The organism is Lawsonella clevelandensis (assembly GCF_003241315.1).
GTDB classification, from domain to species: Bacteria; Actinomycetota; Actinomycetes; order Mycobacteriales; family Mycobacteriaceae; genus Lawsonella; species Lawsonella clevelandensis_A.
This window is the reverse complement of sequence record NZ_QFOZ01000005.1, coordinates 1-57,671: the sequence shown is the minus strand read 5'-3', so window position 1 is coordinate 57,671 and position 57,671 is coordinate 1. Positions and strand designations below refer to the sequence as shown.

The following is a 57,671-nucleotide window of genomic DNA, read 5'->3' as shown; positions in this document are numbered from 1 at the left end:
CTTGTGCATAGCCGACTGCTGCCGGCATTCCTGATTCGGGGACGGGGATAACAAGATCACCATCGCAGGGGTGTTCCTTCGCTAGCCGCCGCCCAATTCCCACACGTGTGCTGTTCACAGAATGCCCGTTAAGGTATGAATCTGGACGCGCCAGGTAGACGTGCTCAAAAATACAGCGCGCGTGCCGGGGTTCCGCGAAATGCCGAGAATGCACTCCAGAAGCATTAATGGTGACGAACTCGCCTGGCTCAATATCGCGCACGTAGGAGGCGCCCACAATATCCAGGGCACAGGTTTCAGAGGCGATAACCCAGCCACGCTCCAACCGCCCAAGACTTAATGGGCGTACTCCGTAGGGGTCACGTGCGGCATAGATAGTGTCGTTATCACACATGACGAAGCAGTAGGCACCCTCTACTTTGGGAAGGAGATGCAGGGCAGCGTCTTCTAATCCATGCTTGACAGCAGTGTGTGCGAGAAGAGATGCCACAATGTCCGTGTCGGATGTACACCCATCCAGTTCGTTTTCCGACATAATGCCAAGCTGGATAGCGCGGCGTAACAGCGCAGTGGTGTTGACGAGATTACCGTTATGGGCCAACGCTACACCCGTATCCTCTCCCATGGAGCGGAACATAGGTTGAGCGTTTTCCCAGGTAGATGCACCTGTGGTGGAGTAGCGAGTGTGCCCAATAGCAACATTTCCCTGCATGGCCTGCAAGGTTTGTTCATCGAATACTTGGTTAACCAGGCCAAGGTCTTTGAAGACGATGGTTTGTTGGCCGTCACCCACGGCGATGCCGGCGGCTTCCTGCCCACGGTGTTGGAGGGCAAAGAGGCCATAGAATGTTAACTTTGCAACTTCTTCCTCGGGAGCCCACACTGCGAAGACGCCACATTCCTCGCGTGGTTTCTGCTCTCCTAGGTCATCCAAGGGGCTGCTCATGGTACTTATCGTACCTTTCTTGGTAGTCGTCTCGTTAGTTACTCATTAGTTAGTCAGTTGGCACACGTGGGCACAATGGGTAGCCAGTGCGCGATCTCTCCGGCACGACTTCCCGAAGCGCTGAGGTGGAGGGGAATGGCATCTTCCCAACATTCCTGGCCGGTGACCAGCCGCAGCCACGTGTGCGGGTCAGTTTGCACCACATTGGGCGGGGTGCCGCGTGTATGACGGGGCCCGTCAATGCACTGCACGGCGACGAAGGGAGGGATACGAACTTCCACACTGCGGCCGGGAGCGATCTCGGCAAGCGTGCGGGCGGATCCGCGTACAGCTTCCGCAATAGCACTGTAGCGGGAGTCTGAGCGTGGCGGCACGGCGGCGCCGTCATCCTCTATCCAGGGCAGGATACTAAGGATGACGGCGCGTAATTCCGCTGGTGACGGGGCCGTGCGTGACACAGTTACTTAAGCGTGTGCGAACAGAGTGGGGAGGGTACCTTCCCATGCCTGGCGCAAATCTTCTAGCTTCTCGGCGAACTGTCCTTGGACGGTCACGGTGGCGGATTCTTCCACAACACCAATGCGCGTGCAGGGCAGACCGGACTTTTCCACCTGCGCAGTGAAGGCGTCTTCCTGGTCGCGTGGGACGGCAACGAGAATACGGCCCGCAGATTCGGAGAAGAGCTCTACGAACGGGTCAGTACCCTCCGGCAGGGTGATGGTAACACCCACATTGCCGCCGAGGGCGGATTCAATAACCGCCTGGGCAAGTCCACCTTCGGAGAGGTCATGAGCGGCGGAGACGGTGCCAGTCTTGGCCGCTTCCACCATGAACTCGGCGAGTTTCTGCTCGTGGTCAAGATCAACCTGCGGGGGAACACCACCGAGGTGCTGGTGCATGGTCTTGGCCCAGATGGAACCGTCGAATTCATCCTTGGTTTCGCCCAGCAGGAAGATGCTTTCCATGGGTTGGGACCCGAAAGCGGTACCGATAGCGTCATCAACATTGTCGATAACACCCAGGACACCGGCAAGCGGAGTCGGCAGGATGGAGGTATTGCCGGTCTTGTTGTAGAAGGAGACATTACCGCCGGTGACGGGCACACCGCAGTGGGCGCAGGCGTCAGCCAGGCCGTGGACGGCTTCTTTGAACTGCCACATAATGGCGGGTTCTTCCGGGTTACCGAAGTTCAAGCAGTTGGTGACGGCGACGGGGCGGGCACCGGTGGCGGCAACGTTGCGGTAGGCTTCCGCGAAGGCTAGCTGGGCGCCGGTGTAGGGGTCCAGGTAGGTGTAGCGGCCGGAGGCGTCGGTTGCGAGGGCGATGCCGCGTCCGGTGTTTTCGTCGATGCGGAGAACACCAGCGTCGGCGTTTTCTGCCTCAATGGTGTTGCCACGGACGTAGCGGTCGTACTGTTCCACGATGAATCGGCGGGAGCAGAGGTCTTCGCAGGCGAGCATCCGGTAGAGGGTGTCGCGGAGTTCCTCGGGGCTGGTCGGGCGGGCCAGGCTGACGCTGGTGTCTGCTTTCACAGCGTCCTGCCAGTCGGGGTATTCGATGGGACGGTTGTAGACGGGGCCCTCGTGGGCGATGGTGTGGGCGACGGCGTCCACAACGGTTTCCCCGTGCCAGTCGATAACCAGGTGGTCGCCATCGGTAACTTCACCGATAACGGTGGCCTGTACATCCCACTTCTTGCAGATGTCCATGAAGGCATCCACATTTTCGGGGGTGACGACGGCGCACATGCGTTCCTGGGATTCGGAGGAGAGGACCTCGGCGGGGGTCATGCCCTTGGCGCGCATGGGAACCTTGTCGAGGTCAACGTGCATACCGCCGTCGCCGGCGGCAGCCAGTTCAGAGGTGGCGCAGGAGAGTCCGGCACCGCCCAGGTCCTGGATGCCCACAACAATGTTGGCGTGGTAGAGGTCAAGGCAGCATTCGATGAGGACCTTCTCTGCGAAGGGGTCGCCTACCTGGACGGAGGGGAGTTTCTTGTGGGATTTAGCGCCAGTCTCTGCGGAGCTGTCGTCGAAGGTTTCGGAGGCAAGGACGGAAACGCCGCCGATGCCATCGAGTCCGGTGGCGGAGCCGAAGAGGATAACCTTGTTGCCTTTACCGGAGGCGAAGGCCAGGTGGAGGTCGTCTACACGCATGGTGCCCACGCAGAGAGCGTTCACCAGTGGGTTACCGGCGTAGGTTTCGTCAAAGACGGTTTCGCCACCGATGTTGGGGAGGCCTAGGCAGTTGCCGTAGCCGCCCACACCAGCGACAACGCCGGGGAGGACACGTTTGGTGTCCTTGGCGTCGGAGGGGCCGAAGCGGAGTTGGTCCATGACGGCGACGGGGCGGGCGCCCATGGCCATAATGTCGCGGACGATGCCGCCCACACCGGTGGTGGCACCCTGGTAGGGCTCCACGTAGGAGGGGTGGTTGTGGGATTCCACTTTGAAGGTGACGGCCCAGTCGTCACCGATGGAGATAACGCCGGCGTTCTCGCCGATACCGGCGAGTAGGTTCTTGCGCATGTCCTCGGTCATTGTTTCACCGAAGTATCCCAGGTGAACTTTGGAGGACTTGTAGGAGCAGTGCTCGGACCACATGATGGAGTACATGGCGAGTTCTGCGTCGGTGGGGCGACGGCCGAGGATTTCGCGAATGCGGAGGTACTCGTCTTCTTTCAGGCCGAGTTCTTTCCAGGGCTGTTCCAGGTCGGGGGTGGCTGCCGCGTAGGCAACGGTATCAAGCTGCTGTTCAGACATCTCTCATCAATCCTTTCCGGTGGGGACGCTAGACCGAAAGGACGGCGTCGAGGGCGGACTTAAACATGATGAGGCCGTCCGCAGTGGGGCCAGTCATCGTGTCGATGGCATGTTCAGGGTGCGGCATAAGGCCCACAACGCGACCGTTTTCGGAGCACACACCAGCAATGTCATTGATAGAACCATTGAGGGTTTGGTCAGCGTAGCGGAACACAACGCGTCCCTCATCTTCCAGCATCTTCAAGGTGTCGGGTTCGGCAACGTAGCGGCCTTCCCCAGACTTCAAGACGACGGTCATGATGTCGCCTTTAGCGAAGCGATTAGTCCAGGCAGTTTCCGCATTGCACACTTCGAGAGGCTGCACACGGCAGATGAAGCGGCGATCCTGGTTGCGGGTGAGGGCACCGGGGAGGAGACCAGATTCGGTGAGGATCTGGAAACCGTTGCAGATACCTAGAACAGGCATGCCTTTCTTGGCAGCCTCCACCACTTCCCGCATGACGGGGGCGTGGGAGGCGATAGCGCCACAGCGGAGGTAGTCGCCGTAGGAGAAACCTCCCGGGACGACAACTGCGTCAACATTGTTGAGGTCGGAGTCGGCGTGCCACAGGGACACGGCTTCGGCTCCAGCATATTCCACAGCACGGGCAGCATCGACATCGTCGAGGGTGCCCGGGAAAGTAATTACACCAACTCGGGTCGCCATTGTGCTACTTCGCCTCGTTCTCCACGCGACGAACGACATACTCCTCAATAACCGTATTGGTGAGGAGGCTCTGCGCGATCTCATCGAGCTGCTCATCGGTTACACTGTCAGCTACTTCTAGCTCGAAGTGCTTACCTTGGCGAACATCGTCAAAACCTTCATATCCCAGGCGCTTAATTGCACCCAGAATGGCTTTACCCTGGGGATCCAGGATTACCGGCTTGATCGTCACATCGACTACTACGCGAGCCACGCTTTTCTCCTCTTAATGGGCGTCACGGGGACCTTGAAAATACAAGGATTCATGCACATTCTACCCTGCAGAAGCCGGTTTTTATAATGCTAAAGCCCTGTTTGCGAGAGCATCCACGCCAGTTCAAAAGCGATCTCACGCCATTGCGCATAACGCCCCGACACTCCCCCATGCCCAGCATTCATTTCTGTCTTCAACAAAATCTCATGCTTCGTCACTGGCCCTGCCACAGCACGCAGTTTCGCCACCCACTTCGCTGGCTCCACATACAGCACACGAGTGTCATTGAGGCTCGTCGTCGCCAGGATCGCCGGATACTCCTGCGCGGTGACGTTCTCGTAGGGGGAATAGCTGGCCATCACATCATAGATAGCGGGATCGTGTAGCGGGTCGCCCCACTCGTCCCACTCGATGACGGTCAGCGGTAGCTCCGGCATCAACATACTGGTAAGCGGATCCACAAAAGGCACATCCGCTTCAATTGCGGCGAAACGATCCGGGGCCATATTCGCCACCGCACCCATCAGAAGGCCACCGGCAGAACCACCATTAGCCACCATCTGTGCGGGTGTCGTGTATCCTTCCGCAATCAGATAATCGGCGCAGGCGATGAAATCGGTAAACGTATTCGGTTTCTTCTCCAACTTGCCATCGTCATACCAGCGGCGGCCCATCTCGCCACCACCCCGCACATGCGCAATAGCAAGCGCCATACCGCGATCCAGATAACTCAGGCGCGGCACAGAAAAACCTGGGTCGCGTGAATCCTCATAGGATCCATAGCCGTAGAGCAGCAACGGTGCTGGGGTGGGACGGTAGGGATCCTCCCCATGCGTACCTTTTCGGGCGATGAGGGAGATGGGGATGCGTTCGCCGTCACTGGCCGTTGCCCACAAACGTTTCTGCTCGTAGCGGGAAGGATCATAGCCACCCTGTACTTCCGCCTGCTTCCGAATAATGAGCGCACCATCGGACAGACGATAATCAGCTACCGTTGGCGGAGTAATAAAAGAACCGTAGGAAAGACGCAACAGTGGTGCGGCCGGCTCCGGGTTAGCGTGGATACCAATGTTGAAAAGCTCCTCCCCCACATCAATATCCTGCATTTCTCCACAAAGATCGACGAGGGTCTCCCCTGGTTTCACTGCCCGTTCCGTATCCAGGAAGATGAGCCCCAGACGTGGCAATGCTTCTTTCCGGTATGACACTGCCAGATAGCCGGTGAAGGCGTCCACATCCTCAATCCGCACGGCGTCATCATGGGGAAGTAACTGGGGTAGTTCGTTGAGGGAGTTGAGGTTACTCAACTGCCACGTATCAGAAAGTGCAACACACGAATTAGGGCCACTCGCATTATGGACAACCACGAAGCCATCCCGCTCTGGCAAGGTGCCGGTAGCGGGCAAAGTGAAGTGGTCAAGCCCGTACTCGATGCCCTCCTCGCGGGGGCGTACACACTGGAATTCCCCGGCGGGGTCGTCCGCATCCAAGAACCATAATTCTGTAGTGATCTTGGAGGAGACAGCAATAGTGAAATACTTTTCATCACGAGTAGAACCCATGCCCACCCAGTAGCGTTCATCGGGTTCATAGAAAATACGCACATCGGCGGCAGGGTCCGTACCGAGCTGGTGACGCCATACCGAGTCGGGCCGCCAAGCCTCATCAACACGCTGGTAGTAGAGGTAGTCACCATCATTGGACCATTCCACCCCGGCAGCGATAGTGGTGATGACGTCAGGAAGCTGCTCCCCCGTCTGAAGATCCCGTATGTGGAGGGTGTAGCGCTCATTACCAACAGTGTCGGTAAGGTACGCCAAATAGCGGCCATCCCTGGTAACACTGGCTCCACCTAACGCAAAGAAGTCCGTGCCGTCGGCAAGCTCATTACAGTCCAGGAGAATTTCTTCTCCCTCTATCGGTTTCCCGGGGGTAAGCTGCGGCGGTTCCCACGCATCTGGTGCCGTCACCGGCTTGGCGGGCAGGCGGCACACCACACTATAGGCTTTACCTTCCTGCGTGCGCGCGTAATGCCACCAGTTTTTATGCCGTGTGGGGACGGAGAGATCAGTTTCTTTAATGCGTCCACGGATCTCCTGGAAAATCTTTTCCTGCAACGGCTTCAGATCGGCAGTCTGTTGCTCGGTGTAGGCGTTTTCCGTCTCCAAGTAGCTGATTGTTTCCGGATTATCCTTGTCGCGCAACCATTCATAGTCGTCAACAAAACGACGGCCGTGGTACTCGCGTACCTGTGGATGGCGTGGAGCTATAGGAGGTGTCAGCGGGGCGGTGTGAGTTTCTGAGCTCACACCGGAATTGTGTGGAGTGGTCACGTGGTTTCTTTGCGGGTAGTTGTTGGAGTTGTGTTAGAGTGCGCTACCTGGCCAATCGGCAAAACTCTTGCCGGAGATCTTCTCATAGGCCTCAATGTAGCGGGCGCGGGTAGCCGCGATAACATCTGCTGGCAGTGCTGGGGGTTGAGTGTCGCTTGTTCTGTCCCAACCGGAGGCGGGGCTAGTGAGCCAGTCACGCACATACTGCTTATCGAAGCTGGGCTGAACTTTGCCCTCACAGTACTCGTCAGCAGGCCAGTAGCGGGAGGAGTCCGGGGTGAGAACTTCGTCACCAATAACCAGTGTGCCGTCCTTATCGCGGCCAAACTCGAATTTAGTATCGGCCAGGATAATGCCGCGTTCTTTCGCCACAGTGGCAGCCTGCGTATAGATCTTGAGGGTGTCGGCTTTCAGTTCCTCCGCCAGATCTTTGCCGACCATGTCAGCAACCTGTGCCAGGGAAACGTTTTCGTCATGCTCCCCTAGTTCTGCTTTCGCCGCGGGGGTAAAGATTGGTTCCGGCAGCTGGCTAGATTCCACCAGTCCAGCCGGAAGATCCACGCCGCACACCTGCTGAGTAGCCTTGTAGTCGATAAGGCCCGAGCCGGTGAGGTAGCCACGGGCAACGCATTCCACCGGCACCATGTCCAGTTTCTTGCACACCATGGCGCGACCCAGCACTTCTGCAGGAATACGCTCGTCTTCCGGACCGCCGGCAAGGTGGTTGGGGAAGTCGATAATGTCGAAGAAGTGGAAGCTCATGGCGGTGAGCACACGGCCTTTGTCGGGAACTGGAGTACTCAAGATCCAGTCATAGGCGGAGATGCGGTCGGTGGCGACCATCAGTAGCGTGTCATCGTCAATTTCGTACAGTTCGCGGACTTTACCAGCAGAAAGGTGCTTGTAATCGGAAAGTTGAGGGCGCATAGTGGATGCCTACTCTCTCGAGTTATGAAACGGGGTTATGGGAAGGTTATGGAATGGGGGGATGGGCAGCCTAGAGAATCTCGCCGGGCTGGTAGGCTGCTTCCTCTGGGTAGCGCTTAACCCACTGGTCGACCTTGGCAATAACGCGCTGTACCTGGCTGGGTGCAGCACCAATAAAGGCTTCTTTATCTGCCAGTGTCTCTTCTAGTTCTTCCTTGCTCAGAGGGATCCGGTCGTCGGCGGCAAGACGCTCCAGGAGATCCTGCTCACCACCGTTTTCACGCATGTTGAGGGCAACAGCCACAGCGTTTTCCTTAATGGCTTCGTGGGCTTGTTCACGGCCCACACCCTTACGCACACAAGCCATAAGCACTTTAGTTGTGGCCAGGAACGGCAGATAGCGGTGGAGTTCATTATTAATGACGGCCGGGTAGGCGCCGAACTCTTCCAATACAGTGAGGAAGGTTTCAAACATGCCGTCCAGGGCGAAGAAGGCATCTGGTAGAGCCACGCGACGAATGACGGAGCAGGATACGTCACCTTCATTCCACTGGTTGCCCGCCATATCGGCAACCATGGTGGAGTAGCCGCGCAGGATCACCTGGAAACCACACACACGCTCGCAGGAGCGGGCGTTCATCTTGTGTGGCATGGCTGAGGATCCCACCTGGCCCGGCTTGAAGCCTTCTGTGACAAGTTCCTGGCCAGCCATAAGGCGGATAGTGGTGGCAAGGCTGGCGGGCGCGGCACCCAGTTGAACGAGGGCGGTAAGGACGTCATAGTCCAGAGAACGTGGGTAGATCTGGCCGACGGAATCCAAGACAGTGGAAAATCCCAGGTGTTCGGCAATACCTCTCTCCATGTCGCGGAGTTTAGCTTCATTACCATCGAGGAGGTCAAGCATGTCTTGACTGGTTCCCATGGGGCCTTTAATGCCGCGCAGGGGGAACGTATCAATCAGATGATCCACACGATCAATGGCCACCAGCATTTCGTCTGCGGCAGAGGCGAAGCGCTTGCCCAAGGTGGTGGCTTGGGCGGCTACATTGTGGCTGCGCCCGGTCATGACGAGATCACTGTAAGTGGCGGCCATGTGTGCTAAGCGGGTAACAACAGCAATGGCGCGACCACGGAGAAGTTCCAGGGAACGCTTTATTTGCAGCTGTTCCACGTTTTCGGTGAGGTCACGGCTGGTCATGCCTTTGTGAATCTGTTCGAATCCGGCCAGTGCGCAGAATTCTTCAATGCGGGCTTTCACATCGTGGCGGGTGACGGCTTCACGACGGGCGATGGATGCGAGGTCAACCTTGTTCTTCACAGATTCGTAGGCGACGAGGGCCTCTTCTGCTATCTGGGGGTCACCCACTCCCAGGTCAGTTTGAGCACGGAGAACAGCGATCCAGAGCTCTCGCTCCATGATGATCTTGTGCTCGGCACTCCACAACTCCACCATCTCGGGGGAGGCGTAACGGTTGGCTAGGACATTCGCGATTCGCGGCTTCTGCATCTTTTCCACGCCTCCTATTATGCCCGCTCCACAAATATGCAGACAACAGTGGCGCCGATGTTAAAACATCGGCGCCACTGATACGTCACTATATAAGCCACTGAATAGCTATATGTAGTTCCCTACACAGAGTTTTATTACTGTGTTTTATTACTCTGGCTCCTCTACATTTTCTGCATGGAGTGAGCGATCTGTTTGCCGCGCGTGGGATAGTTCGTAATGAACCCGTCCACACCAGCCGTAATCAGGTTACGCATCGCTTCTTCAGAATCCACAGTGTAGGGCACAACCTTCAAACCAGCCGCGTGTGCACGTGCACAAAGCGTTGCATCGGCGTAGAGGTTATGTTCACTGCCATAGTCGGGGCTCAGGACTTGCGCGCCCAACTGCTGAGCAGCCTTAATAATGTCTCCGCCTACGCGCAGATAATCAACCGGGCCACTCATGGGTGTGAAAGATACCCAGTGTGCGCGACTGTACAGCATCACCGTAGGGACACTAGGTGAATACTTCCGCACCATTTCTAGCGTGCGCCAGTCGAAAGACTGCAGCATAATGCGGTTTAAGAAACCATGCTTACGGGACGTATCAACAATGGATTTCATTGTCCGATAAGCTTTATCGTCACTATCTTTTACCGGCACTGTCTTCGTTTCAATATTGAAATGTACCGGGTACGTTGCCGTCTTCCGCACCATATCGAAAAGCTCATCAAGGGTGTAGATGGTGGCATTCGGAACTCGGTGAAGAGTGTCCTTATAGTGGCGTTGGAACTTATCGCAGCGGACCGTCCGAAGCTGTTGAAATGTTAGCGACGCAATAGTTTTCCCTACATAGGGGTATGCCGGATCATGGGGAAAAGCCGGTGCCGTATCACGACACTTTTGCGGCTTAATGACCAGATCGTGCCAGATCATTGGCTTCCCATCCTTGGAGAGGTAAATATCCATCTCCAAGGTGGTAACGCCAACTTTAAGAGCATGCGCATACGCCGCCAGCGAGCTTTCTGTATATTCCGCCATTCCACCGCGATGGGCTTGAAGGTCAAAACCATGGGGAAGATTGGACGCTGGATTGGGTGCGGCTTCAGCGGGCACCGCTAATGCCGCCACCATAGTAGCTGCGCATAAAACAGCACTTACCAGTTTTTTCATACTGTATTCTCTCTGCGTTCCTTCTGCGCTTTTCCGTACTCTTTCTACACTATCCCTTAGCAGTTTTGACAGTCCTGGCGGCATACTCCCACCAGATTAGGGAAGAACCTGCGAGCTAGTCCTTCTTAATAGCTTCGCTGTCGCCCTTTTTCAGGGTGAAAGACTTCGGGAGGGAGAGACCCTTATCCTTCATAACCTTGCGCAGCATAGTCGGGTAGTCGGTGATGATACCGTCCGCACCAGCCTCAATCTGCTGGGCAAGCACATCCTTGTTATCGATGGTCCACGGAACGACGCGTAGGCCCTCCTTGTGGGCGGCGTCAATGAACTTCTTATCGGCGACGAGCTTGTAGTCTTTCTGGCCGGGGAGCAAACCGTAGGGGTTGGTGTATCCAGGTGACAGTACCTGCACTCCAAGTTTCTTAGCAGCCTTAATGACATCACCATTGACATCGTCGTAGTTAACGTCACCGGTCCACTTGGAATCCTTCAGCCACGTGGTTTCGTCATAGAGCATGACTAGTGGAACCTCTGGGGCTACATCCTTCATCAGGGGGAAGGTGCGCCAGTCGAAGGACTGAATCATAACCTTGTCTTGGACGCCGGCGTCCTTGACGGCACCCATGATGGCGTCCACGAATTCCTTTGGTTCTGCAGACTTGCTGTGGTCGTCGGCTTCTACCTTGGTTTCAATGTTGTAGTAGATGTCCTTTTCCGCACCGTACTTCTTAACGATGTCGAAAACATCCTTCAGCTGAATCATGCGGTTATCCTTAGCCACTTTCTGGCCGGGGAAATCGGCAAGTTTCTTGTCGCAGCTCAAGGTTTGTAGCTGGGACCAGTTGAGGTTGTGGACGAGCTTACCCACGTAGGGGTACATGTGGTCGTTAGGGGTGGCAGGTGCCGTATCGTGGCACTTCTCAGCTTGGACATCGGGATCGTGCCACACCACGGGGATGCCGTCCTTCGACATCACAATGTCGAGTTCTAGAGTACTAACACCGGTTTCGATAGCATGCCGGAAGGCCTGCGCTGATTCTTCGGTGTTTTCACCGCGCCCACCACGGTGTGCCTGCAAATCAAATCCGTCGGGGAGTCCCTTAATGTGCTTGGCAGAGGCGGATGTAGATGTTGCGGTAGAGGAATCTTCATTATCTCCGGAGTCGTCAGAGCATGCAGCTAGTCCCATTACCAGGGGGATAGTGAGTGCTAAGGTTGCGCTGCGACGCAGCAGAGAATTTTTCATAGTGGATCCTGTTCTATCCTGAAACACTTCTGGCGTTCTATGGCCAACTCGTCTGTCTTCATGGCAGACGTCTTCACCATCATAGGCAGAACCCTCATGAACATTGGTTTACCGTGGAATGAAGATTTCCCCCTTCTCGGCTTTTTGACCAATATCGTAGCGGCTAAAACCACCCTCAAGGTTAATGTGCTCCAAGTATTCGTATGCTTGAGCACGGGCTTTAGCGAGATCCTCACCCTTCCCCACAACCCCTAGCACACGTCCCCCGTTGGAAATATAATTGCCATCGCTATCGCGTGCGGTACCCGCATGAAGGACAACTCCCGGATGTTGCTTCTCAAGCTCCGCCACTCCGCGAATAACGTCGCCCTTGCGAGGCGAAGCCGGATAATTTTCAGCGGCTAGCACAACAACAACAGCTGCACCATCTTCCCACTCCAGCGGCGGCTGCTCCGCAAGAGTACCCGTAGCAATAGAGTGAAGAAGCTGCCCCAGCGGAGTTTTCAGGAGGGAAAGTACCGCCTGTGTTTCTGGATCGCCGAAGCGACAGTTAAATTCCACCACGGCCGGGCCCTCTTTACCCCACGCCAATCCCGCATAGAGAAGACCAGAATAAGGGCACCCCCGCTTCACCATTTCCTTGGCGACGGGCTCGCATATATCTTTCACAATGCGGTCCACTGCATCTTGCGGCAACCAAGGAAGTGGGCAATACGCTCCCATACCGCCCGTATTAGGGCCCTTGTCATTGTCGTAGGCGCGCTTGTGATCCTGCGCTGGGAGGAGAGGAACGACGGTTTCGCCATCAACTAGGCAAAAGAGAGAAATCTCGGGACCGTCTAGATAGCTCTCCACGAGTACTGGATTGCCCGTTTGCAGCACATCATTAACATGCGCGAGAGCTTTCTTGCGGTCTTCGGTTACAACAACGCCTTTACCTGCTGCCAGACCGTCATCTTTGACCACCCAGGTAGGGCCAAAATGGTCGAGTACTTCGTTAATAACTGCATCGGAGGGGGCAGCTACGCCTTCTGGATCACTGGCAATGATTTCTGCATGAGCTGTGCGCACCCCGGCAGCTTTCATAACGTCTTTTGCAAAAGCCTTCGACCCCTCAATGCGGGCTGCTGCTTTATTGGGGCCAAAGACTGCAAAGCCAGCTTCGCGAAGGGCATCTGCAACACCTTTCACCAGTGGTGCTTCTGGCCCGATAACAACAAGGTCAGGGTCAATGTCGCGGGCGAGCGCTACACAACCACTGCGAGACGTTTCCTCAACAGCGTGACGCGTGACGGTGGCGTGAGATCCCGCTGGAGTACAGTCTGTGCCCGCATTGCCATTGGCAATATGAATTTCTGTGACCTCAGGGTCACGGGCTAAACCAAGCAAAATGGCGTGTTCACGGGCTCCAGAACCAATTAAAAGTACTCGCATACCCTCAGACTACTTGGTTGAACTCAGGTATACCTAGTTCCCCTCATAGATAAATAGTCTCAGTAGGAACCGGTAGTAACTCTTTCTGAGTATGGTAGGGGCATGACATCTGTTTTTAGCATGATTATCGACGGTACCCTCCCCGGTCGATTTGTCTATAAAGATGACCAGGTAGTGGCCTTTTTATCGATTGAACCCCTGAAGCCTGGACACACTCTAGTCGTCCCCCGCCAAGAGGTAGATAAGTGGACGGAACTCCCCAGTGACGTATGGGCACACGTGTCTGAAGTCTCACAATTACTTGGTAAAGCAGTCTGCCGTGCGTGGGATGCCCCACGTGCCGGAAACATCATTGCAGGTTTTGACGTTCCCCATACTCACGTCCATATTTTCCCAGCATGGGAGATGTCAGACTATGACTTCAGCAAAGCCGCCCATGATGTCCCGGATGCGGAAATGGATGACGCTGCTGAAAAAATTCGCACTGCACTAGCAGAATTAGGTGTGAACTGGCGCGACGGTTCCAAGCTGTCTTAATCGTCACTTTCTACAGCCAGAGGCAAGGTGACAACGAACTGTGTTCCCGCCCCGGGGCTACTAGCTACTGTCACTGTGCCGCGGTGAGCTTCCACTAGAGATTTCACAATAGAGAGCCCCAAACCAGAACCACGCCCGCCACTGCGGTCATCTGTATCGCGTGCGCGGGAGTGGTCGCCGCGGAAGAAGCGGTCAAAAACATGTGACGCGGTGTCGGCATCCATACCAATACCGTTATCGGACACCATAATAAGAGCATTATCATGCTCATGGTCTATGCGCAGTCCCACCCGTATTTGGGCGTTCTCCCCGGCGTGCCGTACGGCATTCACAATAAGATTATCCACTACTTGCCGGAGTCGTGTTTCGTCGCCCACCACAATGCCATCTTCAGATAGGACAAGGCTAATATCGCGGTCTGGCCACGAAACATGCGCCGCATCCACGGCACTGGTCAGCAGAGATCCCACGCTAATTTCCTTGATGTCGGCAAGATCAAAAGGAGTGCCGTTATCAATACGGGTAAGGAGTAGCAGGTCTTCTACAAGTACCTGCATACGGCTACTTTCTTCGGTAATTCGCGACAGGGCAATGTCGGTATCAATAGCTCCCATGCGGGCAGCCTCTGCAAAACCTCGCACAGCGGTCAGTGGTGTGCGTAATTCATGCGACGCGTCTCCCACAAACTGCCGCATACTGTTTTCGTTCGCCCGGGCACGTTGCTCCGATTCTGCCCGTTCTGAAATAGTCTCCTGTACTTGGGATGCCATGTGGTTGAAGGTGTACCCCAACGATTCCACTTCAGTGTCATATCCAGTCAGGGGAACACGACGGGAATAATCCCCGGTGGCAATATCGACTGCGGCATCTTCTACTTTTTGCAGTGGTGTCAAGGCCGTATCCACCAAAACCCAGCTAAGGCCCCCCGCCAGGGTAAGAACGACAAGTGCAACCACTACTTGTACCACGATAAGACGCTGCAACGCGTGTCGAGCCGCCCCCATGGGGAGCGCCAATGTTGCAACGCCTGGTACCACACGTGTTTCCCCTGCACTGCCACTCCCCACGACAAGATCAACATGGTATTTAATGGCGCGCCACGTAGGCCCGTCTCCCACAGAATTTACCTGGTGAATAGCATTATCAGCGGGTAGATGGGAAATATCTGGGGCAGTTCGATTGTCGTTATAGATTTCGGTGCTGCCGTTAGGTAGGGAAAGGGAGAGGAAAAAATGAGAGGGTGGCGTAGTCGCTAGTTCCTCTTCGGGACACTCGCTTGTATGCAGCGAGTCGGTGTGGTGCTGCATATCGCGGGAGCTATCACTGTATCCGTACTGCGTAAAATGGACAGCTTCTGGATGCGCTGCCCACCCGTAGCGTGCATCATTGAGGTCGCTAGAAATAGCATCCATGCTGGTTTTCCACTGTGCTGTTGCCACAAAAATATTGGACGCTACAACACCAAGGAATAGCAGGAAAAGACACCCAATAGTGAGGGAGATTCGCAGCGGCAGTCGGGCAACGAGGGGTACCCGCTTATGGGTTGGATACGCGGGTGAATCATAGGAATCATTTGCGTGGTTCGCGTAGGACATAACCAACTCCGCGCAGGGTGTGCAGGTATTTCACGTCACCAGTGTCAATTTTTTTCCGCAGATACGAAATGTAGGACTCCACTACATTGGCATCACCATTAAAGTCGTAGTCCCACACGTTATCCAGGATGCGTGCCTTAGACAGCACAACCCCCGCGTTCACCATGAAATATCGTAATAGGGCGAACTCAGTTGGGGTCAGCTCAACTAATTCCCCTGCCTTCCACACCTCGTGGGTGTCGTCATCTAGCTCAATATCGGCGAACGTGAGGTGATTACTGGGTTGACCAAAAGAACTGCGATCACTACGCCGCAAAATTGTTCGTAGCCGGGCAATAACTTCTTCCAAGCTAAAAGGCTTGGTGACGTAGTCATCTGCCCCCAAGGTCAATCCGTGGACGCGGTCTTCTATTGCGTCTTTTGCGGTGAGGAAGAGGACGGGACCGTCATGCCCGGCTTCCCGGAGACGGGAGAGCAACCGGAATCCATCCATACCGGGCATCATGATGTCAAGGATGAAGGCATCGGGGTGAAAGCGCTGTGCCACTGTGAGAGCTTCTTCTCCGGAAGATGCCGCGGCCACCTTAAACCCCTGGTATTTAAGGCTGACGGTTAGCAGCTCAACTATTGATGGTTCATCGTCAACAACAAGAATTTTTGTTCCGGTGTAGTCGGGGAAACCGCCAACATCTGCATGAGCAGGAGTAATAGCGCTGCTAACAGCGTTGGTAGCACTGTTGTCTGTACTACTGGTACCACTAGTCATTCTGATGTCTCGCTTGTCTCCAAAACTCATATTTCTATTGTGTCCACAGTAGCTGCACAGTTTCTACAACGTTCCTGAAAATTTGCTGGAAGCAACAGAGGACTGGCAATTACTGGAAATACACACGCCTTCTCCATCCTTTACCGTTAAAGTTTTTACTAGGTTGTCAGATTTAGGTAGTTACTACCTACTTGTGCAAACACCAGAACTATCTGACGTCATCAACGAAGGAACGATATGAAGCTGCACTCGCTTTCTCGTAAGCTCATCGCCGCCGTCGCTAGCGTGGCTATGCTCGCTGCCCCCCTTACCGCAGCTCCTGCAGAAGCTGCACAGAACAGCGTCACCCAGGGATGGGGTAAATTCCACTGGGGTTCTGCTACCGCCGGATTCCAGGTAGAAGGTAGCAACTACGACAGCAACTGGCTGCGGTATGTCAACCGTGAATCCAAGAAAGACCCGAAGAAGGTCAACCCCATTAAAAACGCTACGGACTTCCGTCACCGTTACAAGGAAGACCTTGGCAATGCACAGTCCATGGGGCTTAACACTTTCCGTATCTCCATTGAGTGGTCTCGCATTGAGCCCAAGAAGGGGCAGTGGAACTGGAAAGAAATCCACTACTACGACGACGTCATCAAGACCATGCGTCGCAAGGGCATGACTCCCATGATTACCACCGTCCACTACGTTTACCCAGGCTGGGTACAGGACCAAGGTGGGTTCATGAACAAGGAGACCTTGAAGGACTACGAACACTTCGTAGACTTCATTGCCAAGCGCTACGGCGGCAATGGCACCATGTGGATCACGTTCAATGAGCCCCTCGTCTTCTTCGGCCACGAAGTAGAAATCGGCAACATTAAGCGCTCCGATATGATCCCCTTCATGAAGAATGTGCAAGAAGCACATAAAATTGCCTACCGCACTATCAAGAAATACGATAAGCACTCCCACGTTGGCTCCAACGAGGCCTACCTGCCTTTCGTCACCTCTATTGCGGACCAATTCTTCTTCAAACGTGTGGAAAAAGAACTCGACTTCGTTGGTATTGATTACTACTACACCGTTGCCCTCTCCAACCTCTCCGCCATTTACGGTGCAACGTCTAAGTTCGACAAGATCGATCCCCAGCCAGAAGGCATCTACTTCGCCATCCAGCACTTCTCCACAGCATTCCCCGGCAAGCCTGTTTACATGGTAGAAACCGGTATCCCCAGCTACAACGGAAACCGCCCCGATGGCTTCACCAAGGGTGACTGGCTGAATGACACCGTGTTCTGGGTACAGCGTGCGGTTGCTGACGGCTATCCGGTAGTGGGCTACAACTACTGGTCCATTGTCGATAACTACGAATGGGGACAGTACGATTCCCGCTTCGGTCTCTACACCGTTAATGCGCTAACCGACCCCACTTTGAAGCGTATTCCTACTAACGGACCTGCAACATTCCGCAAGATTACTGCCACCGGCGGTGCTCCACGCGATTACAAGCTGAAGTCGCCACTGCGCTTCTGCCCGCTTTCTGAGGGTATTCGCTCCTGCGTAAACCCGCCGAAGGTTGACGGACCGCGCGCAGTCCTCAAATAAAAGCACCTGTGGCATATAGCCATGTAGATATGGCTTAGCAGTGTTGTCGCCGCATAGGAGGGTGGGTAGACTCTTGCAGAAAGAGTTTATCCACCCTCCTCTTTTTCCTCTTGCCTCTTTCTGAAAAGGATCACAGAGGACTGCAGAGGATCGCTTAGGTGAATAACGCTATTACTTACGCATATAATTACTGTGCATTTATCTGTGCATCTACGATCAGCGAGGAACTATGACCACCCCGACACAGCCCAAAGACGACTCCAACGAGACTGCTCCACAAGAGGAATCTTCAGAGTATCGTTCTGCTCGCCGCAAAAAGATTTTTGCTGGTCTTTCCTTCGGGCTCGTCATTATTATGATCCTCGCTATCACAACTTTCGTCGATAGCCACCCGCACAAACAGGAAACCCAAGAAGCACAGCTCCCCGCAAGCTCGATTAATGGTTTCTGGACAACATTCTGCCCAGGTTACGACACTATTGCCACAGACCTTAATAATTTCGCCGTAAAGAAGGGCGAAAGCACAGAAAAGTACCTAGACCGCCTCAGCCCCACCCTCGAACGAGAGGCTGCTGACTTCCGCGACTCTGCTCTTCGTCTTAACAACAGCTCCGTCATGATGTACGGAAACAAGAACCAGAAGAAAACCTTGCAAGAGCTTGTCGATGTTATGCGCGAAAGCGATAAGACTCTTAGCGAACGGGCTGTTTACCTCCGTAGCCACCCCATTACTACACAAAAGGAGCTAGAGGACCTTACTGCCGTTATCCAGAAGGTGTACAACCGCTACTCCGAGGCCGCCTCGAAGGCTACTACTGCTATTGGTATGGGGGATAAGAAAACGACCGAGAGCATTAAAAAGATTCCTGAGTGCAAGAAGCTTTTCGATCAGCAGTCGAAGAAGCCCACGACGAGTACTACGCCCAGTGCTAGCGCAAGCACGTCCGCAAGTACATCTGCAACGTCTACACCAACAGCGGAATAAGCTCAACGCCAAATACGCTAGCAAAACCGCTAGCGAAGGGCTTCGTCTGTGCACTGTATGAAATACACTGTACGGAATGCTCTGTACGAAGTGTGCACTGCGTGGAATAAAAATAAGGGTGGAGCTAGAGACGGGACTTGAACCCGCAACCTTCCGATTACAAGTCGGATGCGCTACCAATTGCGCCACTCTAGCCGGGCTTATCCCATCCTAATGGATAAAGGCGCCAATGGTGGAATTTATCTGCACAAGCATTAGTACTGGGAAAAATGAGCGCCCTCACCTACTATGGAATTGATCACACACTCATCTAAGGAAAATGTTTTATGCCCCCGAAGACTAGCGATATTACGCGTATTAACCACGACAATTACGGTCCTCTGGAAGAGGAAACTGCCCGTCGTGCGCGTCGTGTCGTAGCAGGCTACGCAGAGAGTCCTGAGCAAAGTCTCGAACTGATGAACATGCTTGGAGTAGGTTTATCTGACTCAGAGGAGTGACTATGTCAGACATTGGCGGCGGTCAGCCTAATAAAGACGACCAGGTTACTTCTGGCGTCAGCACTGGAGAAAATGCTGTAGAAACCGTCGATGCCACTAAATGCGCAGATTTTCTTGTTGTTGCTAACAGACTTCCCACCGACCTCGTCACTAATAAAGATGGATCGCAAGAGTGGAAGCGTAGCCCCGGTGGCCTAGTTACTGCTCTTGAGCCCATTCTCAAGAAAAACCACGGTGCGTGGATTGGGTGGCCTGGCGTCCCAGACGTCTCCCCTGAACCTTTCGAACAGGATGGTAAAACTGTTGTTCCGTTAGCTCTTAGCGCGGATGAAGTACAGAACTACTATGAGGGTTTTTCCAACGATACCCTGTGGCCCCTCTACCATAACTGCATTGTTCCCCCTACCTATCGCGAGGACTGGTGGCGAAGCTACCAAAAAGTTAACCGCCGCTTCGCAGAGCGTGCTGCAGAAGTAGCCGCCCCTAACGGCATTGTGTGGGTAAACGACTATCAGCTGCAGCTAGTACCGCAAATGCTGCGTGAGCTACGCCCCGATGTTCGCATTGGGTTCTTTCTGCACATTCCCTTCCCCCCACTAGAACTCTTCGACCAGCTACCCTGGCGCGATGAAATTATTGATGGCCTGCTCGGCGCAGATCTTGTGGGATTCCACTTGCCCCACGACGCCGTCAACTTCCAACGCCTTACTTTTGTGCGCCGCAAGCATGCTATTACCAGGGGACAAATTAATACTCCTGGCCATTATGGTGAAGTTGCTGTTCCTATTGGCGACAATGAATTTCGTTCCGTGCGTGTAGGTGCTTTCCCAATTTCTATTGACTCACCCCGCTTTAACGCTACGGCGCGGCAGCAAAGTGTTAGACGTCGCAGTAGGGAATTGCGGCAAACGCTTGGTAACCCCGAAAAAATGGCCTTAGGCGTGGACCGTTTGGATTACACGAAGGGGATAGAAATTCGGTTGGAGGCACTGCACCAGCTTCTTCAAGAGGGTCGTATTGATCCAGAAAAGTTTGTGTTTGTTCAGCTAGCCACACCTAGCCGTGAGCGAGTTGACGCTTACCGCGAATTACGCTCACGTGTTGAAGAAAAGGTTGCCCGTATTAACGGCGAGTTCGGTTCTGTTGGTAGGCCCGTGATATCTTACCTGCACCAATCAGCTGGTTTTGAGGAGCTGCTGGCGCTTTACCGCAGTGCAGATGTCATGCTTGTCACACCACTGAAAGATGGCATGAATTTGGTCTGTAAAGAGTACGTTGCCGCAACTACTAACGGAAACGGAGCTCTGGTACTATCCGAATTCACTGGTGCTGCACGTGAACTACGCGCTGCATACCTGTGTAACCCCTATGACATCGAGGGTGTAAAAGATGCAATAATGAGTGCACTTACGGACTCTGACGAGGAACGCCGTCGGCGTATGCGTGCGCTTCGTCGCCAGGTTCTTACCCACGATGTTAACCGGTGGGCGCATTCATTCTTGAATGCTCTTCCGGAAAATTCAACACCTAAAGTGAACACACAATTGAAGGATTAGGTTAATGGCCAAGCTTGGCGCAGCACAGAGCCCAGGATATCCTTTCTGCTCCGAGGCCCCTGCTGAAAATGATCTTCCGCCACGCCGCAGACTGATTCTTGACACCATTAGAGAATCGGATTCGCCCCTGCAACCGCGGGAGATCGCCACTAAACTCCATTTACATCTCAATACAATTAGGGATCACCTCTCCTCACTGGTGGACGACGGTCTTCTTATTCGTAAGGCTGTTCCGCATGTTGGTCGTGGGCGCCCCGCTATTGCCTACATGCCCCCTCCGGGAGAAGATGAATCTCCAGATCGTCGCACGTCACATGCGCTTATTGCGATGCTATTGGACCATCTTGATGAAACGTCTCCCGTCCCCGAGGTAGAGGCACGGCGGATGGGTGAAAAAATGGGGCGATACTTGGCCACTACCCTCGATAGTGATCGTCCTTTCTATCTTGAACTCTTGCGGTTAGCTCAAGATTGGGGATTTGAAGCCTGCTGGCACAGCACCACCAATACGCTCACACTGGGTCGTTGCCCCCTCGATTTAGAAAAGATTTGGTGTAACCTCCTTTCAGAGATTCACTCGGGTGTCCTTCGGGGAGTAGTAGAAGGCGCTGGACGTAATGGTGACAATTACACAGCGACAACGCATGAAGACGGCACTAGTTGTGTACGTTTCTTCGAGTGATATAGCCGCCTCCTAAAACACCTTCTATAGCAACAGTGCTGTATAAGTTTTGTATGGGGTTCTGTAGGAAACTACAGAACCCCATTTTCATACATAGATTATGTAACGAATCTTTTCTGAAGACCGGCTGAAAAGCGTTACCTTCGGTACGATGTGGTGTAGTCCTTTACTCACAGGAGTCACATGCTTCCCACTCGTCACGACCGCTTCACCACCCTCCCCACCACTTCTCACGATGCTCTTGTTCGCAACATAACTACTGCCGATACAGCTCGCAGTACACACAAGATGCGAAAGCCACAAAAGACTCTTATATGTCTTTTCACCACTGTGCTTATGGGGACTACTCTTCTTAGCGGTTGCAGTTCGCATGACTCCACGGACACTGCTGCACACTCCACTACGCCGTCATCGACCACCGTTACATCGTCCCCCAATGCTTCCGCTAATTCTGGTGCTTCCGATACATCTTCTTCCAGCGAGGAGGATACCTCCGATGAGGCTGATACCACTCAGCCCCTAGACGACACGTCCACTTCTCCCACTGATGTATCTACGCCGTCTCATACTTCTACACCGCAACGTCACCTGTCCCCTTCACCGACAGCACCAGAGGCACCAGATGCCATTCAGCCGGGAAGCATTCTCCCGCAAACTCACTTAGATACGAAGTATGCACCGCTCGGGGTGCCCGATATGAGTGACCCCCACGCCAGTCCCCTGCGACCCCTGGTAATAGTTGTGAGCCTTACCCGTCAGCAAACTGTGCAACTACACGACAAGCACACTGGCGAAAAAATATCGACTATCGGTTCACGTCTTCCACTGGGAGGAGACGCGCTTTCGCAGCTGGGCGATGCCCTTGCCGGCTCCTCCGCTTTTAGCAGCCAACACCCCAATGCGTGTGTACGCACGTGGGTGGAAATCAGTTTCACCAAGTGGGGTACATACGCAACATACGTCACAGGTACCGAATGTCCTGCCCGGACAAAAATTACCGCACAATTACCCGGTTTTTCCAGGTAGAGAAAATATACTAGCCGGCTTCGTCATCCTTAGATACCCTGGATATAACTAGAAAATATTCATGATTTAATCCTGATAGAAGACGAGCATGAAGCGATCTCATACGCCAGAAGAAGCTATCATTCTTGAGGCTAAACGAGAGCGAACTGCCGCACGAAAACTACGGTCACACAACCGTGAGGAACTTCGCGAGCTTTACCGAACCGGACACCCCGATAGCTTCACACGCGACGATATCTGGCTCTTCGTCGTGTCATGTTTCGGTGTTGTTTTGGTGATGGCCGCAATGGCAGCCAGTCCCAACTTACCTGGATTGTTGACGCCTACACCCTCACCCTGGCAGGTCTACTACTCCCCGCCGGCGCCATTGGGGATCGCTATGGCCGAAAAGGTGTTTTCATTGGCGGCCTTATTGTCTTCACACTAGGGAGCCTTGTCCCCATCTGGTTCGATAGTGCTAATACACTTATCGCTGGACGCGCAGTATCCGGTTTTGGTGCTGCCTTCGTCATGCCCTCTACCCTCTCCATTTTGGCGTCCCGCGTCCCCAGCCAGAAGCGACCGCTTGCTATTGCTATCTGGGGTGCTAGCGCCGGTGTGGGTGCTGTTCTGGGTCTTGTGGGATCTGGCGCTATTTTGTTGCACTCCAATTGGAAAGGCATCTTCGTCGGTCTGGCTATCCTTGCCGCCATTATTGCTATTTGTTCTTTCACCATTGAGGAAAGTAAAGAAAAGAACCCACCCCGCTTTGACCCCCTGGGCGCTGTACTATCCGCAGTTGGTATAGCACTACTCGTTCTAGGACTTATTGAAGCCCCCACCGAGGGGTGGGGAAGCCCCAGCATTATCGTTTGCTTCATTGCCGCTATTGCATTTATCGCTGGTTTTATCGTGTGGGAATTAAAGTGCGACCACCCACTGCTAGACGTTCGCCTGTTCGCTAACCGCGGGTTTGGCTCCGGCGCTCTTTCCCTCCTTATACAGTTCGCTGCCACCTTCGGTGTTTTCTACACCCTCGTTCAGTTCATGCAGCTTGTGCAGGGATATAGCCCCATTAAGTCCGCCTTTAGCATGGCTCCGCTGGTACCGCCCTGTATTATCTTCGCCCTGTTATCCATCTGGGCTACTCGCAAGATTGGGCAAAAGTGGCTGCTAGTTGTGGGGCACCTTATTCTGGCTGGTGCACTCCTGATGATGATCTGGGTAACGCGCGACAGTAGCTACGGGTACATCACCGCCTACATGCTGATTTTCGCCACTGGCCTAGGTCTCACCGCAGCACCCGCCACCACCGCTATCATGCTGCAAACCCCGGAAAAGAAATATGGTGTTGCCTCTGCCGTCAACGATGCCGGCCGCGAGATTGGTGCCGCACTTGGTATTGCCCTCAGCGGTTCACTACTCACCACCTTCTACAGCAGAAACGTTGACGATATTGCGGGGCGCGTCCGCGATACCCTCGCCATGGCAGAACACATGGGAATGGGACAACCCGGTAGTGCAGCCAGTGCCCACGATGCTATTACGGGCAGTCTGGCCGGCGCGCAGGCAGTCGCGGAGCCGCTGGCCCATAACCCTATGACGCAGCAGCTGGCCGGGCAGCTTATTAACGATGCTCAAAATGCTTTCATCGATGGCCAAATGTGGTCGTCTATTATGCTCGCAGCTCTACAAGTTATTACCGCCATTATCCTGGCATTCTGGGCACCCGGCTTCCACACAATAACGTCAGAAAAAGATGAGGAAGCACTGAAGAATGCCCGCCAGTCCATTCCTGCTTCATTAATGGATGCGCTGGATAAAGCTGCCACGCAGCGGCATCTCCTGGTTGCTACAGACTTTGACGGTACGCTGGCGCCACTTGTCCGAAATCCTCGAAAAGCTGCACCTATCCCCGGCTCTCTAGAAGCACTGGATACGCTGGCGACTATCCCCCATACAAAAGCCGCTATTGTGAGTGGTCGCGATATTGCCGGACTTCGAAAAGTGGCCCCCGTGACGCGTGATGTCACACTTGTGGGATCCCATGGGGCAGAAATATCGGATAGCGACCACGAGCTCACGAAACACCAGCGGGACCTTCTCAAACGTCTTATCGAAGAAGTTACCCAGACCGCGGATAGTATTCCCGGCGCAACAATTGAGGAGAAGAAATACGCCGTCGTTCTTCACACTCGCACCGCTCAAGATCCTCATGAGGCGAAGAAACGCACTGTGGAGTTAGAAGAGCGACTGTCTGCCGTTCCCGGTGTTACTCTTACACGCGGTAAGAAAGTCTCCGAGTTCGCGGTTATTAATACCACAAAAGATGCTGCTTTAGCGTCCCTTGCTGCCCGTTGGCCCACCGGCGCAGACGCCATACTGTACCTGGGAGACGACGTTACTGATGAGCATATTTTTACTGGACTACCAGCACGAATTACCACACCACAGACAGAGATTATTACGGTGAAGGTGGGAGAGGGAGACACTGCTGCACAGTATCGTATTGCTAACGAGCTGGAGGCAGCAGCCGTCCTTGATTACCTATGCGAGCAACGCAACCACTACGCAAACGCACACTTCACATGGAAGGACCGTAAGCAGCACCGTAAGGATTCCCGGTCTCGCGCTCGCCGCATGGCCTATAGCGCAGACTAGTAGCGCACGTTAGTGGCGCGGAGGCGCGGAGGTAACGCCGGGTTGGAAGACACACTCCAACTTCTCGGATTGAACCGGACCGTTTTCGCTGGCGAATAAGAGTTCGCCGGCTCGCAAGCCCTTCTCTTTGAGCGGCTGCACAACAGTTGTGAACTTTTGTGCAAGTGCTTCAGGAATACCGTCAAACCCAGTAATCGTGAGATCGTTGGGAACGGAAATATTGTGGCCGTGCGCGTACTGCATAGCACCGAGTGCCAAAACATCCGAGGTGCAGAGCAATGCGGTGGTCTCTGGGCGCATAGCGAGAGCTTCTTGGGCAGACTGAACACCGGAACTGTAATTGTTCTCGAAACTTTCTAGAACAAGAATGTCGTTGGGGTCAATACCGTGGCTCACGGCGGAATCTAGGACAGCGCTAATACGGTTGGCCTGAACGTGCATACGCGCATTTTGTGCATCGTCAAGAGAAACTGGGCCATTGTGGCGTACCGGGTTCAGACGAATGCTCAGGATGGTGACTTTCTTATGTCCCGCGTCAAAAAGATGGTCGGCCAGCTTTTTCATAGCGGAATAGTCATTGACTGTAATAGTGGGAATACCAGGTAAATCAGCTGGCTGGTCCGCAACCACTGTGGGGATATTGCGGTCGATGACGGCTTCTAGGTAAGGGTCTTCTTCTGCAACGGAGTAAATGACGAAACCATCGACGCTAGCCTGGTGGACAACGTTAGCGGCGTGGTTGGAATCGCCCACTTCTGATGCGGGGATAAGGGTAAGGCCACTTTCGTGCTTACCGCACGCTTCGGCGAGTCCGGAGAGGAATTGTGCGGCGGCGGGGTCGCGTACTGCGAAGGCGAGTTCCTCTGTGAGGAGGAGTCCTATTGCGCCTGCTCTGCGCGTTCTTAGGGAACGGGCAACGGGATCCGGGCCGGGGTAGCCCAAGCGCTTTGCTGTTTCCAGGATACGGGTGCGTAGATCTTCCGAGAGCTGATCGGGTCGATTATAGGCATTGGAAACAGTCGTGCGGGAAACATTGAGTTCTTCTGCAAGGGAGGCGAGGGTAGCACGTTTTGGCTTGGACTTAGGCATAGTTTCACTGTTCCTGGTGTATTTCGTCTGCTGGATCGATTCTAAAGGTAAAGCACTCTCACTAGCGAATAAGGCCTAGCGTGTTGATAGCCGAAAAAGCTAAAACACGAAGAAAAACGGGAAAAAGGAGTAGTACCCATCACTTAATAATAAAATTATGTCACGTCACATACTTGTTGCCATGCTGAAAAGTATTTTTTCGCTGTGTACGAGACAAATCGCCAGATATAAAACAACGTGCATTAGTTGAACATCGTTCTGAAACTTACCATTAAGATGCAAACTTTCTTGGAAAGGAACCTCATGTCTGGTCATCTGTCCAACCTGAAACGCCGGCTTGCAGCAGGACTCCTCGCCCTCACCACCGCAGTGGGATTGGGAGGCCTCACAGCCTGCAATAATGACTCCTCATCACATGACGCTGACGGAATCAACATTGTTGCCAGTACTAATGTCTATGGCTCCATTGCGAAAGCTATTGCCGGAGATAAAGCTACTGTCCACTCCATCATCAAAGACCCCTCAGCCGACCCACACTCCTACGAAGCCAGCCCTAACGATATTGCCACGCTCAAAGATGCCGATATCGCTATTGTCAACGGCGGCGGCTACGACGAATTCGCCGTCAACGCTCTGGCCGACCATGACCAGAAGAACGTCATCACCGCTTACAGCTTCCTCAAAGACGCCCCCGACGCCAAGGACACCGATAAGCACGACGACGAGAGCACAGACGAACACGAGCACGCTCATGAGGAGGGACACCACCATCACCACCACGACGGTGAAGGCCCCAACGAGCACGTCTTCTACAATATGGACGTTGCTAAAGACGTTGCATCCTCTCTTACCAAGAAACTGAGCGACCTGGACCCCTCCAATAAAACCAGTTATCAGGACAATGAAAAAACCTTTGATCAGCGCATCGACAAGGTGAAATCAGTCCTCGACAAGATCAAGAAGCAGCACACGCACGCTCGTTTCCTACAAACTGAACCCCTCGCCGTCCACTTCGTTAACGTAGCCGACATGAAGGACGTCACCCCTGAAGGTTTCGCAGAAGCAATGGAGGAAGGCAATGATGTCTCTGCTCTCCAGGTAGCCGGAATGCGAGACTGCATTATTCACAAGAAGGCTGACGTTTTCCTCTACAACACTCAAAACGCTAACTCCACCACAAAGGACATGCGTGAACTGGCAGAAAAGCACCACGTTCCCGTCGTGGACCTCACCGAAACACTGCCGGAAAACAAGGATTACACCACCTGGATGCTCGACAATGCGAACGCTCTTGCTGACGCTCTCAACGTCAAGTAGCAGCGTCAAAGAGTAACGTGCATTCCTTGTACCGGTGCTCGCTAGTCCATCACTGAAGTGCTGATATGCCGAAGTGGTGAATCAGTGAACTAATGAACTAGCGACACCGTACTGAACTCGAGTGGGGGTTCCGCATTGTTTGCGGGCCCCCACTCCTCAATCCTCTTCTTGTGACTGCCTCATGACACAACCTGTGCTTAGCCTTCATAAAGCCGGAATGGATGTTCCCGTCCGTCACCCTGACCCGGGCGCCCCCAAAACTCGCACTCTCTGGAATGATCTTTCCTTAGACGTGCAACCAGGCGAATTTATTGCTGTTTTGGGACCCAATGGTTGCGGCAAAAGTACCCTTTTCCGCGCCATACTAGGACTTACCTCGCTCACCCGCGGCCGCGCCCTCGTAAACGGAGAACCCGTCCATAAAGGACTCTCCTCTGTGGGCTACATTCCCCAGCAGCGCACGCTTGACGCAGATCTTCCCATGCGTGGCCGGGACCTTATCCAACTAGGTATTGATGGCCATAAGTGGGGCTGCTCCAGCTTCGCCTCCCGGCGGAGGAATCGCGCAATAGTACAGCGTGCCATTGATGAAGTTGACGCGCAGGCTTTCGCGGATCGCCCCGTCGGCACTCTCTCCGGTGGCGAACAACAACGTATCCGTGCCGCACAAGCACTCGTCGCCAACCCCACCCTGCTCCTTTGCGATGAACCGCTCCTAAGCCTCGACCTCACCCAGCAAAAACGCATTGTGGAGTTAATTGCTCGGCAGGCCCGCGACCATCACACGGCGGTACTCTTTATCACCCATGAGATAAACCCTGTTCTCCCCTACGTGGATCGCGTCCTCTACCTTACCGAGGGAGATTACCGCATTGGCCCCGTCGATGACGTCATGACCACTGAATCGCTGACGGCGCTCTTCCACTCCCCCATCACTGTCGCCCGCGTAGCTGGCCAGATCGTTGTCGTAGGAACGGAAGATGCTCCCCACCAGGAGGCCGACCACCATGCATGAACTTAGCAGTTTCTTCTCCGGCTTCTTCGACTGGTCGGTGACGAGCAACCTCCTCACCTACACATTTGTGCAGCACGCTCTTATCGCTGCAGTACTCTTGGGCCTTATCTCTGGACTTATTGGGCCGTTCATCGTCATGCGGCAAATGTCCTTCTCCGTCCACGGAACCTCAGAACTAGCCCTAACAGGTGCGGCTGCTGCCCTGCTCCTCGGAACTTCGGTGGGAGTCGGTGCAATTATTGGGTCTGTTATTGCCGCACTTCTCTTCGGCATTATGGGGAAGAAAGCCCACGAGCGGGACAGTACTATCGGCGTGGTCCTCTCCTTCGGCCTTGGCCTAGCCGTCCTCTTCCTCCACCTCTACCCAGGTCGTACGGGAAGCCAGTTCTCTCTTCTTACCGGGCAGATTGTGAGCGTCTCCGACAGCCACCTCACCACCCTGGTGGTGGTGACGGTCGTCGTAGTAGTAACGCTGCTCGCTATTGGCCGCCCGCTTCTCTTCACCTCAGTAGATGACTATGTTGCTGAATCCCGCGGCGTGCCTGTACGTCTTGTGAACGGGCTCTTCGCAGTGCTCGTAGGCCTAGTCTCCGCAGAGGGTGTGCAGATCGTAGGAGCGCTACTCGTCCTTAACCTGCTGGTGACGCCCGGCGCGGCCGCTCTCCAGGTGACGAAACGCCCCGGCATGGCTGTTCTACTCTCGGTAGTATTTGCGGAGATTTCCGCGGTGGGCGGAATTCTCTTGTCCCTGGCCCCGGGTGTGCCGATGTCGGTGTTTGTGACCTTCTTGAGCTTCCTGATCTATCTCATCTGCCGGGCTATTCCACAGAAAGCCTAGGGGTCAGAAATCTAGGGTCACACTAGCGTCCTATGGCCTAGCGAACGCGCTCTTACAACTTTTCTGTAGTGCCTTACTGTGCTTTTAGGCGACGCTGCCGGGCGAACTCGGAGAGTACTACACCGCATGCCACAGACGCATTGAGGCTTTCGACGTCACTAGCCATGGGAATGGACATAATGGTGTCACAATTCTCGGAGACAAGCCGCGAAATGCCCTTCCCTTCGGATCCCACGACGACAACAACGGGGCCGGTGCCGTCGTAATTATCCAGGGTGGCGTCACCGCCTGCATCCAGGCCAACAATTTGGCAGCCGGCTTTCGCATAGGCCTGTATGGTGTGGGTGAGGTTAGTGGCGCGGGCGACGCGCAGGCGGGCAGCAGTCCCGGCGGAGGTTCGCCAGGCGACGGCCGTCATGGAGGCACTGCGGCGTTCTGGGATAACAACGCCGTGTCCCCCAAAAGCGGCGGTGGAGCGCACTGCCGCGCCCAGATTGCGGGGGTCGGTAATGTTGTCGAGAACGACAATGAGGGGGGCTTCCCCTTTTTGGCGGGCGATGTCGATCAGCTCGGAGGGGTCCGCGTATTTATAGGGTGGAATCTCCAAAGCAATGCCCTGGTGCATGCCGTTTTCGGAAAGCCGGTCAAGTTCCTTACGGGATACTTCCTGAATAGGCAGCCCGGCGGCCTTAGCGGTGTTGATCGCTTCAGTTAGGCGATCATCGTTGCTGGTTCCTTGGGCAATGTAGAGTGCAGTGGCGGGGACGTCCGCACGGAGGCACTCTACGACGGGGTTACGACCCAGCACCATTTCTGGCAGGTCGCGTGTCTTGACGTTACTGTGGCGTTGCCCCGTTTGACGTTTACGGGCAACCCGTTCTTGCTTTTCCGCATACCAGTGGCGGTCTTGTGCCTTGGGAGTGGCGCCGCGTCCCCGACGGGCGCGTCGCCCTTGTCCGCCGGAGCCCTTTACTTGGCCTTTTTTCGTGCCGGCGCGGCGGACAGCGCCGCGGCGACCTGAATTTCCTGCCATTAGTTCTCCTCCTGTAACGACCACTCGGGGCCAGCTGCTGTATCGGTAATAGCAATACCTGCCTCATTAAGACGATCGCGCACGTCGTCGGCGACCGCCCAATTCTTTTCCGCCCGTGCCTCGGCACGACGCTCCAATTCGGCACCTACCAAAACATCGAGAGCATCCATAGCTTTTGCGTTGGCGGAGTTATCGGCGTCGCGCCACTGGTCAGACAGTGGGTCGATGCCGAGCACATCGGCCATGGCGCGGACAGTTCCAGCAATGTCGCGGGCACGGTTCTGGTCGCCGGATTCTAGGGCGGCGTTGCCGGCGCGGACTTGGGTGTGTATTTCTGCTAGTGCAGCGGGGACACCTAAATCATCATCGAGAGCATTCTCGAAAACGTCAGTCCACATTGTTTTTTCGGGTTCACTACCAGTGCGGGTGACAATGCGATGGAGGAAGTCCTCAATGCGGCGATAGCCTGTGGCCGCTTCTTGAAGAGCCTCTTCGGAGTATTCCAGCATACTGCGGTAGTTGGCAGATCCCAGGTAGTACCGTAGTTCTACGGGGCGAACCTTCTCCAACATATTGGGAATGGAGAGAGTATTGCCAAGGGATTTACTCATCTTTTCGCCAGAGAGAGTCACCCAGCCGTTGTGGAGCCAGTAGTGGGCAAAACCATCGCCGGCACCATGCGCCTGCGCAATCTCATTTTCGTGGTGCGGGAATTGCAGATCCAGTCCGCCACAGTGAATATCAAACTCAGAGCCGAGATAGGTGGTGGACATGACGGAGCATTCAATATGCCAGCCGGGGCGTCCCGGCCCCCAGGGGGTGGGCCAGCTGGGTTCGCCCGGTTTTGCGACCTTCCAGAGAGCGAAGTCTAGCGGGGAGCGTTTACCTGTGCCGGCGGAGTCGCCTTCCTCCATGTCCTCAATCTTCTGGCCGGAAAGGCACCCGTAGTCCCCCTTGGGATCCTTAGACCACTTAGCAAGATTGAAGTACACGTTGCCATCAGCGGGGTAGGCGTACCCCTCATCAATAATGCGTTGAATGTACTCCACCATTTGGGTGACGTGCCCTGTCGCACGCGGTTCCGCGGAGGGGGGTAGTACACCAAGCATGTCGTAGGCTTTGGTGAATTCGCGCTCAAACGTGGAGACCCATTCCCACCAGGGGCGGCCATTCTCGGCGGCTTTGGTGAGGATCTTGTCATCAATGTCGGTAATGTTGCGGACGAAGGCAACATCGTTACCTTTGGCGAGGAACCAGCGACGCAGAATGTCGAATGCTACACCGGAGCGTACATGCCCAATGTGGGGGTAAGTCTGCGGTGTTGCCCCACAGAGGTAGATGGAAACATGCCCCGGTTTTACGGGGACGAAGTCGCGGATGGATCGGCTAGCAGTGTCATAAAGTCGCAAGGTCACGCGCTTGATTCTAGAGGAAAGTACGCTTTTACGATACTTTCTACCGTATTTATCCCGCCATGGGTTTTATTCCATGTCCCTATTCGTCAAGTGACGTGCTCACGCCCTCACCCAAGTCCATACCTAGGTCCATGCCTAGATTGTCTGCAATAACCTGCGACACGGCTTGGGCGTAGTCGGCGGGCATAACAAGAGCGGTAGCAACAGCACCAATACCTTCACCGCGCCCCGCAAAACCTAGCCCATCGGTCGATGTTGCAAGGACAGAGACCGGTGCCCCCAGTAATTCGGTAAGGACGTGTTCGGCTTCCAGACGGCGCGGCCCCATTTTCGGACGATTGCCCACCATCTGTACGGTGGCATTCAGAACTACCCAGCCACTATCGGCAAGGAGTTCACGGGTTTCTGTGAGGAGACGTTCCCCTGTCACGTCGTCGTATTCGGGACGACCAACTCCAAAAATGGTCCCGAGATCCCCAATACCTGCCGCGGAGAGGAGTGCATCAATAAGCGCATGAACCACCACGTCTGCATCGGAGTGGCCAATACATCCCTTATCGTCTGGGAAATGCAGCCCGGCCATCCAGCATTCGCGGTCGGCTCCTATTTGGTGGGCATCAGTGCCGACGCCAACGCGGGGGAAGAAATTGCGCCAATTCGCAGTCTCCATGTGCGTTTATCCTTCAGCATCCTCTTCCATAATGAATTGGGCGAGGCGTAAATCGGTGGGGGTAGTAATCTTGAGGGCTTTCTCGTCCCCGGGCACAGTAGCGACACCAAACTGGAACTTCTCCAAAAGGGCAGCGTCATCCGTGGTCGAGAGTCCCTCTTTGCGGGCCTCCTGGTGCAGCGTCCATAACAGTTTCGCGTCAAAACCCTGCGGGGTTTGTACCCGGCGTAAACGAGTACGATCTGGCGTTCCCAGAACATTGCCCGAACTATCCACCATTTTGATGGTGTCCACAACGGGAAGGGCGGGAACGACCCCGGCTGCCACGTTCTGGGACATGATGGTACGTACTCTTTCCGTCACAGTGGAGAAGAGCTCTGCGGGGGCGAAGCACCGGGCAGCATCGTGGACAAGGACAATGCCGATAGTTTCTTCCGGATCATCCCGCATGATGTACTTCAGCCCCTCATAGATAGAGTCGGAGCGGAGTTCACCACCGGGGAATACTCGCACAGGTGTGGCGAGGTTGAGACCCTGGGCTTGTTCCTGCGCGGTGGCACACATATCAAAAGCCGCCATGATGATAATTTCATCCACAACATGGCTGGCATCAATACGCAGCAGGGCGTGTTCTAGCAGCGTGTGATCGCCAACAGTAACGAATGCTTTGGGGAGGCTAGCACCCAATCGGTGGCCGACTCCAGCAGCAGCAACAATGGCTACTACTTTTCCATCTTTTCGGTCTGATGCAGACTCAACCATAAAATTCCTCTCCTCCACACGAGGGGCTCCCCCACTACTTGCTTTTATTTTTTACTCTTGCTTTTACTGTTGCTGTTAGCTTCTTCTCGTGCGGCTTCCGCAGCAGCTTTACGCTCACGTTCAGCTTCTTCCAGAAGAGCGTCAATTCGCTCATCACGATCAGTGTCTTTGGAGCCTTCCGCGAGAGCCAGTTCGCCAACGAGTACCTGGCGTGCCTTTGACAGCATTCGCTTTTCCCCAGCTGACAAGCCACGATCCTGCTCGCGCCGCCAGAGATCACGCACTACTTCTGCAACCTTATTCACGTCGCCAGACGCCAGTTTCTCCTGGTTAGCCTTGTAACGGCGAGACCAGTTCGTTGGTTCTTCAACATGGGGAGTACACAATACTTCAAAGACTCGTTTCAAGCCTTCTGCATCGACGACGTCGCGAACGCCTACTTCCTCAACATTCTTCCGCGGAACCCTCACAACGAGATCGGACTGCTGAATATGAAGAACCAAGTATTCTGTTGGCTCTCCTTTAAGAGTGCGAGTTTCGATATCGACAATTTGGGCCGCCCCATGATGGGGGTAGACGACAACGTCTCCGACGTTAAATTCCATGTGGTGTATTCCCCTTTCAACCGCCCCATTCTAGCATGAGTCTGACCTGGACTTTTCAGGATAGGTTTACATGCTACCAGCACGTACTATTCACTATGCCGTTTACTTTGGGATTTGCCGCGCATGGTGTGCGATTTATTCTTCTTTTTAGAGGAATGAACAGGGGATTTCTGTGTAGTTGAACTCTTCGCTGTACTCTTCTTCGAGCTCTGCTTCTGTTGCTCCGTACCTTGTCCTGTACCCTGCTCTGTACCGTATTCCGCTTGGGACGACGGAGTGGTACTCGACTCATCTTCGTCAGTTCCGGCAGAATCATCTTCTCCTGCGGGGAGAACGTTAAACGTGGCAGGTTCGCCCATTTCGCTGTCTAACAGTGTGTACAGCTTGTACGCACCAGGAACAACTGCTGCTGCCTGGGCGGAACAGTTCCCATCAGAATTTTGACGGGTACCTTCCCAACTCACGGTGAAACGGCGACTCTCATTGGGGGCAAGGACTTCTTTTCGATCCTCCGCGGAGGTGTAGCAGATCTCTGATTTCCACACTGGGCGATTCGCTTTTATCGTGTAAATCTCATAGCGCTGGTGGGCTGCCCCCATCTCAGCCTTGCATGATTTCTTGGATTTATTCGTGATCTTCATAATGAGTGGAAGATCATTTCCCTGGGCCACATTCGGGCGACCCACTTGTGCCTCAATCTGCAGATCGTCGGAGGAACAATCGGCAGCGTTAGAGTCTTTCTCCGCCACGGTAGACGTTGAGGTTACGGTAGAGGAACCGGCATCGTCTTTACCATCTTTATGCTTGGTGACGGCCGCCACGATACCCCACACGATAAGGATAACGACGATAACAATAGCAATGATGGCCACTAGACGACGCCGTCGATAAATCTCGGGTGGTAGTTGACCTTGCTGATCGCGGTAATCGTGTTGTTCCATACTCACCCTCTCACGATAACCAAAAATAGGGACGCTGGCTGCTCATTCCCCCCTTGTGTCTTAGACTGGGCAAGTGACAGCCAGTTATCTCGCTACTTCTGATGCCCACCACCGTCTCCTCCAGTGGTTTGACGGCGCCCGCCGCCCCTTCCCCTGGCGTGCACCTGACGTATCCGCGTGGGGAGTATTGGTCTCCGAAGTAATGAGCCAACAAACCCCCATGACCCGCGTAGAACCAGTATGGAAAGAATGGATGACACGCTGGCCAAAACCCCACAATCTAGCACAAGAAAGTTCTGCGGAGGTGGTGCGGGCCTGGGGAAAACTTGGTTACCCGCGGCGTGCACTTCGCCTACAAGAGTGTGCACGCACGCTTGCCACCTGCCACAACGATATCGTTCCGCAGGATATTGACACGTTATTATCACTGCCCGGGGTGGGGTCTTACACTGCCCACGCAGTGGCCTGCTTTGCCTATGGGCACAATGTTTCTGTGGTGGATACCAATGTGCGGCGCGTTGTGGCACGCGTTGACCATGGCCACCCAGACCAGGGAAAACCTAGGGAAAAAGCGGACTTGGCGGAAGTATCCGCCCTACTCCCTGCAGATCGTGCTACTGGCGCCCGCTTCTCCGCAGCATTAATGGAATTTGGGGCACTCGTCTGCACGGCACGTCACCCCCATTGTACAGAGTGTATTCTGGCTGATTCCTGTGCCTGGGTAGCGGCTGGACAACCCGTATGGGACACTGCGACCCACGGGGCACGCCCAAAACCACAAAAATTCACTGGTACTGACCGACAAGTTCGCGGTCTGCTTCTAGATGTTGTGCGGGAGCACTCTGGAGGGGTGGAAAAGACCGCCCTCGACGTTGTATGGCCAGATGATACACAGCGCGAACGCGCTTTACAGTCCCTGCTAAGCGATGGCCTAATGGAGTGTTCTGCGCATGGCTATTATGGTCTAGCCGGCGAGCACTTCGTCAACGAGACGCTCTAGATCTGCGGCTGTCCATCCCGGATAACCATGCAGGCACGAAACCCACTCGGTGGGGATAGCAGACGCTCCCCAACACGCGCCCAGTAAAGCACCCGCAATGCACGCCACTGTGTCAGTATCATGGTCCAGGCTGACGGCCTTCTGGATAGCTCCGCGGAAGTGTTCACTGCCACGTCCCGGGGTGGTGGCAATGGCATGCCATGCACAAACAAGCGCATCTACTACCCACCCATTAGTTTCTACGTGGTCGGCAATATCTGCTTGCTCAGCTGCCTGGAAGTGTTTCACCCAGAAACGCTGCTCTTCCGGCTCAGCATAATTCTGCAGGTAGGACAGTACACCCTGTACTGTGCCCACCAGAATGGCGTGGCGAATACCTAGTGTCCATAACCGGCAGGCCTGCCGGGCACGCAGGTCATAGTGGGTGAGGTCGGAGATCATTCCTGCGGCTTCAACGGCGTCAGCCCCCTTCCCCTCCCCCAGGTAGGCGAGGGCCACTGGAGCTGTACGCATAAGTGAACCGTTACCACCTTTACGGGTTCCCGGAAGATGCTTTGAGTCCCGCAAGAGTGCATCGGCAGTACGTGCATGGCTCATGTGCAAGACCTGTTTTGTTTGCGTCCCTATAGTGGCTGGGTTCGTGTCCGCCCAGTCTTGAAAACCAGCTGCAATACTGTCCAGGGCAGCAGTCGACAATAACTCGTGATGCGTGGCGGCCGTCTGCAAAATGACGGTGCTCATGGCGGTATCGTCTGTCCACTCACCTGCAGTGCGGGTGTCCTGGGAGGATTCTTTTGCCGTGCTCCAACCTGGCCGCATCGTAATGTCTCCCTGGCTGGCAATTTCGGAGGCGGTTAAGAATTCGTAGGATGCGCCTAAAGCGTCACCTACTGCCGCTCCTACAATAGCGCCTAGAGCTCGATCGCGGATGGAGTTATCCAGCATATAAACCTCTCAGTAAATAACCCAGCAATGCCCCATAGCACCACAGCCTGATTCCACACCGGCTGTGTCCAGGTCGCATAGTGGGTCGCATATCATGGGTAGAAACGGGGCACGAGTTAGCGTTGATCGTCCTGTACGTGCTCCACCTATTCCACTTGTGGAGCTTCTTCCTGGGACGTGTCCGAAGAAGTATCCGCTTGTGGGACTTCCGATTTCACAGTGGTAAAGGTGAAGATGGCGTCATCGTGGGCACCTTCTGCGTCCCAGTCAGCGACGTCAACCTTGATAGTGTCACCAGCGACAAAGTCACCAAAGATGATCTTTTCGGACAGTTCGTCCTCAATGTAGCGCTGAATAGTGCGACGCAATGGGCGGGCACCTAATACGGGATCGAAACCGCGCTTTGCCAGCAGTCGCTTCGCCAGATCCGACACCTCCAGAGTGAGGTCCTGGCCACGCAGCTGCTTCTGTACACCGGCAAGCATGAGGTCCACCATCTGGAGAATCTCGTCCTCGGTGAGCTGGCGGAACACAATGACGTCGTCAATACGGTTGAGGAACTCGGGACGGAAGTGCTTCTTCATTCCCTCGCGCACTTTATTCTGCATGCGCTGGTAGTTACTCTCATTCGCATTCTTGGAATCCTGGAACCCCATACCCACGGGCTTGGAAATGTCCTGGGTGCCAATATTGGACGTGAAGATAATAACCGTATTGCGGAAGTCCACTTCACGGCCTTGTCCGTCCGTCATGCGGCCTTCGTCAAGCACCTGCATGAGGGAGTCATAGACACGCTCGTGGGCCTTTTCAATCTCGTCAAAAAGCACCACGGAGAAGGGGCGACGGCGTACTTTCTCCGTCAACTGTCCACCTTCTTCGTAGCCCACATAGCCGGGGGCGGAACCAAAGAGGCGGGACACCTGGTAGGAGTCGTGATACTCGCCCATATCGACGGTAATAAGTGCATCGTCGTCGCCAAAGAGGAACTCTGCCAACGCCTTCGACAACTCAGTTTTACCGACACCAGATGGGCCAGCGAAAATGAATGTTCCTGCGGGACGCTTCGGATCCTTTAAACCGGCGCGGGTGCGGCGGATAGCACGCGCCACCGCCTGCACTGCCTCATTCTGGCCAATGATGCGCTTGTGCAGCTCATCTTCCATGTGTAGCAGGCGGTTAGATTCAGACTCGGTGAGCTTAGCGACCGGAATACCCGTCCAGTTAGCTAGTACTTCCGCAATGTTTTCCGAATCAACAATGGCGTCCGAGGCGGATTCACCATCACGCCACTGCTGTTCACGTTCCTTGCGTTCCGCAATGAGTTTCTTCTCATCGTCACGGAGGGCGGCAGCCTTTTCAAAGTCCTGATTGTCGATGGCAGACTCCTTGCGGCCACGGACTTCTGCGATCTTGTCATCAAATTCGCGCAGGTCCGGTGGGGCAGTCATGCGCTTAATACGCAGCCGCGCACCTGCCTCATCAATAAGGTCAATTGCCTTATCCGGCAGATAGCGGTCGGTAATGTAGCGTGCCGACAAGTCCACTGCGCTAGCAATAGCTGCATCGGTAATAGTGACCTTGTGATGCTGCTCGTAGCGATCGCGCAGGCCCTTCAGAATTTCGATAGCCATTTCCTGGGTTGGCTCCGGCACCTGAATGGGCTGGAAGCGACGTTCCAGGGCAGCGTCTTTCTCAATGTGCTTGTGGTACTCATCCATGGTGGTGGCACCAATGCACTGAATTTCGCCGCGGGAAAGACGCGGCTTCAAAATATTGGCGGCGTCAATAGAACCTTCTGCTGCGCCTGCGCCAACCAGCGTGTGAATCTCATCAATGAAGATGATGATGTCGCCGCGCTGGGTGATCTCCTTGAGAACTTTCTTCATACGCTCTTCAAAATCACCACGGTAGCGGGAACCTGCCACCATGCTGGAGAGATCCAGACTGTACAGCTGCTTGTTGGCGAGGATATCCGGGACATCATCGTGGGCGATGGCGAGGGCCAGGCCCTCCACAACGGCGGTTTTACCAACGCCAGGTTCACCAATAAGGCAGGGGTTATTCTTGGTACGCCGGCACAGTACCTGCATAATGCGCTCGATTTCTTTCTCGCGCCCAATAACGGGGTCGAGCTTGCCCTCTCGCGCTGCCGCAGTAAGGTTACGGCCGAACTGGTCAAGAACAAGGGACGTAGACGGAGTACCGCCCCGCCCGCGTGATGGTGCAGAGGCTGCTACCGCGGCAGCAGCTGGCTCCTGAACATTCTCGGCTGCCGGAGTACCCCCCTGGTACCCGTTGAGCAGTTGGATAACCTGCTGGCACACGCTCGGCAGATCCGCACCTAGGTTCGTGAGAACCTGGGCAGCAACACCGTCACCCTCGCGAATAAGCCCCAGCAGAATGTGCTCGGTGCCAATGTAGTTGTGTCCCAACTGTAATGCTTCGCGGAGGGAATACTCGAGGACTTTCTTTGCCCGCGGAGTGAAAGGAATGTGTCCGGAAGGTGCTTCAGTACCTTGCCCGATAATTTCCTCAACCTGTTCGCGGACAGATTCAAGGGAAATGCCCATGGCTTCCAGGGCTTGGGCGGCAACACCTTCACCCTCGTGAATAAGCCCTAGCAGAATGTGCTCAGTTCCGATGTAATTGTGGTTGAGATTGCGGGCTTCTTCTTGAGCCAGCACAACCACACGGCGAGCGCGATCTGTAAACCGTTCGAACATTAGTCTCCCTACCTGTCTATGCATTCCCTATTCTATAGAACGCGCGAGCGGGCTAAATAGTTACATTCACACTAAGGCGATCTTCTGGACGTATTTCCCAGCCTACGAGAGTGAGAAATGCGTCACAAACACTCTTAAGGATGACTGTTGCCACTATTACTTCGACTGTGGCTTCACCATGGGGAAGAGAACCGTCTCACGAATACCCAACCCAGTAAGAGCCATCAACAAACGATCAATACCCATACCAGTACCACAGGTAGGCGGCATACCCTGTTCCATGGCCTCCAAAAAGTCCTCATCAAGTACCATCGCTTCATCGTCGCCAGCCGCCGCCAAACGCGCCTGATCCTCAAAACGCTGACGCTGAATAACCGGATCTACCAGCTCGGAATACGCCGTCGCCAATTCAAAACCACGCACGTAAAGATCCCATTTTTCGGTAACACCGCGCTTCGACCGATGATCGCGAGTAAGTGGAGACGTCTCCACCGGGAAGTCACGCACGAAAATGGGGCCCTCTAGCTGATCGGCGCAGAGATGCTCCCAAATTTCCTCCACCAGCTTGCCATGCAACCAGCCGGCATTCTGGGGAACCTCCAAACCGATAACCTTGGCAACATCCTCGAGCTCTTCCACGGAGGTATCAACTGTTACCTCCAGCCCAATAGTCTCCGGGAACTTCCGGTGCAGTGCCTCATTGAGGGAAGGATACATTTCGATGGTCTTCCAGCTATCACCACCGAAGTCATACTCACTACCATCGGCCAAGGTGACGGTAGTCGATCCGAATACTTCCAGCGCGATCTCCTGGATAATCTCCCGCATCATGACGGCAGCATCATCGTAGGTACCGTAGGCCTGGTAGGTCTCCAACATGGCGAATTCTGGACTATGCGAAGAATCCACACCCTCATTACGGAAGTTGCGGTTAATCTCAAAAACACGATCCAAGCCACCCACAACACAGCGCTTCAAATACAGCTCCGGAGCAATGCGGAGGTAAAGATCAATATCCAAAGCATTGGAATGGGTAGCGAAAGGACGTGCCGCGGCACCACCATGCAGCGTCTGCAGCATAGGGGTTTCCACCTCGAGGAAGCCGCGACGCTCCAAAGCGTGACGCAGTGCCCGCACAACCTTAATACGTACGATCGCATTCTTACGGGCCTCTTCCCGCATAATGAGGTCCGTATAACGATGGCGAATACGGCTATCCTCACTCATCTCCTTATGTGCCACCGGCAGCGGACGCAAGGACTTAGACGCCATAGCCCACCGCGTGGCCATAACGGAAAGCTCACCTCGCTTAGAGCGGCACACACGACCCGTCACATAGACAAAGTCCCCCAGGTCTACGTCAGCCTTCCACTCCGCTAAAGCATCCTCGCCAATTTCTGCCAGCGACAGCATGACCTGCAACTGTGCGGCCTCGCCTAGGGCAGTGGTGGCAGCTGTATCGTTGGTAACACCCTCTTGCAGGCGGGCAAAGCAGAGCTTACCGGTGTTGCGAACGAACAGGACGCGACCCGCAATAGTGACGACGTCATCAGACTCATCACCGTCTGCCAGCGAGTCATAACTCTTATTGTCAATAAGCTCACGCAGTGTATGCGTACGCGGTACGACAACAGGGTACGGATGGCGATCCTCATGGCCTTCCGCCGCCTCTTCTAACAGGCGTGTGCGCTTATCCCTCCGGATACGCATTTGCTCTGGAGTCTTGTCCTCGGCGGAAGAGGATGCTGCGGCAGCCACGGAAGAATTATTGTGCGGGGTTTTTTTGCGATCAGTCACGCTCTCTAGGATAGTGCCTTTTGCCAGCTAGATGAATCTGGCACAAAGATGGAGAACAGAGGACACTACATTTCGTGTAGGCAACTATGGCAACTGCTTGTAATTGCGATAACGAGCACAGAAGTCCATACGGTAGGAATTATGAGGTGATTAATTCCACATACGATGAAGAAGCTGTACTGGATAACACTACAGCCGATGCGACAGCTACGGTGGATACCACCACAGCTACTGTAGAAGCCGAGCCCACATCTCGACTCCCACGTTGGTTGCGCGCCCCGCAACCAAAGCCGTTACGTCCTCAGAAAGAGGTCGATAAGCTCTACCCCCGCCTACGATTCCAGGTGTTCATAGGTATCTTCATCGGCTACGCCTCTTTCTACCTCATCAGAAACAACGTCAGTCTGGTTGCAAATACTCTTTCCGAAAACGGACTTAGTAAAACCGACATTGGCATTATCGCCAACTGCCTCCTTCTGGCATACGGTTTCTCAAAATTCTTCGCCGCCACCATCAGTGACCGTGCAAACGCTCGCTTCTTTATGCCCCTGGGACTTATCCTCTCCGGCCTAACCAATATCCTCATTGGTATTTCTGCCGGCGGCACCATTTCGGTAAGTATCTTCGCCGTCCTCATGACCATCAACGGCATCTTCCAAGGTATGGGCTGGCCTCCCGCCGGCCGCGTCATGGTGCACTGGTTCTCCACCTCCGAGCGAGGCGGGAAAATGGCGTTGTGGAACATTGCTCACAACGTCGGCGGTGCTCTCTCCGGTGCACTCGTCGCCTACGCCCTCGACCACTTCGGATCCGACAATTGGGCCTCCGCCTTCTGGTTCCCCGCAGTGATCTGCTTCATTCTAGCTATCATCACCTTCTTCCTTGTACGAGATAACCCCCAGTCCATGGGGCTACCCTCCATCGAGGAGTACCACAATGATCCAGCACCCGTAGAGATTGACGAAGCTGACAAAACAGAATCCACGTGGCAGACCATTCGCCGCCATATTCTGCGCAACCCCACTATGGTGTACCTCGCTTTCGCAAACGTCTTCGTCTACACCCTGCGCTATGGCATCGTCTCCTGGGCACCCCTCTACCTGGCACAGGTCCGTGGCGGCTCAACTAGCCAAGGTATTGCTGGTTTCTCCATCTTTGAAATCTCCGGCATTATCGGCACCCTCCTCTGCGGCTGGATCTCCGACCGTGTATTCAAAGGCCGTCGCTCCGTCACCGGCATTGTCTTCATGGTGGGTGTCATTCTCGCGGTCCTGCTCTACTGGCTGCCTTCAAATGATGCCCCCATGTGGGTTTCCTGGACAGCACTAGCCCTTGCCGGTGGCCTCATCTACGGCCCCGTTATGCTGATCGGCTTGCAAGCCCTCGACCTGTCCCCCACCCATATCGCAGGTACCGCAGCAGGCTTCACCGGCCTCTTCGGTTATGCACTAGGCGCCACCATGGCCTCCACCGGCATAGGTGCCATCGCCCAGCACATGGGGTGGGGTGCAGCCTTTATCTTCCTTATTATCTGCGCTGTACTATCCATCGTTCTATTGGGCCTCGTTGACCGCAAGGAAAAAGAAATCCTTGCTAAAGCTCGCGCCAAGCGCGACGCCGTCCGCGCAACCCAAGAGGAAAATGCAACAGCAGAGGAAACCAAAACAGCAGAAGCAGAATTGGAATCCTAAGCCTCCGTATTTCACTATCCACCTACATTAAAAGGCTGCCTGCCTCGTCGTAACGATGAAGCAGGCAGCCTTTTCCTCTAGATTTCCTCCAGTATTCCCGTACTTAAAGCCCTTACTTACCGAATAAGCCCAAGATGGCGCAAAAGGAATACATACCCGCCCCGACGGTAGAGATCATCAAACCAAAATGCCCAGTTATGGGCACCTTTCTCCGCTATCCGGAACGTAAAATGCGAACGATTCGAAGAATGCTCAACCAACTTTTTAAAAACCACTGTATTAGAGTGGGACGCCACCTCCGCAGTAACCGCAAAAGGTGACGGCTCCACCCCCGTCAACGTTTTTCCACTACCGCACGACACACGCACAGGCATGGTGTAGCGGCGAATATTTAACGCCGGGTCATGTGCTTTCCACTGGGAACTGGGCCACGCACCCCACATTGCGCGAGGACGATACCCCATTAACGCACTTCCCATTGCCAAAGAACTTGCCTGCGCTGGTGCTGATAACGTGTAGAAACCACTCATCGAGTCCACCGCGCTATAACGTTCGGGGAAACGCTGCGCGAGATTCATAATGCCCACTGATCCCATGGATAACCCCACTAATGCTGTGGAATGGGGACGCACTGGAACACGAAAATACTGGGAAAGGTAATGAGGTAGCTCCTGGACAAGGAAAGTTTCCCAGCGAATAGTTTTCCCATTATCCAGTGGGGACGCGTAATCGGTGTAGTAGGTACCAGCAGCGTAATCACCGGAAATGGGGGCAACTAACGTAACATCGTAGTTCGCCAAATGGCCATGTAGATCGCCACCAAAAATAAAACCATTGTTCTTATTGTTGGTGCCGTACCCGTCAAGAGCCATTACAATACGCGGATTACCAGGTGTTTTCGCCGGCATAATCTCCACCGGAATTGTCCGCTTCATCGCGTGCGAATACACGTTACACTGCTGCAGACCACGCCCAAAAACATCCCACGTGCAGCCCGGACGAAGGTAACTGCGATGCGGAGAATACTGTCTGCCAGTACGAGGAGCACCCACTGGAATTTGTGGGAACGGTTCATCGGCAAGAACGCGGGGCTGTTTTTCCTGCTCCGCAAACGCACACGGTGCAGCGTTAGTGAAGAACACTGCAGACATAAGAAGTGCACCAGAAAGAGCACCGGCGACAAGGCGGCGTGAAAGAGTAGCCATGGTGTTAGTCCTCAGAGATACCCAGCATGAGACCGATATTATCGTGGCAATATGTTCCGTCTGCCAGATAGGCAGACACAAGAAGCCGCGCATCCCCCTCTGCGGGAGCGGGGCCCAAATCATAATTTGTTACCGCAACCTGCGGGTCGTGGAGCTTAGGCTCAGCCATAAGAACATTCTTAGCTGCCGCAACAACGCCCTCGCTACCCTCGCGGAATGCATGTGCACCGGCAACCAAGGCGGCCGGTAATGCCTGTGCTGGGGCCATGCGGGGTTGCTCACTGAAGCGGCTAATAGCTACACCGTCGCTATTCCGCAACGTGTCCACACCCGTCACTGTGGTGGGAAGGCACAGATCTTTCACAAGGTGACGAAGTGCCACCAGCTGGTAAAAATCCCTCTCCCCTACGAAAAGACGCTGCGGATGCAGGAGTGACAGCAACGCCATGTGCACAGTTAATGACTCCTCTATCCCCGGTGGAGGAGGAACAATAACGTCAGGATCATTGAGCCGTACCATAGTGCGCAGTCCATGTGGGAACAGTGTTTCCCAGGCGGGTGCGAAGAAGAGTGGGGCGGGGCAGCCCGGCAATGACTGCAGGAATTGGCAGTCCGCCGCAACAGCATCAAGGTGAGCATTGTCTGCGCATAGCGATGAGACAATGACGACGCTGCCGGGCACACGCGCAGCGGTCTCAATGACTCCAGCGTGCCCACCGTGTAAATGGCCGTGCGTAGGCACCACAATAAGTTGCCGATGGGTAGCGTGCAGAGCTCGTGCTACCTGCGCAATACTTTGCGGATGTGTATGGCAGGTAACTGTACCTGGATGGTATCCGGGGTTGGAAAGCATTTACGCGTCCCGCTCCAGTCGCTTCATAATATCTGCCAAGCTAAGACCATTAGTGTGCGCGCCTGACTGTTCCTGGTCATGGCTATGCGCGGCATGGTGCCCGCCTTCTCTTTCTGCATACGCTTTTTCGGTATGTGCAGAAGCGCTGGCATTGTCTGTCGTCCTTGTCCCATGTGAGCCATGTCGACCCGTGCTAGCTGAAGCAGTAGAAGACGCGGAAGATGCCGAGGATGCTGGGGATACTGTAGCTGCACCATCGTGAGCGCGCTTGGGACTGTAGGAACTATGGGAAGATTTATGAGTGGACTGGCCAGAGCTAAAAGCGTCCCAATCTATAGTTGCGGACTTCTTCGCTTGTTTTTCTGCTGGCTTTTCTACCGGCTTTTCAACTGGCTTTTCTGCCGGTTTTTCTGACGAGTCCTCTGCTGAATCTTCCGTTGAGTTGTCGATATGATCCATGAAAAAGCTGGGGACAACAATACTCGACAGCGTGTCATCACCGGCACCAACAGTATTTCCGGTAGTACTTTCACCCGGGTGACGTGTTTCAAACACTACCTGTGCATCGTGAACAACGTGTGCTTCTGGTGTGTCATCTTCTGTGTATGTATAGGCGTACCCCTGTGTGGCGAAATCGTAATCCGAATCACCGTAATCGGGGCTAGCCTCAGCATAGGCAGAGCTGGAGTAATCAGAGCCAAGGTCATCAGCATCAGAGTAGTCAGTATCGGAAGAATACCCATAGGAGTTATCCGGGTAATAGTAGTAGCCTTGACCATCGCTAATAGCGAGCTGATCATCAAAATCAGGATCAAAGAACTGCGCCAACGAAATCCGTAATTCCGAAAGCTCTTCCCGCAGCTGCTCTACTTCTTCCCGGGAGGCTTCCTCCAGCTCCTCGCGGCGTTTCTGTTCTGCCGCATCACGCTTGTCGAGTTCACGCTGCAGAGCACGCTCATAGTCCTCGGCGATAAGACCATTTCGCGACGTGTACTGGCTGGCCCGGCGCTGGTAGTACATCATAAGAAGAGCACCCAAGACAGCTGCCCAGAGGGCTACCCCCACGGCTACGCGCAGTCCTACATTCGAATCTGTGAGCATGATGACAACAGTGGCAGCAATAGCCAAAACGACCAATACCACTAAACCCACTATGGGCCACGTATTGTGAGAGTGCGAGGAACGACTCACACGACCGCCGTCACGCTCTTCTACATCTGCTGATTCGGGTGCATCCATACCGTCGAGGATACCGGGTTTTGCGGGAGAACTGCACTGTTTACCAAAACTAAGTACTGTGATTACTCAAGAATTTTTCGCATACTGCCAGCAATAACGTTATGTTTGTGCGCCAGCAGCGTCTTTTTCCATCTGATCCGGCGGAATTCGGCACGCTCGCTCTAGTACTAATCCCGCCACCGCCAGCAGGAAACCTGCCACGGTAAACACAATAATGCCGGGAGAATCTGCCTGTGCAGCAGATAATGTATGGATGCGGGGCCACACATAAACACCGGAACCTATACCGGCACCACAAAAGACAGCCCCCGCAAAAGCGGATGCCCTGCCTAACACGAATGCGCGGGCGGCGCGGACGGGATGCAACTGGTGATGATCCTGCCCCACCTGGTTACGTTCGATAGCGCGGTGAATGTAGAAAGCCAGGATCCCGTCAACAATAGCGAGAATGATGACGGGGATACTTACCCAGATGGTGAAGTCAGCCAGGGTGGAGTAGAACGTCGACACCATCAGCCAGGCACAAAATGCGCATACTGCCGCCCATACCAGAAGAGAGCTGACAGACGTGAGATGCAGTTTGTTATCGTTCTGCGGCTCCTCGGGAGTGTGCTCAGGTGTCTTCATGAAAGCGCTCCTCCGGGAACAAGCTGAAGGGTGACGTCTCGTTGAATGCTAGTCTCTGCGGCCGGATCTCGTGAGCGTAATGCGGTAAGTGCCTGCCGAAATTCTGTTGTGAGGGGAAGATTTGGATGGTGGTAAGACAGTATTTCCAGGGCGGGTACCAGCACAAAGCTCCGTTCTAGCGCATACGGGTGCGGGAGGGTGAGGTGGGGGTCGGTGGAAATAATGGGGGTGTTATTGTCATCGTTGTGCCAGCAGGCAATGATGTCAATGTCTAAAGTACGTGGCCCCCAATGCACTTCTCGTGTACGGCCAGCCTGTTGTTCAATAGTCTGGGCGCGGGACAGCCAGTCCTGTGCGGTGGCGGAGATATCGCGTACCAGGACAGCGCTGTTGAGGAATTCTGGTTGGTCGGTTACTCCCCACGGAGCGGTCCGGTACACACTGGCATGGGCATAGCACCAGGGTGCTAGGCAGTGGGCTGCGTACTGTAATTGGGCAAGAGGATCGCCAATGTTAGCGCCAAGGGAGAGTAATGCCGTCGTCATGCGGAATACTGTCCTGGGGCAGAGGCGAGATCATCTCGGGTACGGGAGACGGTGACGGCAACATCACCAAACGGTACTTCAATGGGCGCCGATGGTTTATGCACGCATACGTCTACCCGCTGTGTGGGCGGATACTTCTGCAGGATACGTAGGGCAATACGGTGGGCGAGCGTTTCCACCAGGTTGAGGCTGGGGCCCGTCAACACTCGATATGCTATATCGGCAACTTCGGCGTAGTTGACGGTGTGGCATAGGTCGTCACTGCTTCCTGCCTGCCGTGTGTCTAGCCAGAATGACACGTCAACCGAAAAAGGTTGCCCGTCTTTCTTTTCGAAGTCTTCTACCCCGTGATAGGCGTGGGCAGAAATACCGGTGAGGTCAACGCGGTCTAGGCTAGGGCCAGTCCCTGGGTTCAGCACAGTTAGCCATCCTCTCGGAAAGGATTACACCCCGCCTGCCACGCCTGCTGTACCGCCAAGGCCTGCACAGTGCTAGGCACATCGTGGACGCGCACACCCCACGCACCATAGTGTCCGCAGAAAGCCGACACCACACTGGTCGCCAGATCTCGCTCCGGCGGCTCCGAGGGCCTTTCTACGCTGTAGCGTGAGTCCGTATCTGCCAACACGTCCCCCAGAAAACGCTTCCGGCTAGCCCCTATCAGCACTGGAAAACCATTCTTAACAAATGTAGGGAGGGCTTTCAGCAACGCCCAATCTTGGTCGCGGGTTTTCGCAAACCCCAAACCTGGATCCAGGATAATGTTGGATTCTTTCACCCCCGCGTCAAGAGCACGCTGGACAAGAATCTGCAGGTCCCCCATTACTTTGCCCACAATATCCGCATCGTTATAGGCGGCACCGGCAGCGTCCCCGAACTTGTCAGCTTGCCAATGCATCACACAGTACGGGACTCGCGCATCTGCCATGACGCGGCGCATATCCGGGTCTGCTTCCCCACCGGAGACGTCGTTAATAAGATCCGCACCCGCCCCCAGTGCAGCAGCAGCCACACTGGCCCGCATAGTATCCACGGATACCGTCACACCCTCCTGGTGGAGGGCAGACACGATAGGAACAACGCGGGCGGCTTCTTCTTCCGCGGTGACACGCGTAGCACCAGGACGAGTGGATTCCCCACCCACATCAATAATCTGCGCACCCTGCGCCACCATATCGCGGGCATGGGCAAGGGCTTTATCCCGGGTATTCCACTTACCACCATCCGAGAAAGAATCTGGCGTGATATTGAGAATACCCATCACTAAACATGGCGAATGAACCATGGCAGTCCTTCCTACATCCTTATCCACTAGCACTATCCACTGGCACTAGCAGCGGGGATCCCGAATAAGTGCCAACGCCTCCGCCCGCGACGTGGCATTAGCGCGCAGGCTGCCCCGCACCGCACTGGTAGTAGTGATGGCACCAGGTTTACGAATACCCCGCATAGCCATACACAAATGCTCGCATTCAATAACAACCACAGCACCACGCGCATCCAAACGATCCATAATGGCGTCGGCTACCTGGCCAGTGAGCCGCTCCTGTATCTGTGGCCGCTTCGCATAGAGGTCCACCAGCCGGGCCAGCTTCGATAAGCCCATAATACGGCCAGTTTCTTTATTGGGGATATAGCCAATATGGGCTACCCCGTGGAAGGGCAGTAGGTGGTGTTCACACATGCTGTACACGGGAATATCACGCACCAAAACAAGCTCGTCATAGCCTTCAGTGAAAGACGTGGCAAGAACGTCAGCAGGGTCGCAATGTAGACCACCGAAAATTTCGGTGTAGGCGCGTGCTACCCGGCTGGGGGTGTCGCGGAGCCCTTCCCGGTCGGGATCTTCACCAATGCCGATGAGGAGTTCCCGAACAGCGTGTTCTACACGTTGTGCGTCATATTCTCCGTAACTCATTTATCGCGTCGATTCTTACCAAAACCCCATCCACCGAAGAGGCCTCCACGGCGGTTATCGCTATCCCCGCGGCCATTCTGCTGCGCATCATCAGAATGATGGCGCGACTGTCGCTGTGACGAAGAATCAGAAGACTGCGTGGGACGACCCGGCTGCGCGGGTTTATCCGGGCTGGAGTAGTGAACAATATCGTCTTCACTGATCTCCGGCAAAGCCTGCTTACCTATCTTCGGCGGCCATTCTTCGCCGCGTTCCTTCGCCAGTTCACCAGGTGTCTTTACTGGTGGTTGTGTGGACGGAGTACGCTCGCCGAAATCGTCAAACTCGGTAATACGTGGGCGAGTCTCAATACTTCCTAGAATCTCCTCCAGGTCAGGGCGTCGCAGAGTTTCCTTCTCCAAGAGGGCAAAGGCGAGGTTATCAAGCAGATCCCGATACTGAGTGAGGGTTTCCCACGCCTCCGTGTGGCAGGCGTCAATAATGCGGTGTACTTCCTCGTCAATGTCGCGGGCAACCTCATGCGAGTAGGTGGACTTGGTACCGAGGGTGCGACCCAGGAATGGGTCGCCTTCTTCCTCCCCGTACTTGACGGGCCCCAGTTTGGCACTCATGCCCCATTCGCTCACCATGGCGCGGGCTATCTTGGTGGCCTGCTCAATATCGTTGGAGGCACCTGTGGTGGGTTCCGCGAACACGAGTTCTTCCGAGGTGCGTCCGCCCATGGCGAACACGATCTGGCTGAGCAGCTGGGTGCGGGTCCGCAGGCCGGAGTCGTCTTCTCCCGCCACCATGGAGTAGCCGCCGGTGCGGCCACGCGGCAGGATAGTGACTTTGTAGACGGGATCCATTTGCGGCATGGCCCATGCACAAATAGTGTGGCCAGCCTCGTGGTAGGCTGTCACTTTCTTTTCCTTTTCGGAAATAATGCGGCCAGTACGGCGTGGCCCGCCAATAACACGGTCGGTGGCTTCCTCTAGGTTGTCTGGGGTAATAGCTTTTTGGTTTTGGCGAGCGGTGAGCAAGGCCGCCTCATTCAAGACGTTGGCTAGATCAGCGCCGGAGAAGCCCACTGTGCGCTTAGCGAGGGCGTCAAGGTCGCAGTCTTTCGTGAAGGGCTTTCCTTCCGCGTGCACTTTGAGAATGGCTTGGCGGCCTTTCAGATCCGGGTTGGTGACGGGAATCTGGCGGTCAAAACGGCCAGGGCGCAAGAGTGCGGGGTCCAGGACGTCAACGCGGTTTGTGGCGGCAATAAGAATGACGCTCTGCCGGTCCTCAAAGCCATCCATCTCCACTAGTAGCTGGTTGAGGGTTTGTTCGCGTTCATCGTGGCCGCCGCCAATACCGGCACCACGCTGGCGGCCGACGGCGTCAATCTCATCAATGAAGATAATGCTGGGGTTATTCTTTTTTGCCTGGTCGAAGAGTTCGCGGACACGGGAGGCACCAACACCTGCGAACATTTCTACGAAATCAGAGCCGGAGATGGAGAAGAAAGGTACGCCAGCTTCGCCGGCGACAGCGCGTGCCAGGAGGGTTTTACCGGTGCCTGGGGGACCGTAGAGGAGGACACCGCGGGGGATTTTCGCGCCAAGTTTTTCGTAGCGTTCCGGGTGCTGCAGGAAGTCCTTAATTTCATTGAGTTCTTCCACTGCCTCATCTTCACCAGCCACATCCTTAAACGTGGTGGTGGGACGGTCTTTGTTGACGCCACTGGCGAAGGATTTACCGAACCCCATGGGGCCGTTCTTCTGCATTCGGCCGAAGAACCAGATCATGAGAAGCACCAGCAGCAGGGTGGGGCCTAGGTAGATAAGAGCCTGGGTGAACCAGCTGGACTGGTGTACTTCAGTTGTGAAGGCATCTACTTTGGATTCCTGCAGGAGGCTGAAGATGTCGTCGGCAGAAGCAGCCGGATACTGGGCGGAGAGAGCTTTCGCTTCGACGTGTTTCTTGTCCCCCGAGTCACCCTGTTTGGATGTGGATCCGAATAGTCCCTGCTTTTGTGGTTCCGCAGGTTCTACTTTTGTTTTCTTTTTCAGAATGACTTTGAGGACCTGTTCACGGTCTTCTACTACTGCCTTCTCAACATTGTCATCCTTTATTTGTTGCAGGATGGTAGAGGTGTTGACGGACTGGTAGTCAACGGAGTTGTTACCTCCGAAGAACGACAGGCCAACAAAAAGCAGCACGATAAAGGCAATAATGCCGATGTTGCGAAACAGCTTCTTACGGTTCATGCACATGCGGGCCGTATGGAGTGGCCCATCCCTTCTCTAATGTATCTACGTACACAGTACCGGTTAGACGCCACTCACGCCTTTTTTCGCACAATACCCGGTTTATTCATTCATGCTTATTCATGCCGGGTGAAACGTCAGTAGCAGTTACTGAAAAACTTCAGGCTTCAACTTGGCGACGAAGGGGAGGGAACGGAATTGTTCGTTGAAATCCAGACCGTAGCCAACAACGAAATCATCGTCAATGTCGAATCCCACATCGGTGCACTCCACGTTAACAGTTTGGCGTGCTTCCGGTTTGCGCAGCAAGGTTACTACTTCGAGGGAGCGGGGGTTACGGGCAGAAAGGTTACGCAGTAGCCAGGAAAGTGTGAGACCGGAATCGAGAATGTCCTCCACGATAACAACATCGCGGCCGGTAATATCGCGCTCCAAGTCTTTCAGAATGCGAACAACACCGGAAGAGCTTGCGCCGGCACCATAGGAGGAGACGGCCATGAACTCCATCTGGTTGGGAATGGGGAGTGCGCGGGAGAAATCCGTGAGGAACATGACGGCGCCTTTAAGGACGCAGATAAGGATGAGATCCTCGGGGTCATCAGCGTGTCGGGCGGCGGTTGCCTCGGCTAGTTCTTTAACACGCTTGGAGAGTGTTTCTTCATCGATAAGAACCTCTTCGATGGAGTTTTCATAGTAGGAGGTTGCTGATTCCGGCACAGTACTCATCGGTTTCCTCTGACGTGTCTGATCCGTGGTGGGGTCTCTACCAAATGCGGGGTGTCCGTAGGGCACGGTCTGTGCGTCCTACCTTTCGTAGGATAGTTTGTCTACACCCTAAACACCTAAATCTATTCAGAGGACGTTATCGAAGATGTCACCCTGAATACACCTCTAGAGACACGCTAATGACCATGACGGCAGCCATGCGCATGCCCGCACCCCATCGATAATGCAGATGATGCAGAATCTGCAGCCGGCACAACAGGCACAAAATAGAGCGCCTTATCCTGCCGTTTCACAATGTCTCCACCGGGTAATGCAATGGGACCTTGCCCATGCCAGTCCGTCACAAGACGCGCTACCTCCTGCAAATGCGTATAGCCTGCCTGCGTATGACCATGCGCATGCAGCCATAATCGCAGTACACGCCGCAATGTGGGAAGAGGAAGCTCACGCAATGAGTCCAGGGGAAGCTCCCCGCTGCCATCACTCCGCTGTAGTGCCTCCCGCAGTATGGTGTCTGCCTGGCTATCTAGTTCGTCAGCATCTTCCCGCACCAGTTGAGCTGTACGCGCCAACGCCGGCACAATCTCTCCCCCACTAATCTCCTGCAAAAGGGGAATTACCTCGTGGCGTACACACACACGCGTGAACGCGGAATCCTTATTTTGTGGATCATTCCACACGTCAATAGCGTGCTCCGCGCAAGCAGCATGCGTATCGGCACGGCGTAGGCCAAGCAGCGGACGCCCCCAGGGGTCATCCCAGTCACTCATGCCGGCAATAGCGTGCGGCCCCGAACCACGCAGCAAACCCAATAGTAGCGTTTCCGCCTGGTCATCTTGCGTGTGTCCCAACAAAACTGGGCGTCCAGCGCGCATCATATCCAAGGCTGCATAGCGGGCCTCCCGCGCCGCACCCTCCATACCGAGGCCGTTTTCATCGTTAATAACAATGGGAATAACAAGTGCCTCAACACATCCCAATTGACGAGCCTGCTCAGCAGCATGGTGAGCAACCTGCCCGGATCCTTCTTGTAGTTGATGGTCAACAAGGAGCGCCGTTACCTGTGCGCCGGTACGGACTGCCCCCGCGGTAAGTGCGAGAGAATCGGCCCCACCGGAAAGAGCCACACACAATTGTGCTGGCCTACCATGTTTCTCCCACCATGCGCGGACAGCTTTCGTCACCGCCCACATGTGGGGATCTCCAGACCCGCCAAACGTGGAGGCATGCGGCAGTGGCGCAGCAGAGCTCAGCACTGGCGTTTTAGACGGTTTAGGCAGTTTTGCCGGTTGCGGCGTCGACACCATCAGCTAACACCCCGTACGGTAAACAGTGGCGGCCAAGTTATCAACGAGCATCGTCGCCAACCAATACACCGTATCGTTCACCAGAAACGCAAAGTAGTACGGTGTATTCGAGCGGGCACTATACGCAATACCCGCCAGCGTACTGACATTATTCAACGATCCCGTTTTCGCACGAATATGGCCCCGCGCGGCAGCATTCTCTCCCCCGAAGCGATACCGCAGTGTGCCACTCTCCCCCGCCACCGGCAGATTATCGCGAATAATGTCCGTCACATCTCTTTTCTCGGAAAGATTATGCGGACGTAGCGTTTCCTCTATAGTGCGCGGCGCCAGACGATCATAGGAGGAAAGGCCAGACGTATCCTCCAAAACAGCACCCCGCGTAGGAACATTATGGGAACCCACAGTGGCAATTACAGCATCTGCGGCACCCCGGAAACTAGCCGGATGCCCCATCTCACTCGCAACTTCTCGCCCAATGGACTCCGCCAGCACATTATCGGAATGAATAAGCATGTCATGCAGACGATCACGCAAAGGCGCCGAATGTACCTTCCCCAAGGGAAGTAGCGCCAGAGGTGGTTTCCCGACCTCTATTTTTAGCCCGTCAATGCCCAAATATTGGGCAAGCGTAGCCCCCACTTGCAGGGACGGTGTGGGAGTGTGGGGACTATACCAGCCAGCATCATGGATACGGCCACCATCGAGCATGGCCGGAACTATGGGCGCTATACTGCCGCCGCCAATATCCCAGCGATCCCACCCACGCGCCATATCTGGCCCCGTGTAGAAAGACGTATCCACAATCAGCCGCTTCGGCTTAATGGGAAGATACTTCACCTTGTGTGAAACCTGCTGGGCGAGATCCGAAATGCGGGCAGCATTCGTGTAAAACGTGGGGGCGGTAGCACGCCGTGACAATGTCACATCGCCCGTGCCACGCAGGACCAAACTTCCATCAATAGCCAGGTAAACGCCAGTTTCTTGCCGTTTTGTCGGCTGCAAAGTATGGAGAGCTGCGGAGGCTGTCAACAGTTTCGTAATAGATGCGGGAGCCAGCGCACGGTCAGCGTTACTCTGCCACACAGGCTTTGCACTATTACCCACCACACTATTACCCGCACTGTGCACAATACCGCCGAAAGAATTAACCCCACTAGCTTGGAGAACAGATGTTAAAGCCTTCTGCATTCTTTGCGTACACGCACTATTCCCTACCCCATCAATCCCGATGGCATTACTGACACCACCGCTTACCGCTAAAGATTCTGCCGCCGGGGACTCCGCAGACAGGGACGCAGGAGACGCTCCTGCCGTTGCGGAAGAAACAACCATTGCTGTTACAGTCAGCGCTGCACAGATAGAAGTACAGACAGAGGCACGAACAGAAGCAATAGCAGGAGTAGAAGTACGGGCCAAGTGGGAGCGGAATAGGCGAGAGGGCATACGCATAGACCTATGCTACTATCTTCTCTCCTTACACACTCTCCCTCCCCACACTGGTGACCTGGCCTAATGAGCCGGCTGACACCCACACGCCTGCAGGCTTGTCGCAAGCGCATCCAGCACTGGGCGGGCCGCAGACGGCTCCTCACCATTGATAATGAAGGCAAATACCAGGACACGCCCATCCCGGGTAACCACAATGCCCGCCAAACTACTAGCAGACGACAATGTTCCAGTCTTGGCACGCACCCAACCACGCGCTAGGGAACCGTCATAGAAACGATTGGAAAGAGTACCAGATCCACCAGAAACAGGAAGATCATCAAGGATTGCGCGATTCTGATCCTGTGTCGCAGACAAGCGAAGAACATCCACCAAAGTATGGGACGACACTCTGTTCTTAAGCGACAGGCCGGAGGCATCGAACATCGTCAAACCGACTGTCGTAACACCATTGTCGCCCAAAATATGGCGTATGGACTCCGTAGCACCAGCAAACGTGGCAGGCTTCCCCTGCTGCACCGCAATTTCACGGCCAATTGCCTCCGCCAACACATTGTCGGAATGAATAAGAACATCATGCAAGCGGGTAATAAGAGGCGCCGACCACACCCTCCCCAACACCGTAGACGTATTCGTCTTCTTACTGGTGACAGTAACATTATCGACAGCAATACCAAGATGCTGGGCAAGCGCACGACCCACTTGCATAGCAGGATCGACAGTGCGGGGGGAATCCTCCCCTGTTGCATCAAGACGGGCACCATTCACCATTGTGGGAGACATGGGGGCAATGGAACCGCCACCAATATCCTCCGTATTCCAGCCTGGCGCCATAGTAGATCCACGGTAGAGGGACGTATCAACAATAAGTTTCCGCACAGTGATGCCGCGTTTCCGCAGCATGGTTTCTGTATGCTGCGCAAGATCCTCAATGCGGGCCGCACCATGGTAGAAACTATCCTGCCCTTTACTCGCATCAGACAAGGTAACGTCACCATAGCCACGTAATACGACAGTGTCCCCATTAAGGAGAAGAGTCTCCGTTTTCACCCGCTGCTCATCAGACAGCACACGGAGAGCCGCCTGGGCGGTAAGTAGCTTCATCACACTGGCAGACTGAAGAGACTTATCAGAATTCTTTCTCCACAAGTCTTTTCCCGTCATCGCATCCTGTACAGAACCAGTGAAATGCTCAACACCAGCAGCAGCAAGCAAACTATTAAGCCGCGAAGCCAACACATCAGTATCGGGAATAGGAGCATCTTTAGAAACGGGACGGAATGCATCGTCACGTTTATCAGTATCGGGAGGAAGCGCCACACCCTTCATCCAGGAGGACGCATCCGAAGAATTCAACCCCCGCACGCGCGGCACCACATTGAACGCCACAACGGCACCCACCACAAGCAGAAGAACCACCAGTATAGAGGTGGTGATGGCGAGACGCCTATGGTCTTTCATCAACGGCCCTTTTCCAAACGTTACGTGAAACGTTGCCCACTATTGTCCAAACGCATGCCACATTATGCAAACGCAATCCTGCTTCATTCTGTCACGAATCACAAGCTCCGTGCGACCCTGGACTATCCTGTAAGAAACTATTATTTCTTGCAGCAAAGGTTGGTTACACAATGAGCCTTGACGTTACCATCGAGATCCCCAAGGGTTCCCGCAACAAGTACGAAGTTGACCACGAAACCGGACGTGTCTGCCTCGACCGCTACCTCTTCACCCCCATGGCCTACCCTGCCGACTACGGCTACATTGACCACACACTCGGCGAAGACGGAGACCCGCTGGACGCCCTCGTCATTCTCCCCGAACCCGTCTTCCCCGGATGCGTTGTCCCCGCCCGCATCGTTGGCGTTTTCAACATGACCGATGAAGCCGGTGGAGACGACAAACTGATCGCCGTCCTCGACGACGTACGCTGGAACCACATTCAAGACATCAATGATGTGCCGCAGAATCTCCGCGACGAGATTGAACACTTCTTCGTCCACTACAAGGACCTAGAGCCCAACAAGGAAGTCTCTGGCACTGGTTGGGGCGACAAGGCTGCCGCTGAAAAAATCCTTGAACAAGCCAAAGAACGTTTCCAGGGCTAAAAGCGAGTAGACACTGGGCAGCCACAGCCAGACAGGTAGGTAATTTGAAACTGCCTACAGTGACAGTAGCTATACAGTGACTATGCTGCCGTAATACTTGCGATAGGACGATAGAAAGAAGACTCCGCCACTAACGTTGCCATGACGCTAATCGTTGTCATGACGTTAATTCTGTGGTGGAGTTTTCTTCTATTTTTCTATTCTTTCCATTCCTGGTTTCTTCCGATAGTTCGGTAGTCCCCCAATTCCTTCCCACTCGCATTAATTGAGTGGTGTCGCGTACCCGGTATTTGGTGACTAGTTCAATGTTTAGCGTCTGGTGTGTGTTGAGTCCTGTCCTGGGTGTTTGCGTCCTGTTTTTATCGTCCGGTTCCGTAGAGGGGATCATCAGGGTGGCGGATAGGACCGCGAGGGAGATTACCAGGTTGGGGAAGGATTCGTTCCGTGTTGGCGGCAGAGCGGCGGTGACGC

At 54.6% G+C, this 57,671-nt stretch carries 49 protein-coding genes, 1 tRNA gene and 1 pseudogene (1 of these 51 running past the window's edge); 14 read left to right on the top strand and 37 right to left on the bottom strand.

Annotated elements, in window-relative coordinates; genetic code table 11:
- The 11 genes from purF to purD form a co-directional block, all read right to left on the bottom strand.
- Positions 1 to 946, bottom strand: the 5' portion of a protein-coding gene (gene purF / locus DI579_RS04860) for an amidophosphoribosyltransferase (RefSeq protein WP_290599212.1). The gene continues 608 nt to the left of window position 1, outside the view; the window shows 946 of its 1,554 coding nt (coding positions 1-946); it begins with the start codon at positions 944 to 946; the stop codon falls past the left edge of the window.
- A gap of 53 nt (positions 947 to 999) precedes the next feature.
- A complete protein-coding gene (locus DI579_RS04855) occupies positions 1,000 to 1,404 on the bottom strand; it encodes a sterol carrier family protein (RefSeq protein ID WP_290599211.1) in 405 nt (134 codons plus the stop codon).
- A gap of 6 nt (positions 1,405 to 1,410) precedes the next feature.
- Positions 1,411 to 3,708 carry a phosphoribosylformylglycinamidine synthase subunit PurL gene (gene purL / locus DI579_RS04850; RefSeq protein WP_290599209.1) on the bottom strand — a complete coding sequence of 766 codons (2,298 nt, stop codon included), beginning with the start codon at positions 3,706 to 3,708 and terminating at the stop codon, positions 1,411 to 1,413.
- A gap of 28 nt (positions 3,709 to 3,736) precedes the next feature.
- Positions 3,737 to 4,414, bottom strand: coding sequence for a phosphoribosylformylglycinamidine synthase subunit PurQ (purQ, locus tag DI579_RS04845; protein ID WP_303678811.1), 678 nt, complete (start codon positions 4,412 to 4,414; stop codon positions 3,737 to 3,739).
- Between the two features lie 4 nt (positions 4,415 to 4,418).
- Entirely contained in the window at positions 4,419 to 4,667 is a 249-nt protein-coding gene (gene purS, locus DI579_RS04840; RefSeq protein ID WP_290599207.1) for a phosphoribosylformylglycinamidine synthase subunit PurS, read from the bottom strand.
- 89 nt (positions 4,668 to 4,756) lie between these two features.
- Positions 4,757 to 6,976 carry a S9 family peptidase gene (locus DI579_RS04835; RefSeq protein ID WP_303678810.1) on the bottom strand — a complete coding sequence of 740 codons (2,220 nt, stop codon included), beginning with the start codon at positions 6,974 to 6,976 and terminating at the stop codon, positions 4,757 to 4,759.
- A 57-nt stretch (positions 6,977 to 7,033) separates the two neighbouring features.
- Entirely contained in the window at positions 7,034 to 7,927 is an 894-nt protein-coding gene (locus tag DI579_RS04830; RefSeq protein WP_303678809.1) for a phosphoribosylaminoimidazolesuccinocarboxamide synthase, read from the bottom strand.
- A gap of 70 nt (positions 7,928 to 7,997) precedes the next feature.
- Positions 7,998 to 9,434, bottom strand: coding sequence for an adenylosuccinate lyase (gene purB, locus DI579_RS04825; RefSeq protein WP_303678808.1), 1,437 nt, complete (start codon positions 9,432 to 9,434; stop codon positions 7,998 to 8,000).
- Positions 9,435 to 9,598: 164 nt separating this feature from the next.
- Complete coding sequence (locus tag DI579_RS04820; RefSeq protein ID WP_290599203.1) at positions 9,599 to 10,588, bottom strand: glycerophosphodiester phosphodiesterase family protein; 990 nt, start codon at positions 10,586 to 10,588, stop codon at positions 9,599 to 9,601.
- 115 nt (positions 10,589 to 10,703) lie between these two features.
- Positions 10,704 to 11,834, bottom strand: coding sequence for a glycerophosphodiester phosphodiesterase family protein (locus tag DI579_RS04815; RefSeq protein WP_290599201.1), 1,131 nt, complete (start codon positions 11,832 to 11,834; stop codon positions 10,704 to 10,706).
- 108 nt (positions 11,835 to 11,942) lie between these two features.
- On the bottom strand, positions 11,943 to 13,268 hold the full coding sequence (gene purD, locus DI579_RS04810) for a phosphoribosylamine--glycine ligase (RefSeq protein ID WP_290599200.1): 1,326 nt from the start codon (positions 13,266 to 13,268) through the stop codon (positions 11,943 to 11,945).
- Positions 13,269 to 13,370: 102 nt separating this feature from the next.
- On the opposite strand from purD, the gene DI579_RS04805 reads away from it, so the two are divergent.
- Positions 13,371 to 13,805: an HIT family protein gene (locus DI579_RS04805; RefSeq protein WP_290599199.1), complete on the top strand. Its 435-nt coding sequence runs from the start codon at positions 13,371 to 13,373 to the stop codon at positions 13,803 to 13,805.
- Here the strand turns inward: DI579_RS04805 and DI579_RS04800 are convergent.
- Together DI579_RS04800 and DI579_RS04795 are read right to left on the bottom strand one after the other, a co-directional pair.
- On the bottom strand, positions 13,802 to 15,400 hold the full coding sequence (locus tag DI579_RS04800; RefSeq protein ID WP_290599198.1) for a cell wall metabolism sensor histidine kinase WalK: 1,599 nt from the start codon (positions 15,398 to 15,400) through the stop codon (positions 13,802 to 13,804). The genes DI579_RS04805 and DI579_RS04800 overlap by 4 nt on opposite strands.
- Positions 15,375 to 16,196, bottom strand: a complete 822-nt coding sequence (locus DI579_RS04795; protein WP_303678807.1) for a response regulator transcription factor — start codon at positions 16,194 to 16,196, stop codon at positions 15,375 to 15,377. Before DI579_RS04795 ends, DI579_RS04800 begins: the two co-directional genes overlap by 26 nt.
- Before the next feature lie 207 nt (positions 16,197 to 16,403).
- On the opposite strand from DI579_RS04795, the gene DI579_RS04790 reads away from it, so the two are divergent.
- Complete coding sequence (locus tag DI579_RS04790) at positions 16,404 to 17,756, top strand: family 1 glycosylhydrolase (RefSeq protein WP_303678806.1); 1,353 nt, start codon at positions 16,404 to 16,406, stop codon at positions 17,754 to 17,756.
- Between the two features lie 229 nt (positions 17,757 to 17,985).
- Positions 17,986 to 18,741 carry a hypothetical protein gene (locus tag DI579_RS04785; protein WP_303678805.1) on the top strand — a complete coding sequence of 252 codons (756 nt, stop codon included), beginning with the start codon at positions 17,986 to 17,988 and terminating at the stop codon, positions 18,739 to 18,741.
- 119 nt (positions 18,742 to 18,860) lie between these two features.
- Here DI579_RS04785 and DI579_RS04780 read toward each other — a convergent pair.
- Positions 18,861 to 18,936: transfer RNA gene (locus DI579_RS04780), tRNA-Thr, on the bottom strand.
- Positions 18,937 to 19,067: 131 nt separating this feature from the next.
- Here DI579_RS04780 and DI579_RS04775 point away from each other — a divergent pair.
- From DI579_RS04775 to otsB, 5 genes are all read left to right on the top strand, one after another.
- Positions 19,068 to 19,241: a hypothetical protein gene (locus DI579_RS04775; protein ID WP_290599193.1), complete on the top strand. Its 174-nt coding sequence runs from the start codon at positions 19,068 to 19,070 to the stop codon at positions 19,239 to 19,241.
- Positions 19,242 to 19,243: 2 nt separating this feature from the next.
- On the top strand, positions 19,244 to 20,797 hold the full coding sequence (locus tag DI579_RS04770; protein WP_290599191.1) for a trehalose-6-phosphate synthase: 1,554 nt from the start codon (positions 19,244 to 19,246) through the stop codon (positions 20,795 to 20,797).
- Between the two features lie 4 nt (positions 20,798 to 20,801).
- Positions 20,802 to 21,479, top strand: coding sequence for a metalloregulator ArsR/SmtB family transcription factor (locus tag DI579_RS04765; RefSeq protein ID WP_290599189.1), 678 nt, complete (start codon positions 20,802 to 20,804; stop codon positions 21,477 to 21,479).
- A gap of 183 nt (positions 21,480 to 21,662) precedes the next feature.
- Positions 21,663 to 22,505, top strand: coding sequence for a hypothetical protein (locus DI579_RS04760; protein ID WP_290599187.1), 843 nt, complete (start codon positions 21,663 to 21,665; stop codon positions 22,503 to 22,505).
- 255 nt (positions 22,506 to 22,760) lie between these two features.
- Positions 22,761 to 25,145, top strand: coding sequence for a trehalose-phosphatase (gene otsB / locus DI579_RS04755; RefSeq protein ID WP_303678804.1), 2,385 nt, complete (start codon positions 22,761 to 22,763; stop codon positions 25,143 to 25,145).
- Between the two features lie 9 nt (positions 25,146 to 25,154).
- Here otsB and DI579_RS04750 read toward each other — a convergent pair whose 3' ends face one another.
- Positions 25,155 to 26,234 carry a LacI family DNA-binding transcriptional regulator gene (locus DI579_RS04750; protein ID WP_290599184.1) on the bottom strand — a complete coding sequence of 360 codons (1,080 nt, stop codon included), beginning with the start codon at positions 26,232 to 26,234 and terminating at the stop codon, positions 25,155 to 25,157.
- A 303-nt stretch (positions 26,235 to 26,537) separates the two neighbouring features.
- On the opposite strand from DI579_RS04750, the gene DI579_RS04745 reads away from it, so the two are divergent.
- From DI579_RS04745 to DI579_RS04735, 3 genes are all read left to right on the top strand, one after another.
- Entirely contained in the window at positions 26,538 to 27,551 is a 1,014-nt protein-coding gene (locus DI579_RS04745) for a metal ABC transporter solute-binding protein, Zn/Mn family (RefSeq protein WP_290599182.1), read from the top strand.
- 181 nt (positions 27,552 to 27,732) lie between these two features.
- On the top strand, positions 27,733 to 28,566 hold the full coding sequence (locus DI579_RS04740; protein WP_290599181.1) for a metal ABC transporter ATP-binding protein: 834 nt from the start codon (positions 27,733 to 27,735) through the stop codon (positions 28,564 to 28,566).
- The gene (locus DI579_RS04735; RefSeq protein ID WP_290599180.1) at positions 28,559 to 29,404 is read left to right on the top strand and encodes a metal ABC transporter permease; all 846 of its coding nucleotides are present in this window, start codon (positions 28,559 to 28,561) and stop codon (positions 29,402 to 29,404) included. Before DI579_RS04740 ends, DI579_RS04735 begins: the two co-directional genes overlap by 8 nt.
- Positions 29,405 to 29,477: 73 nt before the next feature.
- On the opposite strand, the gene rlmB is transcribed toward DI579_RS04735, so the two are convergent.
- From rlmB to DI579_RS04705, 6 genes are all read right to left on the bottom strand, one after another.
- Entirely contained in the window at positions 29,478 to 30,437 is a 960-nt protein-coding gene (gene rlmB, locus DI579_RS04730) for a 23S rRNA (guanosine(2251)-2'-O)-methyltransferase RlmB (protein WP_290599179.1), read from the bottom strand.
- Positions 30,437 to 31,852 (bottom strand): cysteine--tRNA ligase, encoded by a 1,416-nt coding sequence (gene cysS / locus DI579_RS04725; protein ID WP_290599178.1) that lies wholly within the window; start codon positions 31,850 to 31,852, stop codon positions 30,437 to 30,439. Before cysS ends, rlmB begins: the two co-directional genes overlap by 1 nt.
- Positions 31,853 to 31,931: 79 nt before the next feature.
- On the bottom strand, positions 31,932 to 32,522 hold the full coding sequence (gene ispF, locus DI579_RS04720; protein WP_290599177.1) for a 2-C-methyl-D-erythritol 2,4-cyclodiphosphate synthase: 591 nt from the start codon (positions 32,520 to 32,522) through the stop codon (positions 31,932 to 31,934).
- 6 nt (positions 32,523 to 32,528) lie between these two features.
- A complete protein-coding gene (gene ispD, locus DI579_RS04715; protein ID WP_290599175.1) occupies positions 32,529 to 33,284 on the bottom strand; it encodes a 2-C-methyl-D-erythritol 4-phosphate cytidylyltransferase in 756 nt (251 codons plus the stop codon).
- Positions 33,285 to 33,328: 44 nt separating this feature from the next.
- Positions 33,329 to 33,889 (bottom strand): CarD family transcriptional regulator, encoded by a 561-nt coding sequence (locus tag DI579_RS04710; protein WP_290599174.1) that lies wholly within the window; start codon positions 33,887 to 33,889, stop codon positions 33,329 to 33,331.
- 86 nt (positions 33,890 to 33,975) lie between these two features.
- Complete coding sequence (locus DI579_RS04705) at positions 33,976 to 34,836, bottom strand: hypothetical protein (protein ID WP_303678803.1); 861 nt, start codon at positions 34,834 to 34,836, stop codon at positions 33,976 to 33,978.
- A gap of 67 nt (positions 34,837 to 34,903) precedes the next feature.
- Here DI579_RS04705 and DI579_RS04700 point away from each other — a divergent pair, with 67 nt between their 5' ends.
- Positions 34,904 to 35,830: an A/G-specific adenine glycosylase gene (locus DI579_RS04700; RefSeq protein WP_290599172.1), complete on the top strand. Its 927-nt coding sequence runs from the start codon at positions 34,904 to 34,906 to the stop codon at positions 35,828 to 35,830.
- On the opposite strand, the gene DI579_RS04695 is transcribed toward DI579_RS04700, so the two are convergent.
- From DI579_RS04695 to lysS, 3 genes and pseudogenes are all read right to left on the bottom strand, one after another.
- On the bottom strand, positions 35,795 to 36,775 hold the full coding sequence (locus DI579_RS04695) for an ADP-ribosylglycohydrolase family protein (RefSeq protein ID WP_290599170.1): 981 nt from the start codon (positions 36,773 to 36,775) through the stop codon (positions 35,795 to 35,797). The genes DI579_RS04700 and DI579_RS04695 overlap by 36 nt on opposite strands.
- A 221-nt stretch (positions 36,776 to 36,996) precedes the next feature.
- Positions 36,997 to 39,498 (bottom strand): annotated as a pseudogene (locus DI579_RS04690) (ATP-dependent Clp protease ATP-binding subunit); the annotation flags it as partial.
- Positions 39,499 to 39,654: 156 nt separating this feature from the next.
- The gene (lysS, locus tag DI579_RS04685) at positions 39,655 to 41,208 is read right to left on the bottom strand and encodes a lysine--tRNA ligase (RefSeq protein WP_290599237.1); all 1,554 of its coding nucleotides are present in this window, start codon (positions 41,206 to 41,208) and stop codon (positions 39,655 to 39,657) included.
- 356 nt (positions 41,209 to 41,564) lie between these two features.
- Between lysS and DI579_RS04680 the strand changes: the two genes are divergently transcribed.
- The gene (locus tag DI579_RS04680; protein WP_303678818.1) at positions 41,565 to 42,986 is read left to right on the top strand and encodes an MFS transporter; all 1,422 of its coding nucleotides are present in this window, start codon (positions 41,565 to 41,567) and stop codon (positions 42,984 to 42,986) included.
- Positions 42,987 to 43,102: 116 nt separating this feature from the next.
- Here the strand turns inward: DI579_RS04680 and DI579_RS04675 are convergent, their stop codons facing one another.
- From DI579_RS04675 to dacB (DI579_RS04615), 13 genes are all read right to left on the bottom strand, one after another.
- A complete protein-coding gene (locus tag DI579_RS04675; RefSeq protein WP_303678801.1) occupies positions 43,103 to 44,191 on the bottom strand; it encodes an alpha/beta hydrolase family protein in 1,089 nt (362 codons plus the stop codon).
- A 4-nt stretch (positions 44,192 to 44,195) separates the two neighbouring features.
- On the bottom strand, positions 44,196 to 45,044 hold the full coding sequence (locus tag DI579_RS04670) for a pantoate--beta-alanine ligase (RefSeq protein WP_303678800.1): 849 nt from the start codon (positions 45,042 to 45,044) through the stop codon (positions 44,196 to 44,198).
- The gene (locus DI579_RS04665; RefSeq protein ID WP_290599166.1) at positions 45,045 to 46,283 is read right to left on the bottom strand and encodes a DUF6779 domain-containing protein; all 1,239 of its coding nucleotides are present in this window, start codon (positions 46,281 to 46,283) and stop codon (positions 45,045 to 45,047) included. It abuts the gene before it with no gap.
- Positions 46,284 to 46,382: 99 nt separating this feature from the next.
- Positions 46,383 to 46,910: a DUF3180 domain-containing protein gene (locus DI579_RS04660; RefSeq protein WP_290599165.1), complete on the bottom strand. Its 528-nt coding sequence runs from the start codon at positions 46,908 to 46,910 to the stop codon at positions 46,383 to 46,385.
- Positions 46,907 to 47,455 carry a 2-amino-4-hydroxy-6-hydroxymethyldihydropteridine diphosphokinase gene (gene folK, locus DI579_RS04655; RefSeq protein ID WP_290599164.1) on the bottom strand — a complete coding sequence of 183 codons (549 nt, stop codon included), beginning with the start codon at positions 47,453 to 47,455 and terminating at the stop codon, positions 46,907 to 46,909. Before folK ends, DI579_RS04660 begins: the two co-directional genes overlap by 4 nt.
- A complete protein-coding gene (folB, locus tag DI579_RS04650; RefSeq protein ID WP_290599163.1) occupies positions 47,452 to 47,874 on the bottom strand; it encodes a dihydroneopterin aldolase in 423 nt (140 codons plus the stop codon). The genes folK and folB overlap by 4 nt, the downstream gene beginning before the upstream one ends.
- 2 nt (positions 47,875 to 47,876) lie before the next feature.
- A complete protein-coding gene (folP, locus tag DI579_RS04645; RefSeq protein ID WP_290599162.1) occupies positions 47,877 to 48,740 on the bottom strand; it encodes a dihydropteroate synthase in 864 nt (287 codons plus the stop codon).
- Positions 48,741 to 48,785: 45 nt separating this feature from the next.
- Positions 48,786 to 49,373: a GTP cyclohydrolase I FolE gene (gene folE, locus DI579_RS04640; RefSeq protein WP_290599160.1), complete on the bottom strand. Its 588-nt coding sequence runs from the start codon at positions 49,371 to 49,373 to the stop codon at positions 48,786 to 48,788.
- Positions 49,370 to 51,610, bottom strand: a complete 2,241-nt coding sequence (gene ftsH / locus DI579_RS04635) for an ATP-dependent zinc metalloprotease FtsH (protein WP_303678799.1) — start codon at positions 51,608 to 51,610, stop codon at positions 49,370 to 49,372. Before ftsH ends, folE begins: the two co-directional genes overlap by 4 nt.
- Positions 51,611 to 51,757: 147 nt before the next feature.
- Positions 51,758 to 52,336 carry a hypoxanthine phosphoribosyltransferase gene (gene hpt, locus DI579_RS04630; RefSeq protein ID WP_303678798.1) on the bottom strand — a complete coding sequence of 193 codons (579 nt, stop codon included), beginning with the start codon at positions 52,334 to 52,336 and terminating at the stop codon, positions 51,758 to 51,760.
- 176 nt (positions 52,337 to 52,512) lie between these two features.
- Positions 52,513 to 53,592 carry a tRNA lysidine(34) synthetase TilS gene (gene tilS, locus DI579_RS04625; RefSeq protein WP_290599156.1) on the bottom strand — a complete coding sequence of 360 codons (1,080 nt, stop codon included), beginning with the start codon at positions 53,590 to 53,592 and terminating at the stop codon, positions 52,513 to 52,515.
- Positions 53,593 to 53,646: 54 nt separating this feature from the next.
- The gene (dacB, locus tag DI579_RS04620; RefSeq protein WP_303678797.1) at positions 53,647 to 55,095 is read right to left on the bottom strand and encodes a D-alanyl-D-alanine carboxypeptidase/D-alanyl-D-alanine-endopeptidase; all 1,449 of its coding nucleotides are present in this window, start codon (positions 55,093 to 55,095) and stop codon (positions 53,647 to 53,649) included.
- A gap of 60 nt (positions 55,096 to 55,155) precedes the next feature.
- Complete coding sequence (gene dacB, locus DI579_RS04615) at positions 55,156 to 56,553, bottom strand: D-alanyl-D-alanine carboxypeptidase/D-alanyl-D-alanine-endopeptidase (RefSeq protein ID WP_303678795.1); 1,398 nt, start codon at positions 56,551 to 56,553, stop codon at positions 55,156 to 55,158.
- Between the two features lie 170 nt (positions 56,554 to 56,723).
- On the opposite strand from dacB (DI579_RS04615), the gene DI579_RS04610 reads away from it, so the two are divergent.
- Positions 56,724 to 57,200 carry an inorganic diphosphatase gene (locus DI579_RS04610; RefSeq protein ID WP_290599153.1) on the top strand — a complete coding sequence of 159 codons (477 nt, stop codon included), beginning with the start codon at positions 56,724 to 56,726 and terminating at the stop codon, positions 57,198 to 57,200.
- Positions 57,201 to 57,671: the final 471 nt, after the last annotated feature.

What these genes read in the sequence shown, in the direction of transcription:
- purL (WP_290599209.1), bottom strand. Translation starts at nt 3,708, where the DNA reads ATGTCTGAACAGCAGCTTGATACCGTTGCCTACGCGGCAGCCACCCCC.
- purQ (WP_303678811.1), bottom strand. Translation starts at nt 4,414, where the DNA reads ATGGCGACCCGAGTTGGTGTAATTACTTTCCCGGGCACCCTCGACGAT.
- DI579_RS04830 (WP_303678809.1), bottom strand. Translation starts at nt 7,927, where the DNA reads ATGCGCCCTCAACTTTCCGATTACAAGCACCTTTCTGCTGGTAAAGTC.
- purB (WP_303678808.1), bottom strand. Translation starts at nt 9,434, where the DNA reads ATGCAGAAGCCGCGAATCGCGAATGTCCTAGCCAACCGTTACGCCTCC.
- DI579_RS04820 (WP_290599203.1), bottom strand. Translation starts at nt 10,588, where the DNA reads ATGAAAAAACTGGTAAGTGCTGTTTTATGCGCAGCTACTATGGTGGCG.
- DI579_RS04815 (WP_290599201.1), bottom strand. Translation starts at nt 11,834, where the DNA reads ATGAAAAATTCTCTGCTGCGTCGCAGCGCAACCTTAGCACTCACTATC.
- purD (WP_290599200.1), bottom strand. Translation starts at nt 13,268, where the DNA reads ATGCGAGTACTTTTAATTGGTTCTGGAGCCCGTGAACACGCCATTTTG.
- DI579_RS04805 (WP_290599199.1), top strand. Translation starts at nt 13,371, where the DNA reads ATGACATCTGTTTTTAGCATGATTATCGACGGTACCCTCCCCGGTCGA.
- DI579_RS04800 (WP_290599198.1), bottom strand. Translation starts at nt 15,400, where the DNA reads ATGTCCTACGCGAACCACGCAAATGATTCCTATGATTCACCCGCGTAT.
- DI579_RS04795 (WP_303678807.1), bottom strand. Translation starts at nt 16,196, where the DNA reads ATGAGTTTTGGAGACAAGCGAGACATCAGAATGACTAGTGGTACCAGT.
- DI579_RS04790 (WP_303678806.1), top strand. Translation starts at nt 16,404, where the DNA reads ATGAAGCTGCACTCGCTTTCTCGTAAGCTCATCGCCGCCGTCGCTAGC.
- DI579_RS04785 (WP_303678805.1), top strand. Translation starts at nt 17,986, where the DNA reads ATGACCACCCCGACACAGCCCAAAGACGACTCCAACGAGACTGCTCCA.
- DI579_RS04775 (WP_290599193.1), top strand. Translation starts at nt 19,068, where the DNA reads ATGCCCCCGAAGACTAGCGATATTACGCGTATTAACCACGACAATTAC.
- DI579_RS04770 (WP_290599191.1), top strand. Translation starts at nt 19,244, where the DNA reads ATGTCAGACATTGGCGGCGGTCAGCCTAATAAAGACGACCAGGTTACT.
- DI579_RS04765 (WP_290599189.1), top strand. Translation starts at nt 20,802, where the DNA reads ATGGCCAAGCTTGGCGCAGCACAGAGCCCAGGATATCCTTTCTGCTCC.
- DI579_RS04760 (WP_290599187.1), top strand. Translation starts at nt 21,663, where the DNA reads ATGCTTCCCACTCGTCACGACCGCTTCACCACCCTCCCCACCACTTCT.
- otsB (WP_303678804.1), top strand. Translation starts at nt 22,761, where the DNA reads ATGTTTCGGTGTTGTTTTGGTGATGGCCGCAATGGCAGCCAGTCCCAA.
- DI579_RS04750 (WP_290599184.1), bottom strand. Translation starts at nt 26,234, where the DNA reads ATGCCTAAGTCCAAGCCAAAACGTGCTACCCTCGCCTCCCTTGCAGAA.
- DI579_RS04745 (WP_290599182.1), top strand. Translation starts at nt 26,538, where the DNA reads ATGTCTGGTCATCTGTCCAACCTGAAACGCCGGCTTGCAGCAGGACTC.
- DI579_RS04740 (WP_290599181.1), top strand. Translation starts at nt 27,733, where the DNA reads ATGACACAACCTGTGCTTAGCCTTCATAAAGCCGGAATGGATGTTCCC.
- DI579_RS04735 (WP_290599180.1), top strand. Translation starts at nt 28,559, where the DNA reads ATGCATGAACTTAGCAGTTTCTTCTCCGGCTTCTTCGACTGGTCGGTG.
- rlmB (WP_290599179.1), bottom strand. Translation starts at nt 30,437, where the DNA reads ATGGCAGGAAATTCAGGTCGCCGCGGCGCTGTCCGCCGCGCCGGCACG.
- ispF (WP_290599177.1), bottom strand. Translation starts at nt 32,522, where the DNA reads ATGGAGACTGCGAATTGGCGCAATTTCTTCCCCCGCGTTGGCGTCGGC.
- ispD (WP_290599175.1), bottom strand. Translation starts at nt 33,284, where the DNA reads ATGGTTGAGTCTGCATCAGACCGAAAAGATGGAAAAGTAGTAGCCATT.
- DI579_RS04710 (WP_290599174.1), bottom strand. Translation starts at nt 33,889, where the DNA reads ATGGAATTTAACGTCGGAGACGTTGTCGTCTACCCCCATCATGGGGCG.
- DI579_RS04695 (WP_290599170.1), bottom strand. Translation starts at nt 36,775, where the DNA reads ATGCTGGATAACTCCATCCGCGATCGAGCTCTAGGCGCTATTGTAGGA.
- lysS (WP_290599237.1), bottom strand. Translation starts at nt 41,208, where the DNA reads ATGCGTATCCGGAGGGATAAGCGCACACGCCTGTTAGAAGAGGCGGCG.
- DI579_RS04675 (WP_303678801.1), bottom strand. Translation starts at nt 44,191, where the DNA reads ATGGCTACTCTTTCACGCCGCCTTGTCGCCGGTGCTCTTTCTGGTGCA.
- DI579_RS04670 (WP_303678800.1), bottom strand. Translation starts at nt 45,044, where the DNA reads ATGCTTTCCAACCCCGGATACCATCCAGGTACAGTTACCTGCCATACA.
- DI579_RS04665 (WP_290599166.1), bottom strand. Translation starts at nt 46,283, where the DNA reads ATGGATGCACCCGAATCAGCAGATGTAGAAGAGCGTGACGGCGGTCGT.
- DI579_RS04660 (WP_290599165.1), bottom strand. Translation starts at nt 46,910, where the DNA reads ATGAAGACACCTGAGCACACTCCCGAGGAGCCGCAGAACGATAACAAA.
- folK (WP_290599164.1), bottom strand. Translation starts at nt 47,455, where the DNA reads ATGACGACGGCATTACTCTCCCTTGGCGCTAACATTGGCGATCCTCTT.
- folP (WP_290599162.1), bottom strand. Translation starts at nt 48,740, where the DNA reads ATGGTTCATTCGCCATGTTTAGTGATGGGTATTCTCAATATCACGCCA.
- folE (WP_290599160.1), bottom strand. Translation starts at nt 49,373, where the DNA reads ATGAGTTACGGAGAATATGACGCACAACGTGTAGAACACGCTGTTCGG.
- ftsH (WP_303678799.1), bottom strand. Translation starts at nt 51,610, where the DNA reads ATGAACCGTAAGAAGCTGTTTCGCAACATCGGCATTATTGCCTTTATC.
- hpt (WP_303678798.1), bottom strand. Translation starts at nt 52,336, where the DNA reads ATGAGTACTGTGCCGGAATCAGCAACCTCCTACTATGAAAACTCCATC.
- dacB (WP_303678797.1), bottom strand. Translation starts at nt 55,095, where the DNA reads ATGCGTATGCCCTCTCGCCTATTCCGCTCCCACTTGGCCCGTACTTCT.
- dacB (WP_303678795.1), bottom strand. Translation starts at nt 56,553, where the DNA reads ATGAAAGACCATAGGCGTCTCGCCATCACCACCTCTATACTGGTGGTT.
- DI579_RS04610 (WP_290599153.1), top strand. Translation starts at nt 56,724, where the DNA reads ATGAGCCTTGACGTTACCATCGAGATCCCCAAGGGTTCCCGCAACAAG.